Below are 55,386 nucleotides of genomic sequence, written 5' to 3'. Positions count from 1 at the left end.
GCCGTGCGCCCCGCACACCGCTCGCGATCGACCCCGCGCCGTCCCCGGGACGGCCTGGAGGCACCACCGTCATGAACGTCACCCGAGGCTTCACCGGACGCGCCCGCGTCCACAACGCCGGTCTGCCGCCCGGCCAGTACGACGCGGGGGACGACTGGCCCGTCCTGTCCGCCGAGGTCACCCCCGAGCTGGCCCCGGCCGACTGGACGTTCCGGATCGACGGTCTGGTGGCCGAGCCCCGCACCTGGGACTGGGACGGCGCCCACGCGCTGCCGTCGTCGATGTACGAGGGTGACATCCACTGCGTGACGAGCTGGTCGAAGTTCGGCGTGCGCTTCGGAGGGGTGTCCCTAAACGCCTTCCTGGACGCCGTCCGCCCGGACGCCGCCGCCACCCACGCGGTCGCGTACTCCCACACCGGCTACACGGCCAACCTCCCGCTGGCCGACCTCAGGGGCGGGCGCGCCTGGATCGCCTGGGAGTACGACGGGAAGCCGCTGCCCGCCGAGCACGGCGGGCCGGCCCGGCTGATCGTGCCGCACCTGTACTTCTGGAAGAGCGCCAAGTGGATCGCGGGCATCCGGCTGCTGGACCACGAGGAGCCCGGCTTCTGGGAGCAGAACGGCTACCACGCGCGCGGCAACCCCTGGGAAGAGCAGCGGTACTCCGGTGACTGAGACGTTCGTGCCCCCGACCCCGTTCGCCGTGCCCGGGCGGATCGCGGTGAGCGAGCAGGCCGCCACCCACTGGCAGGACGCCACGCTCACCGAGGTCCGCCGCGAGACCCCGCAGGCCTCGACGTTCCGGTTCGCCGTGCCCGGCTGGACGGGGCACCTGCCGGGGCAGCACCTGATGCTGCGGCTCACCGCGCCGGACGGGTACACGGCCCAGCGCCACTACTCCCTCGCGTCCGCGCCCGACGACAGCGGCCACATCGAGCTCACCCTCGACCATGTCGACGGCGGTGAGGTCTCCGGCTGGTTCCACACGGTGGCCAGGCCGGGGGACGTGGTGCAGGTGCGCGGTCCGGTCAGCGGCTTCTTCGCCTGGCCCGGCGACCGGCCCGCCCTGCTGATCGGCGCGGGCTCGGGCGTCGTCCCGCTCATGTCGATGGTGCGGCACCGCCGGGCGAGCGGCATGTCCGTCCCGCTGCGGCTGCTCGTCTCGGCGCGCGGCCCCCGTGAGCTGATCTACGCGCGGGAGTACGGCGAGGAGACCACGACCGTCTTCACGCGCAGCGCCCCGCGGGGCGTCCCGGTCGGCCGTATGTCGGCGGCACATGTGGCGCCGCTCCTGGCGCAGGCGCCTCCCGGTGGGTGGGAGGCCTATGTGTGCGGCTCCAACGGTTTCGCGGAGCACGCGTCACGGCTGCTGGTCGCGGCCGGCCAGCCGGTGGACCGCATCCGCATCGAGCGCTTCGGCTGACTCGCCGGGCCGCGGCACGGCCGGGCGGGCCCACGCGCTCACCGACCGCACTTCCGGTCCGCGAGCGGCGTACGCCTCACCCGGCGCCCGTGCCGCACGTCTCGCGGGCGGTCGGCCTCGGCGTCCCGGGTCGTGAGGGCGCCCACGCCGCACGTTTCGTAGGCGGGTCCTGCGTCGGCGTCCCCAGGGCCCTGACGACGCCGCCGGTGCGTGTGGGGTCCTGGCCGGTGGCCTGGGTCAGCGGTGCGGGACCACCGCCACGGGGCACGCGGAGTGGTGGACCAGTACACGGGCGGCCCGGCCGAGACCCGCCGTGTCGGCGCGTCGGCCGACGACGAGCAGCCCGGCCCCGCGGGACGCCTTCAGCAGGTGCGGACCGGGGTGGCCGTGCACGACGTGCTCGGTGACGGCGATCTCCGGGAACTTGTGCCGCCACGGCTGGAGGGTGCTCGTCAGGACCCGCCACCTGCCCTCCTCCCGTTCCGCGGTGTCCTCGGGCAGCGGCGCGCCGGGGACGTAGCCACGCGGTGGTGGCGGTGTGGTCCAGGTGTGCGTCACGCGCAGCGGCGCCGAGCGGGCGGCGGCCGTCTCGAAGGCGTACGCGAGGAGCTCCTCCGCGGGGCGGTCGAGGTCGAGACCGAGGACCACCGGCAGGTAGGGGGCGCGGTGCGGCGGGGTGCCGTCGACGGCGGGCATCCGCTCGTCCTCGGGGAGTTCGCCCGCGCGCACCAGGACGACCGGACGCGTGGCGGCGGAGGTGACGGCGAGCGCCACCGAGCCGACCGGAAAGCCGGTGAAGCCGGTGGCGCCCCAGGAGCCGAGCACCAGGGCATCCGCCTCGGTGGCGGCGTCGAGCAGTGCCGGGACGGCGGGTGTCTCGACGCGTTCGGCGACGATGTCCAGGGCCGGGTGGGCGTAGGACAGCCGCACCGCTGCCCGGTCGAGCAGGGTGCGGGCGGGGAGGTCGACGTCCTGGAGCGGGGAGGGCGCTGCCGGTCCGGCGCCGGCGTGCAGCAGGCGCAGCGGGAGGCGGCGGCGCTCGGCCTCCCTGGCCGCCCAGTCGGCGGCGTCCAGCGCGGCCCGTGAGCCGTCGACGCCTGCGGTGACGGTGCGCGTGCCGCTGCTCATGGCTCCTGCCTTTCGGGAACGCTCATGGCCGGGCTGCCCGTTGCGGGGACGGGGAAACCGCCCTCGGCGGGCCGGTACGGGAGCGGGTTCCACGCGGGCCGCGGATCAGTCGTGCGGACGCCGTGATCCCTTGCCAACTCCGCCCGCACCGGCCCGTGTTCGGGCTCTGGCGACCCGGTGGTGTCGTGCCGGCCCTCGGTGACGGTCCGTCAGCGGCGCTGGTCGAGCAGGATCCTCGCCAGTTCGTGCGGCTGGGAGAACATCGGCCAGTGCCCGGTGTCCATCTCGACCAGGCGCCACCTCTCGCTCTTGAGCGACTCCGCCACGTCGTCGTTCGGCTCGGGGCCGTCCAGGAGGCATTTGACGTAGGTCGCGGGCAGCTCGCCCAACGGACGGGCCAGGACGGCGGGTTCGGTGAGAGTGGCGCCCGGGTGCGGTGTCGCCCCGGCCGCGAGCCGCGCGATCTGCTCGCTGGTGAGGCCCTGGCCGTCGTACTCCTCCGCGCTCAGCGGCTGCCAGAAGCCGCCGCCCTCGCCGAGCGCCGCCTCGAACCGCTCCTCGCCCTGCCACCAGTTGGAGGCGAACGAGGCGCCGTCGACGGGGATCTCGGAGTCGACGAAGACCACGCGGCCGAGCCGGTCACCGATGCGCTCGGCGGCCTGGCCCACCGGGATGCCGGCGTAGCTGTGCCCCACGAGGACGACCTCGCGCAGGTCGAGGCGCTCCACCTCGCCGACGATGTCCTCCACGTGGGTCCGCTGCCCGGCGGGCTGCCCCTGCCGCTCGGCCAGGCCGGACAGCGTCAGGGCGTGCGCGCCGCATCCGGCCGCGCGCAACTCCGGCACCACCTCGTCCCACGCCCACGATCCCAGCCACGCGCCTGCCACGAGTACGAAGTCCGTCATGAGGAGAACGTAGCGGCGCGATCCGACACGCGCCGCCCGATCCCGGTTCCGTACCCCATCGGGTCCGTCGTCCGGAGGGGATCTGGTATGCACGCGGACCGCGCCCGTACGGTGTGATCATCCGCACCCCGATGGCGAAGGTGGTCCTTCATGGCCCTGTTCGACCTCCCCCTGGACGAGCTCCGCGGCTACCGCAGCGCGTCGGCCGAGCCCGAGGACTTCGACGCCTTCTGGGCCGGGACCCTCCAGGAGGCGCGCCGGCACGAGCTGAACGCCCGCTTCGAGCCGGTGCGGACGCCGCTCAGGACCGTCGAGCAGTACGACGTGACGTTCGCCGGCTTCGGCGGGCACCCGGTGAAGGGCTGGCTGACGGTGCCGGCGGGGACGGACGCGCCGCTCCCGGCGGTCGTGGAGTTCGTCGGGTACGGCGGCGGGCGCGGCCTGCCGCACACCCACCTGCTGTGGGCCTCCGCCGGGTTCGCGCACTTCGTGATGGACACCCGGGGGCAGGGCAGCGCCTGGGGCGGCGGCGGGACGCCCGACCCGGTGGGCAGCGCGCCCGCGTTCCCGGGCTTCATGACGCGTGGGGTCGAGGACCCGGAGAGCTACTACTACCGGCGGGTCTACACGGACGCGGTGCGTGCCGTGGATGCGGCCCGCGCCCATCCGCTGGCCGACCCGGCGCGCACGGCCGTCATGGGCGTGAGCCAGGGCGGCGGCATCAGCATCGCCGTGGGTGGTCTGGTGCCCGACCTGGCGGCGGTCGCCCCGGACGTGCCGTTCCTGTGCGACTTCCCGCGGGCGACGACGCTGACGGACCGCGACCCCTACCGGGAGATCGGCAAGTACCTCAAGACGCACCGGGGCCGCACCGAGCGGGTCATGAGCACGCTCGCCTACTTCGACGCGGTGCACTTCGCCGCCCGCGGCCGGGCGCCCGCCCTGTTCTCGGCGGCGCTGGAGGACCAGACCTGCCCGCCGTCGACCGTCTACGCCGCCTTCAACGCGTGGGCGCACGACGACAAGACGATCGAGGTGTACGACTTCAACGACCACGAGGGCGGCGGCCCTCACCAGGAGGAGGCGAAACTGCGCTGGCTGCCGCGGCACCTGTGAGGCGCCGCGGCACGGGCCGCCGGCGCCCCTGTCAGCCCGCCGTCCCGCGCGGTACGACCGTGGACAGGACGGCGGGCAGCGGGTACCAGTCGGCGGAGACCACGCTGGCGTGCCGTCCGGCCAGCAGGCCGACCCGGTCCAGGGCCTGGGCCTGCGTCGGGTTGGTGCCGTCGATGGCGGGGGCCACGTTGTGCGCGTCGGTCATGACGACGAGGTAGTGCCGGTCGTCGTACCAGGCCGTGTCGACCGACCCGCCCGTGTAGGCGGCGGCGTCGCCGTCGAAGACGACGAACCAGGGGCGGATCGACGCGTCGGCGTAGCGGGTGCGGGGGTCGCCGGCGGCGGCGCCGTGCACGGCGGGGAAGGCGGCGGCCTCGCGCAGGCGTCCGGCGGCGGCGAGGTCGCGCAGGTACTGCGCGTACTCGCGGTCGGTCCACAGGGTGTCGGCGGGATTGCCCTCCTCGACCGTGCCCGGGATCAGCTCGACGACGAACTTGCCGGCGAGGGCGGAGCGGGCGGGCCAGCCGCCGGCGCGGACGGCCGTGTCGAGGTCGGGGTGGGAACCGGTGACGTCGGCGGGACGCAGCAGGGCGTCACCGAGCTTGGCGGTGAGGAGGGCGTCCAGTTGGGCGGGGCCGCGGCCGTTCCTGGACTGGAAGCCGTCCTTCATCTCGATCTTGAGCTGGATCGGCCGGTGGCCGGGGTGGGCGTCGTGCCAGGCCCTGATGTCCGAGAGGCAGCCGCCGAGGTCGCGGTTGCGCGATTTGGTGCGCAGCTCGGAGGCCCGGGCGGCGTTCTCGCAGTTGTTGTCGTTGCCGAGCGGGTTGCTGTGCGAGACCCGCCAGGAGGAGCCGAACACGTTGGTCCACACGTCGAGTTCGAGCATTCCGGCGCCCGAGTCCAGGGCGTCCGCGAAGTAGGGGTACTTGCTCTTCTCGTAGGCGTTGTGGACGCCGACCCAGGTGGTGGACGAGTACGCCGGGTCCGCGGCCGTCGACGGCGGTGCGGCGGTCAGCGCCAGCACGGCCGCCGCCGTCACCGTGATCCCGGTACGCGTCAACGCCTTCGCGAGTCTGGGCATGTTCCCCTGCTTCCTGTGCCTCGGTGGTCAACCGCAGCGCAGCGTAGGGGTGTTGGGTGACATGCGGAAGATCGCGGGGTGAAGGGCCGAGTGACGTGATCCGGCGGCTTCCCTCCAGTCCGACCAGTCGGTATGTTCGGATCGGCCGGAGCGCAGTCCGCGTTCCGCTGAGCGACGGAGGTCCCATGTCCCCGCGAGTGCCTCAGGTGCACGGTCACTGCGACGCGCGATTCTCCGCCGTCCGCGCGGCGTTCGAGGAGAACTTCCGCGAACGCGGCGAACTGGGCGCGGCGGTGGCCGTCGTCCGGGACGGGGAGACCGTGGTGGACCTGTGGGGCGGCTGGGCCGATGCCGCGGGCACCCGTCCGTGGGAGCGCGAGACGCTGGTGAACGTGTGGTCGACGTCGAAGGGGCCGACGGCGCTGTGCGCGCACATCCTGGTGGACCGGGGGCTCCTCGACCTGGACGCCCCGGTGGCCGCGTACTGGCCGGAGTTCGCGGCGGCGGGCAAGGAGTCGGTCCTCGTCCGGCACCTGCTGTCCCACCGGGCGGGGCTCTCGGGGCTGCGCGAGCCGCACTCGCTGGAGCAGCTCTGCGACTGGGAGCTGACGGTGGCACGGCTGGCGGCCCAGGAGCCGTGGTGGGAGCCGGGGACGCGTTCCGGGTACCACGCGCTGACGTACGGCTTCCTGGTCGGTGAGGTGGTGCGCCGGGTGTCGGGGCTGCTGCCGGGCGCGTTCCTGGAGCGGGAGGTGACCGGGCCGCTCGGAATCGACTTCACGATCGGGCTGCCCGACAAGGAGTCCGGCCGGGTGGCGGAGCTGGTGCATCCGCCGGCCGCGACGAAGAGCGAACAGGCGGCCGTCTTCGCACAGTTGGCGCCCGCGGCACTGGCCGCGCTGACCAACCCCCCGGTGGGCGCCGCCGAGGCCAACACCCCGCGGTGGCGGGCGGCCGAGATCCCCGCGGCCAACGGCCACGGCACGGCCCGTGCGGTCGCGGCGCTGTACGGGATCTTCGCGCTGCGGGGCTCGTACGGTTCCCGGCAGGTGCTGTCGGCGGAGGGCGCCGAGCGGGTGCGCGAGGGCCAGGGCAGCTGCCGCGACCTGGTGCTGGGCGCCGGATTCGCGCACGAGACGGAGATCGGGCTGGGGCTGTGGCTCAGCGGGCCCAACGGCTCGTACGGTCCGAATCCGCGGGCTTTCGGACACGACGGCTTCGGCGGTTCCTGCGGCCTCGCCGATCCGGAGGCGGGCCTCTCACTGGGCTACGTGATGAACCGCATGGGGCCGCACATCGCGGACGACCCGCGCAAGACGGCGCTCGTGGAGGCCGTGTACGCCGCGCTCTGACGCCTGCGGGCGGTGGGCGGGCGCGGTGCTGAAACCGGCCGAACTGACGGGTGACCCTTCCCAGGTGGTTTAGACCAATGGTAGATGTGGTCGCGCAATGAGCCCGTACGGCTACGCCTTGTCACCAACAGGAGGCGCGGACATGGCCCGCACCGTCCCCACGCCCGACCACGAGCCCCGCTACCGGCGCGTCGCCACCCAACTGCTCGACGAACTGAGGGAGGGTTCCATCCCGCCCGGGGAGCGGCTGCCCGGCGAACGGGATCTCGCCGCGCGGTTCGACGTCAGCCGCGAGACCGTCCGCCAGGCCCTGCAACTGCTGCGCGGCAGCGGACTGGTCTCCACCGACCGGCGCGGCAGCCACGCCACGCTGCCGGGTACCACCGCCGAGCACGTGCCCTCCCTCGACTTCCCCGTCGGCGCGCACACCGCGGAGCCGTGCGCCGTCCACCGGACCAGCGTGGCCTGGGAGCCTCCCCCGCCGGAGCACGCCCGGGTGCTCGGACTGGCGCCCCGGCGGCCGACGCTGGTCCACCGCTACGAGTCGGCCGCCGCGGACGGCAAAGGGCTCCGCACCGCCGTGACGTCCTTCTCCGCGGTCGCCGTCGCCGAGGTCGAGGAACTGGCCCGCTACCGCGACCGCGCGGACGGCAGTGGCTCCGCGCACCTGCGGCGGGCCTACGACTGGATGCGCAGGGCCGGACTGACGCTCCACCACCGGGACACCATCACGCGACTGCCGCGGTCGGTGCGGGTCACCCGGCGGGTGCACGACCAGTACGACCGGCCGCTGGAGGTCACCGACCTCGTCGTGGAGGCCCAGCAGGACGCGCTGGTGTACGAGTTCACCCTTCCCGCCGCCGGGTGACCCCGTCCGGGCCGCGGAGGCGCCTCCGCCCGGTGGACCGGGCTGCGACGCGGCCGGAGAAGGAATTCTCCTCCGGACGACACCCGGTTTCCGCCGCCGCTGAACAGAGGCCGCCTGTGCCGGGAAGGCCCGCGCTTCTCACCCGGCCGGGGCAAGGCTTCTGGTGCGGCGGGAGGCGGCTTCCCGGCCGGCGGTGCGGCGGCCGCCCCGCGTGACGGACGCACGGGCGGACTCGGGCCCAGCGGACCTCCCCCGCACCCGCCTGCACCCGCCCGCCGGGACAGCCGAGACCGCCGCGGTGAGGACGTGCCCGGGGCTGCTCGTCGCGGCGGTCGGTGGCGAGATGCAGTCATGTGACAGATTCCTTGACGGCCGCGGACGCCTAACGTGCTGGATATGTCCACCCACGACGCACTGCGGACCGAGCGGGCCCGCTCCACCGAGCGGGTCCCGGCCGTCCGCGTCCACGGGCCAGGGCTGCCGCCGGGCGACCGGGGCCCCCGGGCCCCGCACCTCGGGCAGACAGCGTCCACGACCGCCGCGCGGCCCCGGCCGGACGACCCCGGCACTCCCGCCGGGCCCCGCCTCCGCCCCGGAGCGGTCGCCGCTCCGACGGCCGGCCGGGACCGGAAGGGTTCGGCGCTGCCGGCCGCGTCATTGGCGAAGGGGCCGGCCGTACCCGGTCACCCCTTCGGCGGACCGCCCGCCCGGATTCTCACCGGCCCGTCCGCCGCCGACGCCACCCCGCCCGGTGGACTGCCGCTTCCCGGGCCCGCGCGCCCCGCGCGGGCCGTTGCGGGCCTCCGCGGCGAGGCGGTCCGTACGAAGCCCGCGCCGTGCCCGTACCGGCGCGCCACCCGGCCGGCGCCCGTCCTCACGCGTGGACCCGGGCCGAGACGGACACCGGCGACCCCGGCGGCCCCATGCTGACCCCCGACCACGGCCGGCGGGAGACCGCGGACAGCGCACCGGCTCCGCGCGCCGCCTCCCCCACCGGCCCCTCCGCGCCCGTACCGGCTTCCCGGCGCTCCCCGCGCCGCGTCGCCCGGCCGGCGCACGGACACCGCCTCACCCGAACGGACGCACCCCGTCCTCCCTCCGAAAGGCACGCCACATGACCACCTTCACCACCTCCGACGGCACCGAGATCTTCTACAAGGACTGGGGCAGCGGGCAGCCGGTCGTCTTCAGCCACGGCTGGCCGCTCAACGCGGACACCTGGGACGGCCAGCTGCGCCTGGTCGCCGAGAACGGCTTCCGCGCCATCGCCCACGACCGGCGCGGGCACGGCCGCTCCGGCCAGCCCTTCCAGGGCAACCACATGGACCAGTACGCCGACGACCTGGCCGAACTCATCGAGAAGCTCGACCTGCGCGACGTCGTCCTGGTCGGCCACTCGACCGGCGGCGGCGAGGTCGCCCGCTACATCGGCCGTCACGGCACGTCCCGGGTCGCCAAGGCGGTGCTGCTGGGCGCGGTGCCCCCGCTGATGCTCAAGACGGACGCGAACCCCGAGGGCACGCCCATCGACGCCTTCGACGGGATCCGCGCGGGTGTCGAGGCGGACCGCTCGCAGTTCTACTGGGACCTGAGCGAGGCGTTCTTCGGCTTCAACCGGCCCGGCGCCGCCGTCTCCGAGGGCATGCGCCGCTCGTTCTGGCTGTGGAGCATGCAGGTCGGTCTGAAGGGCGCCTACGACTGCATCAAGCAGTTCTCGGAGACCGACTTCACCGAGGACCTGGCGCGCATCGACGTACCGACGCTCATCGCGCACGGCGACGACGACCAGATCGTGCCGATCGGCGCCGCCGCGCTCAAGACGGCCGAGCTCGTCAAGGACGCCACCCTGAAGGTCTACCCGGGCGCCCCGCACGGCCTGGTGGGCGAGTACGAGAAGGCGTTCAACGCCGATCTGCTCGACTTCCTCAAGAGCTGACGCCCCGGCCCGGTCGCCCTCCGAGGAGGGCGACCGGGCACGGCCGTCGCCGGGTCCGCCCGGAACGCTAGGCCGGGTCCGCGGTCCCGGACGGGCCGCCGGTCCCCCGGGGTTCCGCTCCGGACGCCGGTACGGCCGCCGCCGCACCGCGGGTCCGGGACCACACGGACAGGCCGAGCGCCACCGCCGTACCGGCCAGCATGACCGCGACCACGACCCACACCGCGCCGCTCACGGCGTCCGTGAACGCGGTCCGCGGATCGCGCACCACCAGGACGCGGTCCTCGAAGCGTGACGTCATGAGCGTGCCGAGGACGCTGGTGCCGAGCACCGCGCCGATCTGCCGGGCCGCATTGACCGTGCCGCCCGCCTCGCCCTCCCGGCCGTGCGGGACGTGACCGACGGCGAGCGCCGTGGACGGGGCGTTGGCGAGACCGCAGCCGAGTCCGAAGACGACGAGGGCGGCGACGTACCCGCCGAATCCCGTGCCGGGCTCCACCCGGGTGAAAAGCGCCGCCCCCGTCGCCGCGAGCAGCAGTCCGGCCGCGATCAGCGCGCGCGGTCCCAGGCGCCGCACGAGCACTCCCGCGAGGACCGAGGCGGCGATGAACGTGCCGAACTGGGCGAGGAGTTGGACGCCCACCTCCAGTGCCGTCAGTCCCCGCACCCGTTGGAGCCACAGCACTTCGAGCAGGGACAGGCCGACGAAGCCGAACAGGACGGCCGCGGCGAGCAGCAGCGAGGCACCGTAGGACGGGTCGCGCAGCAGGCGCAGGTCCACCATGGGCGTCCTCTGGCGCAGTTCGGCCACGACGAACGCGGCGAGCAGGACCAGGGCGCCGGCGCCGGCCGCGAGGGCCCGCCCGGATCCGTATCCGTGGTGGCCGCCGTCGATCAGCCAGTAGACCATCAGGGCGAGGCCGCCGATGGCGCTGAACTGGCCTGCCCAGTCGAGGCGTCCGGAGCCGCCGCGGGATTCGCGGACGTACCGCAGGGCGACGGCCGCGGCGAGGACGGCCACCACCGTGTTGAGCCAGAAGGCCGTGTGCCAGGTCCCCCAGCGCAGGGCCAGACCCGCGGTGAGGGGGCCGATGGCGAGGCCGAGTCCCGAGGCCGCGGCCCAGGCGGCGATCGCGCCCGCCCGTCTCTTGGGGTCGGGGACCGCGTGGGTGACGAGGGCCAGCGAGCTGGGCGTGATCAGCGCGCCGCCCACACCGGCGATGGCCTGACCGGCCAGCACGGCGGACAGGCTCCCGGCGAGGACCAGCACCAGCCCGCCCGCGGCCATCGTCGCGGCTCCGGCGAGGAACACGGCGCGCCGGCCCCAGCGGTCGGCGAGGGCGCCCGAACCGAGGACGCAGGAGGCGACCACCAGGGTGTACATGCTGGGCACCCAGACCAGGTCGGCCGCGGCGACGCCCAGGTCGTCCTGGACGGCGCTGAGCGTGCCGATGGTCTGCGTGGTCTGCAGGAAGACCGTGAACAGGCCGAGGCAGGCGGCGACGAGCACCGGCAGCGGGCGTTCTCCGCGCGTGCGCCCGGACGAACGGGCCGCGTCGCGCAGGGCGGTGGGGGTGTTCACGAGGTCTCCCGTACGGGGGTGGAGTCGGCGGGGTTCGGGGTGCCGGGGTCCGTTCCCGGCACCGGGTCCAGTACGACGCGGGCCTGCCGGGCCACGGCGAGGAGGCGGCCGTCGGCCGACCAGACGGCGCTGTCGTCGACCGCCCAGCCGCCGCCCGCCTGTTCGGTGCGCATCCGCACCAGCGCCCAGCCCTCGGGCGTGGCGCCGGTGAGCGCGTCGGTGAAGTGCACCGTCAACTCCGCCGTGGGGACCGGCCGCGGGGCGCGCCAGCAGGCGTACAGCGCGGGCGGCAGGACGTCGGTGAGCGTCACGACGGTCGCCTCGTCCAGGGGCCGTCGGTCGGCGCACCGCACCCACGCGACGAGTTCGGCGCGGTCGCCGCCCGCGAGGGGCAGGTCGGCGGTCGCCGGGCGTATCTCCAGTTGCCGCGCGAACGGCGCCAGCCCGACCGGCAGGTCGAGGAGCCGGCAGTCCTCGGGGCGCGGTACGCCGGGGAAGGGGAGTCCCTCGTACGCGGGTCCCGGGCGCGCCGGGCCGAAGACCGCGGAGCCGACGAGCGCAGGGGTGCCGTCCTGGTGGCCGGTGAACACGCAGGTCGCCGCGCGGCGGCCGGACTTGGCGGCGGTCACGTCGAGTCGCAGCGGCCGGGCGTCGACGGGGGCCAGGAAGTGAACGGTCAGCGAGCGGACCGGATCCGCGCCTCCGGTGAGGTGTTCGCGTACGGCGGTGAGGGCCACGGCCGCGGTGTGTCCGCCGTGCGACCCGTCCCAGGACCACCACAGGGGGTCGATCCGGGCCACGGTGTCCTTCGTGGCGGGCGTGCTGCCAGGCGGTGCAGTGGCTGTCGGAGCCCTCATCGCGTTTCCTCGCACGGTCGGCCCTTCCCAGGGCGATGGGTCAGTGGGTTTGAAAAGCGAACTCACTATAGCCCGAGTGGGTCCGGAAAACGGACTGACTTGGCCGGCCGGGCGCACGTCGATGACCCGGACGGCGAAGTCGCTTGTTCGGGAGAGGAGTTGAGGTGACAGTTGAGCTACGGCGTTCGTGGTGGAGAAGTCGCTCAGCAGGACGTCGTCACGGAGGTCTGCGTGGCTACGAGCAACCGGCAGCGGGGGCCGCCGACGTCCCGCCTCGGCCCGACTCGGCGCTCACGGTGGGGAAGCGGCTCAACCGGACGTCGTCACGGACGCCCGGGTGGCCACGACCACCCGGCAGCGGGGGCTGCCGCCGTCCCGCCTGCGGCCCAACTCGGCGTTCACAGGGGAGAAGCGGCTCAACCGGATGTCGTTACGGGCGCCCTGGTGGCCACGACCATCCGGCAGCGGGGGCTCCCGTCCCGCCTGCGGCCGAACTCGGGCAGGGCGTGGAGCTCCACCGCGAAGCCCGCCCGCTCCAGCTCCCGCCTCACCTCGCCCAGCCGGAAGGTCCGGTAGTACATGACGAACGCCGGGCGCCGGACGGCGTTGCGCACCCGCATCACCGCGTCGAACCCGAGCAGCGCCCAGTACCAGGGCGAGCTCGGCGGGGCGGGGGCGGCGACGGGGAACGCGAACCGTCCGCCCGGCCGCAGCACGGAGTGGACCCCCGCGAAGAGACCCGGCAGCTCCCTGGGCAGGAAGTGCCCGAACGCCCCGAAACTGACGACCAGATCGAAGACCGGTCCGAACGGGAGCGCCCGCGCGTCACCCCGCACCCAGGTCGTCCGCGACGAGCCGGCGTGCCGCTCCCGGGCGACCGCCAGCATACCCGCGCTGATGTCGACGCCGGTCACGCCCTGTCGGCACAGTCCGCGCAGTACCCCTACCCCGGCGCCGGTGCCGCAGCAGAGGTCGAGTCCACTGCCGAAGGGGCCGAGCGGGGCGAGGGCGCGCGCCACGGAGTCCAGGATCGCGTCGGGCGTGCGGAACGGGGTGCGGTCGAACTTCGGCGCGAGCAGGTCGTAGCCGTGCTCGACCGAGGACAGGGCCTGAACGGCCAGTTCGCGCAGCGTCGGACCGTCGGGAGTGAACATCGCGTGCAGCTTACGACCCGCGCGCTCCGCCCACACCGCGGACGGGAATTCGGCGTACGCCTTCCCCGCCTCGCCCGTGTCGTCGCCTACTCGTCCCGCCTTCCCCGCCTCCAGCAGTCACGTCGCCGTGTCGGCTTCCCCGCCTGCCGCAGCTCACGTCCCCTGTAGCCCTTTTCCGCCTCTCCGTGTCGTGGAGATGTCGGTCCGCCGCACCGCCGGACTCTCACTCGACGGGCCGGCACTCCCCGAGCCGCCGCTCCAGGAAACGCCGCTCGGCCGCGTTCTCCACCAGTTCCAGGGCCTCGGCGTACGCCCGGGCCGCCTCCGCCGTACGCCCCATGCGGCGCAGCAGGTCGGCGCGGGTGGCGGGCAGCAGGTGGTAGCCGTCGAGTTCGCCCGTCGCCTCCAGTTCGGCCACCAGGGCGAGGCCCTGTCCGGGGCCGTCGGCCATGCCCACGGCCACCGCCCGGTTCAGCCGCACCACGGCGGAGGGGACATGGCGTGCCAGCTCCGCGTACAGGGCCGCGATGTCGGCCCAGTCCGTCTCCCCCGCCGTGGCCGCGGTGGTGTGGCAGGCGGCGATGGCGGCCTGGATCTGGTAGGGCCCCGGCCGCCCGCGGCGCAGCGCCGTCTCGACGAGCGCCGCCCCCTCCTCGATCGCCGCCCGGTCCCAGGCCCCCCGGTCCTGGTCCTCCAGCGTCACCAGGGCGCCCGTCGCGTCGACCCGGGTACCGCGCCGTGAGTCGTGCAGGAGCAGCAGCGCCAGCAGGCCGAGGGCCTCGGGTTCGTCGGGCATCAGCCGGGCGAGGACGCGGGCGAGGCGCAGTGCCTCGGCGCACAGGTCGGTGCGGACCAGGTCGGTTCCGGACGTGGCGGCGTACCCCTCGTTGAAGAGCAGGTAGACCACCGCCAGGACGCCCGTGGTGCGTTCCGGCAGCAGGTGCGCGGGCGGTACGCGGTACGGGATGCCGGCGTTGCGGATCTTGCGTTTGGCGCGGACGAGGCGCTGGGCCATCGTCGCCTCGGGGACCAGGAACGCGCGGGCGATCTCGGCCGTGGTCAGGCCGGCGAGCGTACGGAGCGTCAGCGCCACCCGGGCGTCGACGGGCAGCGCGGGATGGCAGCAGGTGAAGATCAGCCGCAGCCGGTCGTCCTCCACGCCGCCGTCCTCGTCGGGGTCGCGGGGTCCCTCGTCCCGGACGGTCATCGCCACCTCCCGCAGCTTCCGTGTCCCGACCGCCTCCCGGCGCAGCACGTCCAGGGCACGGTGGCGGGCGGTCGTGGTCAGCCAGGCGCCCGGGCGGCGCGGAACCCCGTCGCGCCGCCACCGGTCCAGCGCCTGCGCGAAGGCGTCCTGCGCGCACTCCTCGGCGAGGTCCCAGTCGCCGGTCACCCTGATCAGGGTGGCGACGACCTGCCCCCATTCCTCGCGGAAGGCGGTCGCGACCGCCTCCTCGACGTCGTTCACTCCCAGACCGGCCGCACCTCCACCGAGCCGCCGCGCGCGGCGACGGGATGGCGCGCGGCGAGCGAGACGGCCTCGTCGAGGTCGGCGGCCTCGATCAGCTCGAAGCCCGCGATGTGCTGCGCGGACTCGGCGAACGGCCCGTCGGAGAGCAGCACCTCGCCGTCCCTGACGCGCACCGTGGTGGCGTCGGCGGGCGGCCTCAGCCGCGCACCGCCCCTGAGCACCTGACGGCCGCGCCCGTCCTCGACGTACGAGGCGAGGCGCGGGTCGTCGGCGCTCTCCCGCGGAGCGGGTTCCCCGCCGTCGCCGGGGGCGCAGACGAACAGTACGTACCTCACGGCCGGGCGCCTGCCTCGAAGGGCACGGAGGAGTGCTGGTGGACGATCTGCCAGCGGTCCCCGGCGGCGCGGTAGCCGGTGGTCACCCGCAGCACGCTGTCCAGCGGTTCGCCCGTGGTCCGCGCGGCCCGCACGCGCACCAGCGCGTGGCTGAACGCGACGCTCTCGTCGACCCGGACCCGGAATTCGAGGACCTCCCGGTCCACGGGCCCGGCGACCGTCGAGAACCACCACTCCTCGGCCTTGCGCAGGGCGTCGACACCGCGCTCCTCCAGCCCGCTCATGGGGTGGAACACCTCGACGTCGGGCGCGTAGCACGCCATCGCCCGGCCGAGGTCCCGTTCGCGGGCCGCGTGGGTGAGTTCCGCGTCGATCCGGCGGATCTCCCCCTCGGCGTCCTCGTCCTCCCAGAACGCCCGCACCTCCAGGGCGCCAACGGTCGCGACGGGGTGCCCGGCGGCCACGCGCACCGCCTCCTCCATGCTGTCGCAGTCGAGGATGTCGTACCCGGCGACGTACTCCTTGGTCTCCGCGAACGGCCCGTCGGTGCGCAGCACTTCGCCGTCCCGCACCCGTACGGTGACCGCGTCGGCGGGCGCCTGCAGCCGGTGGCCGTGGAGCCGGACGCCGCGGTGGGCTCCGTGCTCCTCGACCCACGGCTCGACGGGTGCCATGCCGGAGGCGTCGGCGGTGTCGTCGCCGCAGACCAGCAGCATGTACTTCATGGTTCCTCCAGGTGTTCACGGGTCCTGACACCCCACCGACGAACGGGCCGACGCCGGATCGACACCTCTCTCGCACCAATTCTCAGAAGGGGCGCGTGAGGCTCAGATCCGCACCGGCAGCGCGCGCACGCTGTTCCCGACGAAGCTGGCGGGCCGCGCGAGTTCCTCCTCCGGCACGGCGAGGGCGAGATCCGGGAAGCGGGTGAACAGCCGCTCCAGGGCGATGGTCGCCTCCATCCGGGCCAGCGGGGCGCCCAGGCAGTAGTGGGCCCCGTGCCCCAGGGAGAGGTTCCGTACGGAGCCGGGCCTGCGGGGGCGGGTCACGTCGAACCGGTCCGCGTCCTCCCCGAACGCGGCGGGGTCGCGTCCGGCGGCCGAGTACCCGGCGAGGACCGGGGTGCCTGCGGGAATCAGCGTGCCGTCGACGGTCAGGTCCCGCACCGGATAGCGGAACGGGAAGAAGCTGACCGGCGCGTCCCAGCGGAGGGTCTCGTCGACGACGTCCGCCCAGCTCGCGTCCCCCCGCCTGACGGTCTCCAGCTGGTCCGGGTGGCCGCACAGCGCGCGCACCGCGTTGGTGACGAGGTTCAGGGTGGTCTCGTGCCCAGCGATGATCATCAGGACGAGCGTGCCGATGAGTTCCTGCCCGCTCAGCCGGCCGCCGTCCTCGTCGCGGGCCGCGATCAGCGCGCTGGTGAGGTCGTCCCCCGGGCGCTCGGCCCGCGCGGCCACCACGGCGCTCAGCACCTCCACCAGTTCCCGGTTCGCGGCGACGGCCTCCTCCGGTTCGATGTCGGTGGCCACCACCTGGCTGGACAGGTGGTGCAGCCTGTCCCGGAACTCGGCGTCGACGCCCAGGAGTTCACCGATCACCCCCATCGGCAGCGGCAGCGCGAAGTGCCGTCGCAGATCGGCGACTCCGCCCTCCGCGGCGGCCGCCCGTCCCAGGTCGTCCAGCAGCCGCTCGGTCAACTCCTCGATGCGCGGGCGCAGTTCCTCGACCCTGCGGGGAGTGAAAGCCCCGCTGACGAGTGACCGGAGCCGTCGGTGGTCCTCACCGTCGGCGGTCGTCATGCCGGGGACCGTGGCGAAGGTCATCAACGGCCAGCCGTCGGCTATCCGCCCTTCGCGCAGGGCCGTGAAGTGCCGGGCGTTCTTGGCCACATCGGGATGCGCCAGGAAATCCCTGAGCGCCTCGTGCCCGAGCACGGCCATCCCCTCGACCCCGCCGGGCAGGACGACCGGCGCGACGGCGCCCCGCGCCAGCAGGCGCGCGTTGACCGGGTGCGGGCAGCCACCGGCCGCGTTCATGGTGTGCGGCACGCCGGACGTGGTCTCCACCCAGATCTCCTGACTGACGCGCGGAGTCGGACCGTGCGAGGGCCGATTCTGCCCCCTCGCCGCGCGACGCGCAGCGGGTCGGCGGAGGAAGAACACGCGGGGGCCGACTCCGGCCGGAACCTCTCCGCGAATCCCGCTCGCCCGACGGCGTCGACGGCGTCGACGGCCTGGCACGGGCTGTGCGGGTCAGGCGGTCAGGCGGTCAGGCGGTCAGGCGACATGATTACGCGAACCACGCCCACCACCCCGACCACGCGAACCTTCATCGCGCAGCCCACCTCTCCCGGCGAGGCCGTGCCGCGCCCCGTTCCCGGACCGGTGACATCGCGCGAGGCGGGCTTCGAGCCGAGCCCCACACCCACCCTGACCTGCGGAAGCCTCAAGAGGGACGACGGAAAGGACTTGCCGTCACCTGGCCCCGCCTCCTGCCCCTTCTTCGTTCCGACCCCCTTCTGTGGTACGTTGCCATCAGCACTTGTGTACGCCCCGCTCGGGGCGCCGGTGCGAACTCCCTCTCATTCAGCCGCGGCACCCGTCCTCCACGGACCGGCGATCCCCGGCTTCCCGGCACCACCTCATGAGTTCGGCCCCCGACGCCTTCGTCGCTCCGGCCGTCCGTCGCACCCGTGGTGATGCCTTTCCGCCGCACGAGGCGTGCACGAATCCGCCTCTCCGGCCCTCCCCCTCCCCTTCCTCATGACCTCATGACACCGTCCTGGAAAGGACCCCGCATGACCATCACACTCGAACACCCCCCGGTGAACAAGCAGCTCCCGGCCCAGGCCACCGGTGTCCTCGACATCGCGCACAACGGGCAGGGGTACCTGCGCCGGGCGAGCTGCGAGCCCACACCGTCCGACGTCCAGGTCCCCGCCGCGCTGATCCGCCGGCACGGCCTGCGCAGGGGCGACACCGTCGAGGGCGTACGCGGCGGATCCCGCGCCCTCACCGAGGTACGGCTGATCAACGGCCGTACGCCCCAAGAGGCGTCCCGGCGACCGCACTTCCGCGACCTCACGCCGCTGCACCCCCGCGAGCGGCTGCGCCTCGAACACCCGGCGAGCGCCCTCGCGGGACGGGTCGTCGACCTCGTGGCGCCCGTCGGCAAGGGGCAGCGCGGCCTGATCGTCGCGCCGCCCAAGACCGGCAAGACAGTGCTGCTCCAGCAGATCGCCGCGGCCGTCGCGGGCAACCACCCCGAATGCCACCTCATGGTGGTGCTGCTCGACGAGCGGCCCGAGGAGGTGACCGACATGCGGCGCTCGGTACGCGGCGAGGTCTTCGCCTCGACCTTCGACCGGACGCCGAGGGAGCACATCGCGCTCGCGGAACTCGTCATCGAGCGGGCCAAGCGGCTCGTCGAGTCCGGCCAGGACGTCGTCATACTCCTGGACTCCCTGACCCGCCTGTGCCGCGCGCACAACAACGCGGCCGCCGCCGGTGGCCGCACCCTCAGCGGAGGCGTCGACGCCTCCGCGCTCCAGGGCCCCAAGCAGCTCTTCGGGGCCGCGCGCCTGGCCGAGGAGGGCGGCTCCCTCACCATCCTCGCCACGGCCCTGGTCGAGACCGGGTCCCGGGCGGACGACTTCTTCTTCGAGGAGCTCAAGGGCACCGGCAACATGGAGCTGCGCCTCGACAGCGCGCTCGCCTCCCGGCGCGTGTTCCCGGCGGTGGACATCGTCCCGTCCGGTACCCGGCGTGAGGAACTCCTGCTCTCCGGGCCCGAGTTGGCAGCCGTACGAGGGCTGCGCCGCGCCCTGCGGACCCGGGACGGCCAGGCGAACCTCGAAACCCTCCTGGAGCGACTGCGGGCCACGCCCGACAACGCCGCCTTCCTGCGCCGGATCCAGCCGACGCTGCCCTCCGCCTGAGGCCCGCCCGCGTGCGGCATCCGGGTGCTGCATCCGCCCGGCGCGGCCCGGTGACCCGTCGGACGGCGCCGACATTCCTACGTTGATCATATGACCATCGGATTCTCATCCCGCGTCGCCATCGCGTGCTCCGTCGTCTGTGCGGTCGGACTGCCGGCCCTCGCGCCGGGTTCCGCCGCCGCCCGCGTCGGGACGGACCCGGGGGCGGCGAGACCCGCGGCCTCGCAGCCGGCGTCGCTGGACCGCCCCGGGACCCAGGTCCTGCCCCGCGCCGGGGCGCCCGCCCTGCCCGAGGTCTCCGCGCTCTCGTGGCTGGTCGCGGACGCCCGCACCGGTGAGGTGCTCGCCGGGCACGACGCGCACCGGCCCCTGCCGCCCGCCAGCACCCTCAAGACGCTCTTCGCCCTCACCGTGCTGCCCGTCCTGCCCGGCGGTGTCCAGCACACCGTCAAGGGGGCGGAGCTGGCCGGGATCGGCGACGGCAGCAGCCGGGTCGGGGTCACCGAAGGACACACCTACCGCGTCGCCGACCTGTGGCGCGGGGTCTTCCTGAACTCGGGCAACGACGCCGTCCACGTGCTGGCCTCGATGAACGGCGGCTGGCAGTCGACCGCGGCCCAGATGCAGGCCAGAGCCCGCGCCCTCGGCGCCCACGACACCCGGGTCGTCTCCCCCGACGGCTACGACGCGCCCGGCCAGGTCTCGTCGGCGTACGACCTCGCGGTGTTCGGCCGGGCCGGGCTGCGCAACCCGGACTTCGCGCGCTACTGCGCCACCGTGCGGGCGAAGTTCCCCGCCGGGGACTGGTCCTACGACATCCAGAACACCAACCGGCTGCTCACGGGCGCGGACGGGGTCGCCCCGTACCCGGGACTGATCGGGGTGAAGAACGGCTACACCACCAACGCGGGCAACACGCTCGTGGCCGCGGCGCACCGGGGCGGGCGCACCCTCGTCGTCACCGTGATGAATCCGAGGGCGGGCGGCGCCCACGCCGTGTACGAGGAGACCCGCTCCCTGCTCGACTGGGGCTTCGCCGCGGCCGGCCGCGTCACCCCGGTCGGCTCCCTCGTGCCGTCCCGCGCCACCCCGGCCGCCTCGTCACCGCCGGCCACCGGCGACACGTCGCCGCCCGCCCCGGCGACGGCGCAGGCCGGCCCCGCCGCGGCGTCCCCGGCGCCCGGCGGGGCGGACGACGGCGGCTGGTGGGACACGGCGGCGATCGTCGGCGCGGCGGTAGTGGGCGCCGGGGCGATGGCCCTGACCCTGCGCCGCAGACCCCACGTCCCGCGCCGCTGACCCGGCCCTGTTCTCGTATGGCCACGGCGAACGGACATGCAGCGCAGAGTGAGGCTCGGGACCGGAGCGGTCGCGAGGGTCGATGGCACAGCGATCGGCGGTGCCGGCGATCCTCCGCACGGATCTACCGGATCCCGCTGACGACATGGGGATGGATGCTCGCCGGCGAACCGGCGCCGACCGGACCCGCCCGCCGGGGCGCGAAGCCTCCCGTCTTCCCCCTCATCGCGATCGACGGCCCAGTCCCGCCCGAGGTGCCGGCCGAGCCAGCGGCGGCGCGGGCGGACGAGATGGACGCCGACACCGTCCACCAAGGTCCGGGGCGCCACGACCGCCGCGCCCGCAGCCATGCCGTCCGGCACGGGCCGACGCCTCGCCGAACCGCCGGCGTATCGCTCAGCGGGGCCTGAGTCCGTCGACGACGATGTCCAGCATGCGGTTCAGCTGGGGGCGCTGCTCGGGTGCGCCGGCCACGGAGAGCACACCGGCGAGGATGCCGCCCACCTCGACCGGGTCGATGTCGCCGCGCAGTTCTCCTGCTGTGGCGCCGGCCTCGAGCACCATCGCCAGGACCTGCTGGACCTCGTCGCAGACCGGTCCGCTGCCGAAGCGGCCGGAAGCGCTCATGGCAACCAGGGCCTCGCAGATGCCGCGTCGTTCACCGGCCCAGTCGGCGAATCGGAGCATCCACGCGTGGAGGGCCTGCGCGGGCGGCTTGGTGGCCAGCAGGGTGCGCGCGTCTTCACGCAAGGGCCGGATCTGGTCCCGGTAGACCTCTTCGACCAGGTCCTCTCGGGTGGGGAAGTGCCGGTACAGGGTGGCATTCCCCACTCCCGCGCGCTTGGCGATCGCGTCCAGCGACATCGCACGTCCGGATGCGAAGGCTTCGGTGGCCGTGGCGATCAGCTGCTCGCGGTTGCGCTGCGCGTCGGCGCGCAGGGTGCTGCGTGGAGGTGTCATGACCTTCGCGATCTTGAGTGTCGGACGAGGCTCGGAAACGATTCGGGGATGTCCCCGGTTCAGTGTACGGTGAGGCAAACGGGGAGTTCCCCGGTTACGGGTGGTCTCACCCATCGCTTCAGCGACGGAAGGTTCGCCTTGCCTACAGCCCTCGTCACCGGGGGGACGACCGGGATCAGCAGAGCGACGGCCGAGCCCTCCAAAAGGCCCTTCCCGTCATGAACGACGGGGGCTCGATCGTGCTGGCCGTCGGCGTGGGATCCCGTCGCGGCACCCTGGCGCCACGGTGGGGGCGGCCACACGCGGCGCGCTGGAGGCCATGCCGCCCTCGCTCGGGCTCGAACTGGCCCCGCGCAGGATTCGCGTCAACGCCGTGAGCCCCGGGGCCACCGACACCCCTCTGCTCAACAAGCTGGGGCGCCCGGAGCGGCCGGGACGCCATGCGCTCGAAGAGCCCCTTCGAGCGCTTCGGATCCGGCCAGGAGGTCGCGGAGGCAGTCGCCTTCCTCGCCTCGGACGCCGCCGGCTACATCACAGGCCAGGACATCACCGTGGCGGGCGGCTACGGGTTCGGCGCCTGAAACCCGGGCGGGTCGACCACCGATCCGCACCTCTCGAACGCCACGAACCGCACCTCACAGGAGAACACGATGGCACTCACTCTCGACACTTATCGGCTGCTCGGCCGTTCCGGACTCCGGGTCTCACCGCTGGCGCTGGGCACGGCGACCTTCGGCACCGAGTGGGGCTGGGGCGCCGAGCGCGACGAGGCGCGCAAGCTCTTCGACCGCTACACCGAGCTCGGCGGCAACTTCTTCGACACCGCCAGCACCTACACCAACGGCAGTTCCGAGCGACTGCTCGGCGAATTCGCCCGCACCAACCGCGACAAGATGGTGCTGGCGACGAAGTACTCGACGCTGCGTCAGCCCGGTGACCCGAATTCCGGTGGTACCCACCGCAAGAGCATGCTGGCGTCGGTGGAAGCCAGCCTGCGGCAGCTGAACACCGACTACATCGATCTGCTCTACGTGAACGTGTGGGATTTCAGGACGCCGGTGGAGGAGATCCTGCGGGGCCTGGACGACCTGGTGAGGCAGGGCAAGGTGCTGTACGTGGCGATCTCCAGCGCCCCGGCCTGGCAGGTGTCGCGCATGCAGGCGATCGCCGACCTGCGCGGCTGGTCGCCACTGGTCGCACTGGAGACCGAGTACAGCCTGATCGAGCGCACCGCGGAGCGTGACCTGATCCCGATGGCACGCGAGATGGGACTCGGCGTGGTCCCCTTCTCCCCGCTGGGCGGCGGGGTGCTCACCGGCAAGTACAGCCGGGAGGACCAGAACCAGGCGGGCTCCGTTGCCGGCGAAACCGCCGGCAACCACAAGAGCCTCAACGTCGCCCTGGGATGGGTCACCGACCGCAACCTCGCCATTGCCGATGCGGTGAAGGAGGTGGCCTCGGAGCTGGGCCGCACACCCGCCCAGGTCGCACTGGCCTGGACCCTGAACGCCCCGGGCGTGACGGCACCCGTCATGGGCGCCCGCACCATCGCGCAGCTGGAGGACAACCTGGGTGCCCTGCGGGTCGACCTCACTTCTTCCCAGCTGGCCCGCCTCAATGAGGTCAGCGCCATGGACCTCGGCAATCCGCACGGCCTGCTCGCCAGCGATCACATCCGCACGGTCACCACGGGCGACATGAAGATCGAAACCCTCGGCTGATTCGCTGCATGAACAGCGACATCCAGATACATCGACATGTCTTTAATCGTGGAACGGAGCAAGCTCGGTATGGGTAGGTACAGCGACAAAAATGTAGTGATCACGGGTGGCAGCAGCGGCATGGGGCTCGCGCTGGCGGAGCTGCTGGTGCAAGGTGGAGCCCGCGTGGTGATCACCGGCCGTTCCCAGGCCAAGTTGGACGCGGCACGCGAGCGGCTCGGCGAGAATGCCGTGGCCGTCCGGGCGGATGTGGCCTCACCGTCCGACCTGGATATGCTCGTCGGCCGCGTACAGAGCGAGCTCGGCTCGATCGAGGCTCTGTTCGTCAACGCCGGCATCTCCCCCCTCACGCCCCTCGAGTCGACGACCGAGGACGTGTACGACGAGCTGTTCGCGATCAACGTCAAGGGCGCCTTCTTCACTGTGCAGAAGCTCGCCCCGCTACTGAGCGCGAACGCCGGCGTCGTCCTCACCACCTCGATCGCGAACGTCATCGGCATGGTGGACACCAGCGTTTACGCAGCTGGCAAGGCGGCGCTGCGCTCGATGGCCCGCACCTTCTCCCGCGAGCTGCTTCCGCGGGGAATCCGTGTCAATGCGATCAGCCCGGGTCCCATCGACTCGGGGATTCTGGAAACGATGAACTTGTCCAAAGAGGCCGCTGACCAGTTCAGGGCGGAGCGGACCGCAAGCAACCCCGTGAAGCGCTACGGCACCGTCGATGAATTCGCCAAGGCGGCCGCATTCCTCGCCTTCGACGCCACGTACACCACCGGCATCGAGCTGGCCGTGGATGGCGGCGAGACCCAGCTCTGAGCTCGTCTGCCGTCCCGCCACGGGCGTAAGGCCCGCTGCCACGGCGGTTCCAGGGGGCGTCGCAACACGTGGTCGTGTCGATCAGGCCGCGAGCAGTTCGTGCAGGCGCTCGGCTGGGCCTTCCCAGCCGAGCGTTTCGCGTGGGCGGCCATCGAGTTCGGCGGCGACGGCGTCAAGATGCTCGCACCCGTCAGAAGACCGACAGGCCCGTCAGGGTCGTGAACCGGTCCAGGGCCGCGACGCCGGCCACCGAGTTGCCCCGCTCGTCCAGTCCCGGGCTCCACACGCACAGCGTGCAGCGGCCGGGCACGACGGCGATGATGCCGCCGCCGACACCGCTCTTGCCGGGCAGCCCGACACGGTAGGCGAAGTCCCCCGCCGCGTCGTACGTGCCGCAGGTCAGCATGACCGCGTTGACCTGCTTGGCCTGGCTGCGGCTCAGCAGCCGGGAGCCGTCGGCGCGGACGCCGTGCCTGGCGAGGAAACCCGTGGCCAGCGCGAGGTCGGCGCAGGACGCCTCGACCGAGCACTGCCGGAAGTACTGCTCCAGGAGCACGGGCACGGGGTTGCCGATGTTGCCGTAGGACGCCATGAAGTGACCGAGCGCCGCGTTGCGGTCCCCGTTCGCTGCCTCGGAGGCGGCGACCTCCGCGTCGAAACCGACGTCCCGGTTGCCGCTCTCGGCGCGCAGGAACTCCAGCAGCACGCCCGCCGCGTCACCGGTCCGGGTCTGCAGCCGGTCGGTGACGACGAGCGCGCCCGCGTTGATGAACGGATTGCGCGGGATGCCGTTCTCGTACTCCAGCTGCACCAGGGAGTTGAAGGGGTTGCCGGAGGGCTCGCGGCCGACGTGTTCCCACAGTTCGTCGCCCTCGCGGGCCAGGTCGAGCGCCAGCGTGAAGACCTTGGTGATGGACTGCGTCGAGAACGGCTGCCGCCAGTCCCCCACCCCGTACACCGTGCCGTCCAGCTCCGCGACGGCCATGCCGAAGCTGCGCGGATCGCAGGCGGCGAGCGCCGGGATGTAGTCGGCGGGCCGCCCCCGGCCGGGCCGCTGCGCGATCTCGGAGGCGATGCGTTCCAGAACCGGCAGGAAGGTGAAGGAGGACGAGGGCACGGACATGATCGCCATTGTGCCGCGCGCCCGGCCTCCCGGCTCGTCCCTCGTGCGCGCAGACCCGCAGACCCGCAGACCCGTAGACCCGCGGAGTTTGAGCCCCGCGCAGCCCCTGAGCCCCGCACCGGCGCTCTACGGCTCGCCCCGACAGACGCGTACGGCCGCCCTCCGGCTCCTCGCGGGGTTCCGGGGCCGCCGTCCCGGACTCAGAGCACCCCCGCGCCCAGCAGGCCGAACAGCAGCAGACCCACGGCGATCCGGTAGATCACGAAGGCGTTGAAGGAGTGCTTGGCGACGTACTTCAGGAGCCAGGCGATGGAGCCGTACGCCACCACGAAGGAGACGACCGTCCCGGCCACGAGCGGGGCGGCCCCGACCCCCGTGCCCAGGGCGTCCTTGAGCTCGTACAGGCCGGCGCCGGTCAGCGCCGGGATGCCGAGGAAGAAGGAGAGCCGGGTGGCCGCGACCCGGTCCAGGTCGAGGAGGAGCGCGGTCGACATGGTGGCGCCGGAGCGGGAGAACCCGGGGAAGAGCAGGGCGAGGATCTGCGAGCTGCCGACCAGCATCGCGTCCTTGAAGGAGGTGTCGTCCTCCCCGCGCTTGTGCCGCCCCCTCCGGTCCGCCACCCACATGACGCCGCTGCCCGCGATCAGGGAGGCCGCGACCACCCACAGCGAGGCGAGCGGCCCCTCGATGAGCGGCTTGGCGGCCAGGCCCACGACGACGATGGGAACGGTCGCGCAGATGACCCACCAGGCGAACTTGTAGTCGTGCGAGTGGCGCTGTTCGGGGTCGCGCAGTCCCCGGCCCCAGGCGGAGACGATCCGGACGATGTCCTTGAAGAAGTACACGAGCACGGCGGCGATCGCGCCGACCTGGATGACGGCCGAGAACCCGACGACGGCGTCGTCGTCGACCGGAATGCCCATCAGCCCCTCGGTGATCTTCAGGTGGCCGGTCGAGGAGACGGGCAGGAACTCGGTCACCCCCTCGACGGCTCCGAGGACGACGGCCTGACCGACGCTGATGACGCTCATGGGATCCAGTTCTGCTCAGGGGCGGAGTGCGGCGGCCCCAGTCTTACTACACGCAGGTGAGCGTCCTCGGCCCTGAACCGGAGCCGGCGGCTACGCCCACCACGCTTCGGCGAGGGCGACACCGGCGAACGCGGCACCCAGCCCGGTCACCACGCTCGCGACGACGTTGACGGCCGCGTACCCGCGCGCCCCGCCCTCGGCCAGCCGCAGGGTCTCGTACGAGAAGGTCGAGTACGTGGTCAGCGCGCCGCACAGACCGGTGCCGAGGAGCAGTTGGAGGTGCGACGTCGCGGCGCCCGCGGCGGCGGCGCCGGTCAGCAGGCCGAGGACGAGGCACCCGACGACGTTGACCGTGAAGGTGCCCCAGGGGAAGACGCTGTCGTGCCGCGACTGCACCGCCCGGTCGGTCAGATAACGCAGCGGGGCACCGACGACGGCGCCGGCGATGACGAGCACCCAGTTCACAACGACCTCTTACCTTTCCCCGCCCGTTTCGCCTGTTTCACCCGCTCCGCCCGCGCGGCCCGCGTACCGGACGACCTCGCAGTCGTCGAGGATCACGAGACCCTCACCGACGAGTTCGTCGAGCTGCGGCAGGAAGCCGCGGACGCGGTCCTCGCTGTCCACGATCACGATCGCGACGGGCAGGTCCTCGCTGAGGGAGAGCAGCCGGGAGGTGTGGATCAGCGAAGAGGCGCCGTAGCCCTCGATGCCCCGGAAGACGCTCGCGCCCGCCAGCCCGGCGGCGCGGGCGCGGTGCACGATCTCCGAGTAGAGCGGCCTGCGGTGCCAGGTGTCGTTCTCGCCGATGAGGATCGTCACCCGCAGCGCGCGGCCCGTCAGCCTCGTCATGCCCGCCTCCGTTCCAGGACACGGCGCGTCGCCGCCGCGGCGAGCCCCACCGCCGCGAGCGCCGCACAGAGGGTCGCGGTGAGGTAGGCGAACCCGGTCCGGGCGTGGCCGGTGTCGACGAGTCGCTGGATGTCGACGGCGTACGTCGAGAAGGTGGTGAAGCCGCCGAGGACGCCGGTGCCGAAGAAGGGGCGCACCAGCCGGTGGGCCGCCCACACGTCGGTGATCAGCACCATGAAGACGCCGATCACGGCGCAGCCGGCCACGTTCACCCCGAAGGTCGCCCAGGGGAAGCCACCGGTGCGGGTGGGCCACAGCAGCGACACCGCGTACCGGGCGGTCGCGCCGACGCCGCCGCCGAGGGCGACCGCGGCCACGACCGGGGCCTGGCCGCGCCACGGCGAGGGCCGGCGTGCGGGCACGGGCCGGGTGGCGTCCGGACCGGTGGAGCCGGGGAGGCCCGGACCCGGGGGTGCGTCCACCCGGTCGGGGTGCGGCACTGTCATGGGGCTCCTCCTCGCCGGGACCCGGCAGGTCCTTGGCCGCGCGCTCCGGACGCGTGCGCACCGGCCGGGCGGAGCCCGTCGGCGGTACCCGCGCCGCACGGGGGCCGCCGCGCGCCGCCGCCGCACACCGGGTAAAGATCACGGACGGTGAACAGCGTAACGCCGGGGGCGCGGGCGGCGCATGCGGGTCAGCCCGCGGCGGCGGGCGGTTCGCAGACCGCGACGCCCTTCTCCCACAGGCTGCCGAGGACCAGCATGCCGTCGGCCTCGCACACGCTGGTGACCATGCGGAAACCGGAGTGGCGGCGTTCCAGGTGGTGCACGACGCGGCCCTCGTCGTCGACGGCGAGGACGCCCGCGAACCCGGTCGGACGGAAGGGGGCGCGCACCGCCGCCCGGGCCGCCGCGCGCCGTACGGCGGGGCCGCGCCGGTGCAGGAGTTCCAGGGCGGGGATGCGCGGGCCGGCCAGCGCCACCCAGATCAGGCCGCCGGGGCCGCGCCAGATGTTGTCCGGCTGCCCGGGGAGGCCGGCGGCGAACGTCCCGCTCCGGCCGGCGTCCGGTCCGGTGAGCCCGTAGCGGGTGAGGCGGCTCGCGCCGGTCTCCGCGAGGACCAGGAACGACTCGTCGGCGGCCGACGCGAGTCCGTTGGCGAACTGGAGCCCGTCGAGCAGGACTTCGGGCTCCTTGTCGCCCGGCGCGAGGCGCAGCAGACGTCCGGTTCCGGTGTGCTCGACGAAGTCGCCGATCCACTGCTCCAGAGGGTGGCTGCGGCTGGAGACGGTGAAGTAGACGGTGCCGTCGGAGAGTGCGGTCACGTTGCTGCAGAAGCGGAGCGCCTCGCCGTCCACCGAGTCGGCGAGGACCTGTACGGTCCCGTCGGCCAGGCGCACGCGCAGCAGGCCCCTGCGGGCGTCGCACACCAACAGGTCGCCGTCCGGCAGCAGTTCGAGGCCCAATGGCCGGCCACCGGTCCGTGCGAGCACCTCGACGCGTGCCGCGCCGGGGCCGGCCAGGCCGTCCAGCCGCAGGATGCGACCCTCCTCGTCGCCGGTCAGCACCCGGCCCCGGGCGTCGGCGACCACGTCCTCCGGACCCCGGCCTCCGATCCCGACGTACCGCCGGGGCGTGAACGCGGCGGGGCGGGGGGTGTCCTGCGACTGGGTCATACGCCTGTTCCGTTCGTCGTGGTGGCCGGTCGCCCGGTGCGGCCCGTGCCTGTCCGGGTGTGAGCGTTGCTCGTGCCATCCGGGCGTGGGTGTTGTCGGTGCGATCGGGAGGCGGGTGCTGCCCGTGACTGTCCGGCGGGTGCGGCCCGGGCGTGCGGGGTGGGCCGCCTGGGGCCCGCTTCACGTCGGGCGGGCCGGGCAGGTCGGGCGGGTGCCCGGCTACCAGCCCTTCTCGAAGAGGTGCTTGACCTCGGCGATGCGGTACTCGTCGCGGCGGTACACAGTGCGTCCCCCGGTCCGCTCGGCCCGCAACAGGCCGCAGCGGGCGAGGAGTTCGAGGTGCGCGCCAGCCACGGGGACGCTCATCCCCAGTGCGGCGGCCACGGACCCCGGGCTGACGCCGGGCGCTTCCCGGTCGGCGGCCGGGTACGCCGGGGAGGCCCCGGCGGACTTCCTCATCCACTCCAGGATGTCCAGGCGGTCTTCACCGGCGCGTACCTTCAGCATCTCGTCCCCCTCCGTCGCGGCGTCTTGAGCCACTGTCCCGCGTCCGGAGGTGACGCGCAGGGCCCTTCGGTCCTTTGGCGAGGGCCGGACGGGCAGAAGTGGCCAACAGATCGCCCCGGCGGACCCGTGGGACCTCAAGGGCCCGGCTGCCCGGGCAGCCGGGCCCTCACACGCTCAGCGGTGTCCGAACCACGAGACGGCCGGAAGCGCCCTGTCGTCGTAGCCGAACAGCGCCTGATTCTCCCAGCCGTTGCCGGACGCCGGGTCCGCGGGGTCCCAGCCGTTGCCGGCGACCGCGGTCCAGGTGGCCTCCCAGTAGAAGACACCGAGCCCGCGGCCGTTCGGGACGGCCTCGACGACGCTCGTCACGTCCCGCATCCACGCGGACTGCCCGGCGGGCGAGGCCGGGTAGCCCGGGACCAGCTCACCGGTCGTGTCGATGATGTCGGTGAGCGAGTCCTCGCTGCCCAGCCGGAACGGGTACGCCGTCTCGGCGACGAAGACGGGCTTGGCGTAGCGGGCCGCCGTGTCGTCCAGGGTCGTCTGGAAGTCGGCGAACGAGCCGTGCCAGTAGCCGTAGTAGGACAGGCCGACGGCGTCGAAGCGCACGCCGTTCGCGACGGCGTTGTCGAACCACCAGCGGGTGCCCGCGAGGTCGCCGCCCTTGGCGAGGTGCAGCGCCACGACGGTGGACGAGGAGACCGCCTTGGCCGCGCTGTACCCGGAGTCGAGCAGCCCGGCGAGCTGGGGCCAGTTGTCCGTGGAGCCCTCGGACCAGAGCATGCCGCCGTTGATCTCGTTGCCGATCTGCACCATGTCGGCGGTGGTGCCCTGCGCCTTCAGCGCGTTGAGGACGTCGTACGTGTGCTGGTAGACGTCGGTCTTGAGCCGGCTGTACGAATGGCCGGACCAGGCGGCCGGTTTGGCCTGGGCGCCGGGATCGGCCCAGGTGTCCGAGTAGTGGAAGTCGACCAGGAGCTTCATGCCCTGGGCCTTGACGCGCTTGGCGGTCGCGAGGACGTGCGCCTTGTCGTTGTAGCCGTCGGCCGGGTTTACCCAGACCTTGAGGCGGGCGTAGTTCATGCCGGCCGACCTGAGGACGGCGAGGGCGTCGCTCTTGGTGCCCGAGGCGGTCCGGTAGACACCGCCGTACGCCTCGCTCTTGGCGAGGGAGGAGATGTCGGCGCCCTTCACGAGGACCCCGGTGGAACCGCGGGTGAAGGTCAGGTCGTCCACGTTGATCCAGTTGCCCGCGTTGGCATCGGACTCGACGCTGATCGTGCACTGGTTGTTCGTCACGGCGACGGAGGTGACGATCCGGATCCAGCCGCTCGTGGAGACCGGCAGGTCGGTGCGCTGCTCGGCGCCGCCGCAGTTCTTCAGGGCCAGCCGGGCCGCGTTCTGTCCGCCGCCCGAGCGGACCCGGGCGGTAAGGGTGTACGTCCCGTTGGTGAGGCCGGACAGGTACTGGTACGTCTCGACCTTGTAGGCGGAGGACGACCAGTGGGTGAGGCGGTAACCGCCGCTGTGGCCACCGGACTCGGTGAAGGAGGCGGCGTTCTGGCCGGCCGCCGAGTAGGTCGACCAGCCGGTCGGCGTGGCCGTCCCGGTGCCGTCGGACTCGAATCCGCCGTTGGTGAGGGTGGCCGCGGCGTGGGCCTGGCCGGCGGGGAGCGTGGTGAGTGCCAGTCCCGCGAACAGCGGTATCAGCAGGGTCCGTAGGGCGCGTCTCGCGTGGAACATCGTCGTCCCTTCGACAAAGGCGGGGGGACAGGGGGAGAGCGGTGCCGTGCCGAGGGAGCGGGCACGGCACCGCGGGCCGGCCGGATGTCCCCCCGGAATCCGGCCGGTGTCTTGGGGGTTCGCCGCAGAGGGCGGCGCGCGGCCCGCACCGTCGACTTGTCGGCTCGTCGGTCGGCAGGTCGCCTTCGGGTGGGGCGGGGCGCCGGGGCGCGGCGCGCCGGTGGGACGCGCCGTCCCCGGCCGGGTCAGCCGTCGAGTCGCAGGACCCGGACGGCGCCCGCGGGCACCGCGAGGCGGCCGGCCGCGCGCTCGCCGGTGAGCAGTTCGGTGCCGGCGGCGTCGAGCGGCACCTTGGCGTCCGTCGCGGTGTGGTTGAGGGCGAAGAGATAGGTGCCCGACGGCCCGCTGCGGCGCACCACCTCGACGTCGCGCGGCAGATCGGTGCGGGGCGCGATCCGGGCGTCGTCGGCCGCGCGGCCGAGCACGGTGTCCAGCCCCTGGGCGGCCAGCCGGGTGGAGAGGTACCAGGCGGTGCCCTCGCCGAGGCGGTGCCGGGTGACGGCCGGACGGCCCGCGGTGAGGCCGTCGGCGTACGTCCAGACCGTCTCGGCGCCGCGCGGGACGACGAACTCGCTCCACACGTCGCCGGTCAGTTCGGCGCCCTCGGGCCCGGTGATCCGCACCCGGTCCCCGGCGAGCAGCGGCGAGAACTCCTCGACGGTCAGGCCGAGTACGTCCCGCAGGGCTCCCGGACAGGCGCCCTCGTGCACGGCGTCGTGCTCGTCGACGATGCCGGAGAAGTACGAGACGACGAGGGTGCCGCCGTTCTCGACGTACGCGCGGACGTTCCTGCCCGCGGCGTCCGTCATCAGGTACAGGGCGGGCACGACGACGAGGGGGTAGGCCGACAGGTCCGCTTCCGGGTGGGCGAAGTCGACGGTGAGGTGACGGTCGTACAGCGCCTCGTAGAAGGCGTCGGCGCGCTCGCGCGCGTCGTGGTCCTCGCTGGGCCGCCACTGGAGTCCCTGCGCCCACCAGGAGTGCCAGTCCCACAGCATCGCGGCGTCGGCGACCGTGCGGGTGCCCTTCACCTCGGCCAACGACTCGACCGAGGCGCCGAGTTCGACGACCTCGCGCCACACCCGTGAGTCCGTGCCCGCGTGCGGCAGCATCGCCGAGTGGAACTTCTCGGCGCCGCGCCGGGACTGCCGCCACTGGAAGAACATCGCGCCCTCGGACCCTCGGGCCACGTGGGCGAGGGAGTTGCGGGCCATCTGGCCGGGGGCCTTCGCGGGGTTGCGCGGCTGCCAGTTGACGCCCGAGGTGGAGTGTTCGAGCAGCAGCCAGGGCGCGCCGCCGCCCACCGAGCGGGTGAGGTCGGCGGCCATCGCGAGGTTCACGTGGGTGCGGCGGCCGTCGGTGATCAGGTAGTGGTCGTTGGTGACGAGGTCGACCTCGCGGCCCCAGGCCCAGTAGTCGATGGAGTCGCACTGGCTCAGGGCGGTCATGAAGTTGGTGGTGACGGGGACGCCGGGCGCGAGGCGGTGCAGGATGTCCCGTTCGGCCACGAAGTTCTCGCGCAGTGTGGCGTCCGCGAACCGCCGGTAGTCCAGCGCCTGGGCGGGGTTGCCGACCGTGGGCGTGACGCGCGGCGGGTCGATCTCCTCGAACGCGGCGTAGCGCTGGCCCCAGAAGGCCGTCCCCCAGGCCTCGTTGACCGCCTCCACCGTCCCGTACGTCCGGGTGAGCCAGCGGCGGAAGTGCTGTGCGCAGCTCTCGCAGTAGCAGGCGGAGACGGGGACGCCGTACTCGTTGTGGACGTGCCACAGGGCGAGCGCGGGGTGGCCGGCGTAGCGCGTGGCGAGCCGGGTGGTGACGGCGGCGGCGGCCCGGCGGTAGTCGGCGTTGCTGTGGCAGATGGCGCCGCGTGATCCGAAGGCGTAGCGGGTGCCGTCGGCGGTGACGGGCAGCGCGTCGGGGTGGGCGCGGTAGAACCAGGCGGGGGGTGCCACGGTCGGCGTGCCCAGGTCGGCGCGGATGCCGTTCTCGTGCAGCAGGTCCAGGAGGCGGTCGAGCCAGCCGAACTCGTGGACGCCCGGCTCGGGTTCGAGGAGCGCCCAGGAGAAGATCCCGACGCTCACCATCGTGACGCCGGCTTCGCGCATCAGCCGGACGTCCTCCGGCCAGACGGACTCCGGCCACTGCTCGGGGTTGTAGTCCCCACCGAAGGCGAGCCGGGTGAGGCCCTTCGGGGTGGTCTCCGGCATGGATCTCTCCCGTTTGAGTCGATCAATTGGGAACGTGCACACACATCCCCGGTGGCGAGAGCCCAACATAACCGCACAGCAACAACCATTGACAAGTGTCCGGGATGTTTCTCTACTGTGAACGCTCACAGAAGCATGGCAGGTCGTCCGCAGCAGGCGGAGGCCCAGGTCAGGGGAGAACATTCCATGCCGAACAAGAAGCTCCACCGTCTCGCGGCCACGGCCGTCGCCGTCGCTCTCGGGGCCACCGCGCTCACCGCCTGCGGCTCGTCGGACGAGGACGGCGCGGCCGAGTCGGGGCCGGTCTCGCTGACGTACTGGACCTGGACACCGGGCATGGACAAGGTCGTCGACCTGTGGAACGAGGGGCCCGGCAAGAAGCAGCGGATCCGGGTCACGGTCAAGAAGCAGGCGTCCGGCGACACGCTCGTCACCAAGATCCTCACCGCGCACAAGGCGAAGAAGGGCCCGGACCTGGTGCAGGCCGAGTACCAGGCGCTTCCGACGCTGGTCAGCAACGACGCCCTCGCCGACATATCCGCCGACGTGGACGGGGTGAAGGAAAAGTTCGCCGACGGCGTCTGGCAGCAGACCACCCTCGGCTCGGACGCGGTCTACGCGATCCCGCAGGACTCGGGGCCGATGATGTTCTACTACCGCGAGGACCTGTTCAAGAAGTACGGCCTGACCGTCCCGACGACCTGGGACGAGTTCGCCGAGACCGCCCGCGCGCTCAAGAAGAAGGCCCCCGACAAGGACCTCACCACCTTCTCGGCCAACGACTCCGGGCTCTTCGCGGGTCTCGCCCAGCAGGCCGGCGCCAAGTGGTGGACCACTTCGGGGGACAAGTGGAAGGTCGGCATCGACGACGCGGCGACGCGGAAGGTCGCCGACTTCTGGGGCGGCCTCGTGAAGGAGGGCGCGATCGACAACCAGCCCATGTACACCCCGGCCTGGAACAAGGCGCTGAACACGGGCGAGCAGATCGCCTGGGTGAGCGCGGTGTGGGCGCCCGGCACGCTCACCACCGCCGCTCCCGACACCAAGGGCAAGTGGGCCATGGCCCCGCTGCCGCAGTGGTCCGCCTCCGAGGACGTGACGGGCAGCTGGGGCGGCTCGTCCACCGCCGTCACCACGGACTCCGGGCACCGTGAGGCCGCCGCGAAGTTCGCCGCCTGGCTCAACACGGACCGCGCGGCGCTGACCGCCCTGGCGAAGGAGGGTGGCATCTACCCCGCCGCCACCACCGCGCAGACCAGCGAGGCGTTCCTGAAGCCGCCGGCCTTCTTCACCAACCAGCCGGACTTCTACTCGCGGGCCGCCGAGATCGCCGGGACGACCGCCCCCTCCGCCTGGGGACCGAACGTGAACGTCGCGTACACCTCCTTCAAGGACGCCTTCGGGGCCGCCGCGAAGAACAGGTCGGACTTCGGCGCCGCCCTCAGGACGATGCAGGACGACACCGTCGCCGACCTGGAGAAGCAGGGCTTCGAGGTCGCCCGGTGAGGACGGCACGCCGCAGGCCGTACGGGGCCCAGGCGGCCCCGTACGGCCCCGCCTCCACCGCCGCGCCCGTGAAGCGCACCCGAAGCGCGCCGTATCTCTTCCTGTTGCCCGCTACCGCCCTGTTCGCGCTCTTCTTCGCGCTGCCCATCGGCTACGCGATCTGGCTGAGCCTGCACAAGGTCCAGGTCAAGGGCCTGGGACTCGGCGCCGGCGCCCGCGAGGAGGTCTGGGCCGGGCTCGGGAACTACGCCGACGCGTTCACCGACTCCGAACTGCTCCACGGCGCGCTGCGCGTCCTCGGCTACGGCGCCATCGTCGTCCCGGTCATGCTCGGCCTCGCCCTGCTCTTCGCGCTGATGCTCGACACCGAGCGGGTCCGCCTCGCACCGGTGACCCGGCTGGCGATCTTCCTTCCGTACGCCGTCCCCGGTGTCGTCGCCGCGCTGCTGTGGGGCTTCCTCTACCTGCCCGACGTCAGCCCCTTCTACTTCGTGCTCGACCGGCTGGGCCTGCCCCAGCCCGACCTGCTGGACGGCGGCCCGCTGTATCTCGCCCTGTCCAACATCGCGGTCTGGGGCGGCACCGGCTTCAACATGATCGTCATCTACACCTCGCTCAGGGCGATCCCGGCGGAGGTGTACGAGGCGGCCAGGCTGGACGGCGCCACGCCCCTGCAGACCGCCCTGCGGATCAAGATCCCGATGGTGGCGCCCTCGCTGGTGCTCACCTTCTTCTTCTCGATCATCGCGACGCTCCAGGTGTTCAGCGAGCCGACCACCCTCAAACCGCTCACCAACTCCGTCTCCACCACCTGGAGTCCGCTGATGAAGGTCTACCAGGACGCCTTCGGCAAGGGCGACATCCACTCGGCGGCGGCGACCGCGGTGATCATCGCCGTGGCCACGCTCCTGCTGTCGTTCGGCTTCCTGCGCGCCGCGAACTCCCGCGAGAAGCAGGAGGAAGCCCGATGAGTTCCCTCGCCGTACGCAAGTCCGTCCCGGTCGCCGGCACGACGCCCGGGACCGCCCAGGGGCCGCCGCCGCGCCGCCGGATCGCCCTGGTGCCGACGCTCACGCTGGTGCTCGGCGCGGTGTACTGCCTGCTGCCCGTGGCCTGGGTGGTGATCGCGGCCACCAAGTCGGGCAGCGAGCTGTTCTCCACCTTCACGTTCCTGCCCGGCACCGGCTTCACCGAGAACGTCAGGGACCTCGACGCCTACCGCGACGGCATCTACTGGCGGTGGATGGGCAACTCCGCCCTGTACGCGGGACTCGGCGCCCTCCTGTCGACGGCCGTCTCGGCCGTGAGCGGCTACGCGCTCGCCGTCTACCGCTTCCGGGGCCGCGAGGCCGCGTTCAACGTGCTGCTCGCGGGTGTGCTGATGCCGCCGGTGATCCTCGCGATCCCGCAGTACCTGCTGCTGGCGAAGGCCGACCTCACGGATTCGTACGCCTCCGTGCTGCTCCCTCTCGTCCTGTCCCCCTACGGCGTGTATCTCGCGCGGATCTACGCCGCCGCGGCCGTGCCCGGTGACGTGGTCGAGGCCGGGCGGATGGACGGGGCCGGCGAGTGGCGGATCTTCACCCGGATCGCGCTGCCGATGATGGTGCCCGGACTGGTGACGGTGTTCCTGTTCCAGTTCGTCGCGGTGTGGAACAACTTCCTGCTGCCGTACGTCATGCTCAGCGACGACGAGCGGTTCCCGATCACGCTCGGCCTGTTCACCCTGCTCGAACAGGGCTCCAACACCCCGGCGCTCTACACGCTGGTCGTCACCGGAGCCCTGCTGGCGGTCGTCCCGCTGATCGCCCTGTTCCTGGTCGTCCAGCGCTTCTGGAGTCTCGATCTGCTGTCCGGAGCCGTAAAGTCGTGACCATGAACAACACGGGGGGCAGACGCAGGCCGCCGACGATCCACGACGTGGCCCGCGAGGCCGGCGTCTCCCGGGGAACGGTCTCGCGCGTCCTCAACGGCGGCCACTACGTCAGTCCCGCCGCGCAGGAAGCCGTCAACGCCGCCATCCGCAGGACCGGTTACGTCGTGAACCGGCACGCCCGCTCGCTGATCACCGGACGCTCCGACTCGGTCGGCTTCCTGCTGACCGAACCCCAGGAGCGGTTCTTCGAGGACCCCAACTTCAACGTGCTGCTGCGGGGCTGCACGCAGGCCCTGGCCGCGCACGACATCCCGCTGCTGCTGATGCTCGCGGGCACCGAGGACGAACGGCGGCGCATCACGCGGTACATCACCGCCGGCCACGTCGACGGGGTGCTGCTGGTCTCCAGCCACTCCGGCGACCCCGTCGCCGAGGAGCTGCGCGCGGCGGGGGTGCCGCTCGTCGCCTGCGGCAAGCCCATCGGGCTGGGTTCCAAGGTGAGTTACGTCGCCGCGGACGACCGGGACGGCGCCCGCGACATGGTGCGCCACCTGCTGTCCCTGGGCCGGCGCCGGATCGGCGTGGTGACCGGTCCGCTGGACACCCCCGGCGGCGTGGAACGGCTCGCGGGCTACCGCGAGGTGCTCACCGAGGCGGGCGTCGAGGCCGACGAGCGCCTCGTCGTGCCGGGCGACTACAGCAGGGCGAGCGGCGAGGCGGGGGCCGAGCGGCTGCTGGCGGAGGCGCCGGACATGGACGCGGTCTTCGTCGCCTCCGACCTGATGGCGCAGGGGGTGCTCGCCGCCCTGCAGCGGGCCGGGCGGCGGGTCCCCGAGGACGTGGCGGTCGGCGGCTTCGACGACTCCCCCGCCGCCACCTCGGCGTCCCCGGCGCTCACCACCATCCGCCAGCCCTGGGACCGGATCAGCGCCGAGATGGTACGGGTCCTGCTCGCCCAGATCGGCGGCGAGGACCCGGCCGCGGTCATCCTGCCCACGGAACTGGTGCGCCGCCGCTCCACCTGAGCACCCGGGCGGCGACCGGTCAGGATCGGAGAAGCAATCCGCCCCTCCCCCGCCCTAGCGTGGGAGGAGCCGGCGAGGGAACCGCCGGCTCCCACGCAGCACGGAGGAGTACGCCATGACCACCGGCCCCGAGACCATCGTCTACCCCGTCAAGGACCTCTCCCTGACGAAGCCCCTCTTCACCGCCCTCCTGGGAGTCGAGCCGTACGCGGACGAGCCCTACTACGTGGGCTTCCGCACCGCCGGGCAGGAGATCGGCCTGGACCCCAACGGTCACGCCAAGGGCATGACGGGCCCGGTCCCCTACTGGACCGTCGAGGACATCGAGGCCACGCGGGCCGCCCTGCTCGGTGCCGGAGCGGAGACGCTCCAGGACGTGCACGACGTCGGCGGCGGCAAGCTGATCGCCTCGGTGAAGGACGCGGACGGCAACCTGATCGGTCTGATCCAGGAGCCCGCCGGTTCGTAGCGTCAGGCGCCGAACCGCCCGGGCCCGGGAGCCGGTAGCGGGGCCGGAGCCGTCCGGAACGGTCGCGTCCGGGGGTCGGAACGGGTGCGTCCGGGGCCCTGGGTGCGACGGCGTGGACTCCCCGGGCAAGGCGCCCGGCCCGCGAACCGGGGTTGCATGCGTCCACACTAGTTGCATGCTCAATGAATGGCCGGATGTCTGTTACCGTGCATATATGGCAGCCAAGACGACCGGCGCCCGCCTCGAAGAGCAATGGCGGGACATCCTGTCGGTGCACGCGCGCACGATGTGCGAGATCGACCGTGCACTGCATCCCCACGGCCTCGGCGCCAGTGACTTCGAGGTGCTGGACATCCTCGCCACGAGCACCGCTGCCGACGCGGGCGAGCAGTGCCGCGTGCAGAACATCGCGGGCCGGATCCACCTGAGCCAGAGCGCGCTGTCGCGTCTCATCGGCCGGCTGGAGAAGGAGGGGCTGGTCGAGCGCACCGTCTGCCAGGAGGACCGGCGCGGGGTGTGGGTCGCCCTCACGCCCAAGGGCCGCGAGCTGCACACCCGGGTGCTTCCGCTTCAGCGGGACGCCCTGGACCGCATGCTGAACGGCTGACGCCGGCAGACCGAGGGCCGCCTCCACCGTGCCCGTGCATTGCGGACACGTCCGCTTCGAGCGCGGGAAAGTTGCGGGCCCGGCCGCTCCCCTCCTCGGCGACGGCCGGGCCCGTGCGGCTCGCGGCGGTTACGCCCGCGGCCGGGCCAGCAGGGTGCGGACGCCTTCGGAGGTGAGGGTCAGGCCGTGCGGGGAACTGGCGTCGATCGTGAGCGACAGATCACTGGCCGGCCACTGCGAGGCGAGTGCCCCGAGCGGCACGAGCCGGTAGCGCGAGACGGAGGGCAGCAGCCCCGCCATCTCCATCTCGGAGGTGAACACCGGCACGACCTGCTGACCGCCCGGCTGCTCCAGCACGGGCAGCGCCACGGCGGACGGGTCGACCACGTCCTCCTCGGCGGCGTCGTCGGGCACGGGAACGAGGACGTCGCTCCCGGCCAGCGTGTCCAGCGCCACCACGTCCTGGGTATCGCGGGCGAGGGTGTCCAGCGCCTCCTGCGCCGGGGTCGCGGGCACGGGCACCGGGGCGATGTGCTCCGCGGCGGCGGTGTGGTCGTTCGAGGGCTTCTCCATGGCTGATTCCCAGGTAGTACGGACGGGCCACCCGGGACAAGATCACCCCGGGGCGCAACTCCCGTCGCGTACCCGGAGACAGCCGGGGCATTCCTGCCCGTCCGCGGAACCGGTCCCGGCCGGCCGGCGCGTGACGCACCGTTCGCGACCGGGCCGGGTCTCCGCCCCTCGGGTCGGCGTCCCGCTCAGTACAGCTTGTCGACGGCGGTCACGGTCGTCGCCTTGAAGTCGCTGACCTGGGCGTTCTCGAACGAGCCCAGCTGGGCCCACTTCACGATCGTCACGGCCGTGCCGTCCCGGCCGACCGAGAACAGGCTGATGTCGGAGGCGCCCCAGGAGGTCTCGGTGTGGATGCCGTAGACGTGGGCGCCCTCCTCGACGTTCAGCTTGCCGTAGTACTTCTGGGTCGCCGTCACCTCCGGGTCCTGCTCCATCAGCTCGGCCGCGCAGTTCGCGAGGTCCGCGCGCAGCAGCGCCGCGAAGTCCTTGGCCCGCTTCACACTGCGCTCCTCCACCGTGACCTGGAGGGCGTTGGTGTCGTAGTCGGTCGAGAACGTGCGGTGGCTGGAGATCGACGGCAGCGCCTGCCCGACGCAGATCGGCAGCGGGTCCGGCTGACCCGCGGTCACGTCACCTGCGAACCAGGCCGACGACGGGTGCGGCGGCAGTTCGCCCGGCTCCAGGAAGGCCGGCGAGTCGGACGCGGCAGCCGCGGGGACGGCGGTCGCCGTCACCGCCGCGCCGACCGCGACGGCGGCCAGGACGAGCTGCGTGCCCCGAGTACGGAAGTTCATGGTTCCCCCTGTTGACGGTTCGTCAGGATGCTTGTGGGTCACACCGGATGATGCCTCCGGCCACCCTTCACGCCATGTACGACCCGCGACGGTCCCCGACCGTTGCCCTGTCCGATCGCTACGGGTCCGTCCCGTTCGTCACCGGACGGCAACAGACGGGGCACCCGGTGCGGCGGGGGTGCGGTGCGCGACGAGATCCCGGCCGCGGGGTGACCGGCCCGCCGGCGGGAACTCACCTCGACCCGGCGACGGGCACTGCGGACCACCCGGAATCGCACCCTGCTCGGCGCCCTGGCTTCCGAGTCCGCTCCGGTCGTCCCGCACGCCCGCTGACACCGTGGCCTTCGTCGGGCCGGTGACTCAGGCCGCGGTGGCGGCCGTCTGCGCGTCCAGGGCCGCGAGCAGCCAGTCGTGTGCGGAGCCCGGAGTCGGTTCCGTCGGGCCGCCCGGCGGGGTGATCACCTCGGCCACCAGTTCCCAGTAGCGGTCGATGCGGGGGTCGGCGGCGAGCTGCCGGGCCAGCGAGCGGCGGAAGTCCGGGGTGTCCCGGGTGCCGTACGCGCTCACGTACGCGGCGACGAAGCAGTCCAGCGCCTCACCGGGCCGGGGAGCCCGCCCTCGGCGCATCCGGGCGCCCGCCAGTTCGTAGGCCTCGGCGAGGCCCGCGTACAGGACCGCCGCCCCTCGCGCGCCCGCCGTCCGGTGCGCCTCCGGCTGGGGGCGTCCGGTGCCCGGGCAGGAACCGACGGTGAGGGCGTTCAGCCGGGCGAAGGCGAGGACCTGGGCCGGTGCCGGGTCGTCGGGCGGCTGCGGGACCGTCGCCTCCAGGAACGCGGCGGTCGACCGGGCCGGCATCCGCGGCGGCAGCCAGGCACGCCAGAACCGGGCCAGCGGGGCGGTGCTCGGCGGCACGGTGACGGCGCCGACCAGCAGCAACCGGTCGGCCCGCTCGCCGGGCGGGGACTCCTGCACCAGCCGCAGGGCCGCCTCCCGCCAGCGCAGGTCCCTGAGACGGGAGCCGAGCTCGCGCAGCTGCCCGGCGACGGCGTCCTCCAGGGCGCCGCCGGTTCCGGCCGCCCCGTCCTCCTCGTCCAGGACGCGACGCACCTCCGGAAGCGGCAGGTCCAGGGCGCGCAGGGAGCGGATCAGCCGCAGCCGGCCGAGGGCTTCGGGGCCGTAGCGGCGGTGCCCGCCGGCACTGCGGGACGCCTCGGGCAGCAGGCCGCGGTCGGAGTAGAAGCGCACCGTCTTGACGGTGAGACCCGCCTGTTCCGCGAGCTCTCCGATGCTGCACAGCCCGTCGTGCGACAGGAACACTTGAACCTCCCTCAGGGGGAGTTCCTACGGTACCGGCGGGCGCGGCCGGGTGATCGGGACGGTCCGCCGACGACGTACGGAACGACCGACCGAGGAGAGGACCATGACCGTATTCATCCTGGTGCCGGGAGTGTTCACCGGCGCGCAGGTGTGGGAGGAGACGGCGGAGCGGCTGGCGGCGGCCGGGGCCGAAGTGCGCACGGTGGCCCTCACCGGGCTGGGGGGCACGCGTGCCACGGGTGGTGAACCCGTCGGCCTGGAGGCGCACATCGAGGACGTCGTGGCGGTGATGGACGCGGCGGGGTCGCCGGCCGCCCGTGATCTGGTGCTGGTCGGCCACGACTACGGCATCCATCCGGTGCGGGGCGCCGCCGACCGCCGGGCCGAACGGGTCGCGCGCGTGGTCCACCTGGACGCGGGGATGCCGCAGGACGGTGTGCCCGCCCTGGCCGCGGTGCCCGACCAGGCCCTGCGGCGGCGCCTGGCGGAGGGGGCCGGTGCGGTGGCGGACGGGGCCGAAGGGCCGGACGGGGAGCTGCGTCCCCCGGCCCGCGAGGAGTGGGGGCGCTGGGGAAGCACCGCGGGCCTGTCCGACGCGGCGCTGGACCGGCTCACCGCCCTCGCGTTCCCCCAGCCGCTGGGCACCCTGCTCCAGCCGCTGCGGCTGACCGGCGCCGTGGACGGGGTGCCCAGTACGGGTGTGCTGTGCACGGAGAACGGCGCGAGCATCGAGCTGGTCCAGATGCAGGTGGACTTCGGCGACCCCGCGCTGCGGGCGCTCACGGACGAGCGGGTCACCTTCTTCGAACTGCCCACCGGGCACTGGCCGATGCTGTCCTGCCCCGCCGAACTGGCCGGGGTCCTGCTGCGGGCCGCCGCGGGTGAGGGGCACCGGCTCAGGCCGGCCGGTGACGCCGAACCACCCCCGCACCTGCGGCCGTTCCTCCTGGAGGTGCCCCAACTGCCCCGCGAACGGACCGGGAACGTCGATCTGTACGTCCCCGAGACCGAGGGCCCGCGACCGGCGGTCGTCTTCGTGCACGGCGGTCCGCTGCCCGCCGGGGCCCGGCCGACGCCCCGGGACTGGCCGACCCTGACGGGGTACGCGCGGTACGCGGCCGGGCGGGGAGTGGTGGCCGCGACGGTCGACCACCGCCTGCACGGCCTGGACGACTACGGGCGCGCCGCCGCGGACGTGGCCGCCGCCGTCGAGCTCGTCCGGGCCGATCCCCGGGTGGACGGGAACCGGATCGCGCTGTGGTTCTTCTCGGGCGGCGGCCTGCTCACGGCGGACTGGCTGTCGGAACCCCCGGCGTGGTTGCGCTGCCTCGCGGCCACCTACCCGGTCCTGGCACCGCTGCCCGGCTGGGGGCTCGCCGACGGCCGCTTCCGTCCGGTGGACGCGGTGGCGAAGGCGGGCTCGCTGCCTCTGGTGCTCACCCGGGTGGGACGCGAGCAGCCCGAGATCGCCGCCACCGTCGAGGAGTTCCTGGCAGCGGCCGGGGCGTGCGGGGCGGACGTCGAGGTGGTCGACGTACCGCACGGCCGCCACATGTTCGAGACGCTCGATCCGACGGACGGGTCACGGGAGGCGGTGCACCGGGCGATGCGTCTGCTCATGGAGCGCCTGAGGTCCTGACACCCCGGTCCGAGGGGGCGCGGAGAGCGGCGAGGACGGCGAGGGGTGACGCTCCGGGCGGGCCGCCGCCGGCATCGGGGGCACGTCAACACCCCGAGTCCGGACACGTGGAGGCCGGTGCGCCCGGATGCGCGCCTGCGGGGCGCCGGTCCGGCCGGCGCCCGGGGCGGGACTCGGGGTCAGCCGGCCTGCCGGTTACCGAGGTCGAGTTCGCTCTCCAGCCGGTTCCTGATGTCGTCGGGCAGCCGGCCGGTGCGGGCCCAGTCGACGATCAGCTCGGCCACGTGCCGCATCTTGATGTTGGTCGTCTGGGAGATGTTCCGCAGCACGTTCCAGCCCTCGTCGGGGGTCAGCCGCCCGACGGCCGCGACCACGCCGATGGCCTGGTCGACGACGGCGTGGGAGCGCACCGCCTCGCGGAGCTGCCGGTTCTCGTTCTCCAGCCGGAGCACCTGGTTCGCGTCGGCCTCGGGGCGCGGCGGTATCCGCCGCCTCGTGTGTGTGTCGGTTGTCAACGTCGCCTCCGGGGTCCGGGGAGTGCGTCGGGTCCGTCACTTTCATTGTGCCCGCGGAATCCGTTCCGGCCGTCCGTGGGCGTCTGCTCAGCCGTCGGCGGCCGGACCGCCGGCGTGTGTCGGGGCGGTCTGCCGCTGCGGGGCCTGATCGCCGCGCTCGTGGTCGTGGTCGTGCTGGGCCAGCAGCGAGAGCAGGTCCGCCACCGTGAGGTTGGAGTCCGCGGGGTGCCTGAGCAGCGTGCCCGTCCGGATGCGGTACTCGTTGGAGCGCCCCTGCCGGGTGTGGGTGAGGTAGCCGTCCTGCTCCAGATCGGAAATGATCTTCTGGACCGCGCGCTCGGTCAGCCGGCAACGGGCGGCGATGTCGCGAATCCGGGTGGTGTGGTCCTCGGCGATCGCGGCCAGCACGCGGGCGTGGTTGGTGAGGAAGGTCCAGCCGGTGTGTGTCTCAGGTACTCCGCCCATGCGCTCAGCATACGGCCAGACATTCGCGTATACAAAAGAGCGAATGGCAGTTCACGTGTTTTTTCGCGTAGCTCGGCCTGTTCGCCGACCGCGCCGCCGACCCCGGTGCCCGTTCGCCGAACGCGCCGCGCCGCGCCCTCAAGGGCGTCGGAGCCCGTTCCCCGCGGCGACCGGACCGCGCCCCGGGGCGGCCGGACCCCGGAAACGACTTGAGCCCTCCGCGTCTCGCGACGTGGAGAGCCCAACGGGGCTGCCTTTCCGAACCCCGTCCGTTCGTCGATGCCCTTCTGACGCATCCCGTGCGGACGAGCCGTCAGGTGCTGCCGGTGCCGCCACTGCCGAAGGAGCCGCTGGAGCCGGAGTCCCACCGGGGACGCGGCTGCTCCTCGTCGGCGCTCGTGCTGCCGGACTGGCGGACCTGCTGGGGCCGCAGCCGCTCGCCCTCGCTCCCGGCCCGCGGCACCTCGTTCGGCTCGCGGGTCTCCCGCACCTCGTGGACGGGACCGGTCGAGGGAAGCTCCGGCTGCTCCTCGGGCTTCGGCGGCGCCGGCTCGCGGCGCCGCGTCTTGATGCCGAGGCGTACGGCCCAGATGAGCGCGCCGGCGATGATCAGACCGCCCAGGAAGGCGCCCATGACGCCGAATGCCGCGTCCTTGAAAACAGCCAGTTGGTATCCCGTCGCTTTCATGGCTGCCGGGTACCCCGCAACGGACAAGTAATCCACCTCCGCCTCCTCCGCGGACCCCCGCTGACCTCCGCCTCTTCACCGGCGGACGCCACCGCCCGCACCGGGGGTACGCCCCCGTCCGACGGGACGCGGACACCCGGTGCGGGGGGCGCCGGACTAGAGGTCGCGCTGTTCGAGCGGCCGGGTGGCGGGGCCCTGGATGATCTCGCCGTCGGTGCCGAACCGGGAGCCGTGGCAGGGGCACTCCCAGGCGCGCTCCGCGCGGTTGAAGGCGACCAGGCAGCCCAGATGCGTGCAGCGCGCGGAGACGGCGTGCACCTGTCCGCTGTCGTCGCGGTAGACCGCGCAGCGTTTGCCCTCGACCCGCACCACCGCTCCGTCCCCGGGCGCGATGTCGTCCACCGAGTGCGCCGGACCCGTCGACAGCCGGTCGCCGACGAAGTGGCCCGCGACCTTCGCCTGGGTCTTGAGGAAGGTCGGTGCCTCACGCACCGCAGGGAGCAGGCGCCGCGGGTCGTACAGGTCGCTCCACGGCGACTTCTCCCCGCTGATCAGGGTCGACAGGAGCCGGCCCGCCATGACGCCGCTGCTCATGCCCCAGCCGCCGAACCCGGTGGCCACGTAGGTGTGCCGGCTGCCCGGGTGCAGCGGCCCGACGAGCGGCACGGTGTCGGTGGGGTCGTTGTCCTGGGTGGCCCACCGGTGGGTGAAGTCGAGCGTGCCGAAGTGCTTCGTTGCCCAGCCCGCGAGCCGCCCGAACCGCTCCTCGACGTCGGCGGTACCGGGGGTGAAGTGCTCACCGGTGAGGATCAGCAGCCGCTGCCCGTCCCGGTAGGGGGCGGTGCGCACCGAGCGGGTGCCCTGCTCCTGGGTGATGTACATGCCGTGGGGATCGAGCTCGGCCGGGACCGGAGCGGCCAGGACGAGTTCGCGGCGCGGGGAGAGGCGGGTGAAGAGCATTGCCCGGTCGAAGATCGGGTAGTGCGTGGCGACCACGACGTCCGTCGCCGTCACCGTGGACCCGTTCTCCGTCGTGAGGCGGCAGGGCTCCCCCTCCTTGAGTCCGACGACCCGGGTCTTCTCGTGGATCACCGCGCCGTGCCGGCGCATGTCGTCGGCGAGGGCGAGGAGGTACTTGCGCGGATGGAACTGGGCCTGCTCCGTGACCCGTACCGCGCCCGCGACGGGGAACGGCAGGCCCGTCTCGGTGACGTACTCGGCGGGCAGTCCCGCCTCCCGGGCGGCCTCCGCCTCCGCCTTCAGCTCGTCCACGCCGGAGGGGTCCTGCGCGAAGGTGTAGGACGCCGTGTCCTCCCATTCGCAGTCGATGCCCAGCTCGTCCACGATCCCGGCCGCGTGCCGGATGGCCTCCGTCTGCGAGCTGGCGTACAGCCTGGCCCCCTCGGCTCCCCGGGTCTGCCGCAGGTGTGCGTAGACCAGGGTATGCAGGGCGCTCACCTTGGCCGTGGTGTGACCGGTGACGCTCGCGGCGATCCGGTCGGCCTCCAGCACCGCCACCTTGCGCCCCCGGCGCGCCAGTTCCCACGCCGTGCTCAGGCCCGCGATCCCCGCGCCGATCACGGCGACGTCCACCGTGATGTCCGCGTCCAGGGACGGCTGAAGGTCTCCGGAGGGCGCCGTCTCGATCCAGTAGGACTTCTGCTCGTCCGCGTACGTGTTCATGCGCCCCGGGTTCCCAGGCCGTCGCGACCGAAGCACGGCGGGGCGGACGGCTCAGCGGTCCGCCGGCTGCCGCGCGCCGGGGTGGGCGGGGGCCTCCGGGTCGAAGGCCGCGTCGGGGTCCGCGACGCGCAGCAGGGCCGACAGGAGACGCCGCGTGTCGGCCAGTACGCCTCCCGTGGTGGACGTGAACCCGCGGCCGGCCCGGGCGGCCGTGGTCAGGCGGCGGTGGGCCGCGGAGGCCCGGGCGAGCGCCCGCCGGGCCTCGTCGGTCCCCGCGTCGTCCCGCCGTCCGTCCTCGCGGAGGTGGTCGTCGAGCAGGCACGCGTCTCCCGCCGCCCGCAGCAGGGCCGCGAGGGCGTCCCGCGCCTCGGACGGGAGCGGCGGCCGTACGGCGGCCTCGGTCAGCGTGCGCATGGTCCGCGCGGTGTGCTCGGTGACCTGGTCCCAGACGAAGTCCCAGGCGGCCGGGGGCTCGGGCGGGACGCGGCGCAGCCTTCGGGCCGGGTTGATCCGGTAGCTCTCGGCCGACCAGCGGCGGGCCTCCCGCAGTTCGGTCACCACGTCGGTGAGGCGCTGGGCGGACTCGTACCAGCGCCGGGCCTGCTCCTGGTCGTGGTCCGTCGCCAGTTCGTCGGCGACGTGGTGCAGCAAGTCACCGCAGGAGCGCGGGAGTTGCTCGCGCAGCTGTGTCACGCGCCGCGTGTGGACGGGCGGGAAGACGAGCGCGTTGACCCCGACGCCGATGACCGCGCCGAGGAGGGTCTCCAGGAGGCGGTGCAGGATGTCGGCGCCGGTGTAGGTGCCGTAGACGAGGACGAACAGCGCGGCGGTCGGCGCGTAGAGGCCGTTGCTGCCGAAGCGGGCGTAGTTGCCGAGGAGGACGGTGACCGGGAGGGCCAGTGCCATGGCGGCCAGCTCGTTGTGCGTCAGCACCCCCGCCCCGGCGGCCAGCAGGGTGCCTGTCAGCACCACGACGAACTGCTGGAGGGCGGACAGCAGGGAGCGGTAGACGGTGTTGTGCATGAGGAACAGCGCCGTCCAGGGAGCCATCAGCGCCATCGGCGCCTCCCACCACCAGCCGGCCACCACCCAGGCCAGCAGGGCCGCGGCCGCCGCCTTCAGGGACTGCACCGCGGTGTTGCGCTCCGAGCCCGCCACCGTGAAGGCGCGGCGCACGGAGCGTCCGACCTCCGCCGCTTCCCAGCTCAGGGTGTGCAGAACGACACGGCGTTCCTTCCCGGACTTCCGTTCCGTCGCCCGCTGTCGCACCGTCCTCCTGTCGTCGTCCTTCGTCCGTCGTCGCCCGTTCCCGGCCCGGTCAGGGCAGGGGCGTCCCGCCGGTGGCGTTCATGATCTCGGCGGTGATGAAGCTGGCCTGCTGCGAGGCGAGGAAGACGTACGCGGGGGCCATCTCGGCGGGCTGGGCGGGCCGGCCCAGCGGGGCCTGCTTCCCGAACTCGGCCGTGTCGGGCATGGTCGCGGGGATGAGCGGTGTCCACACCGGTCCCGGGGCCACCGCGTTGACGCGGATGCCGTCACCGGCGACCATCTGCGCGAGTCCCTGGGTGAACGTCACGATCGCGCCCTTGGTCATGGCGTAGTCGAGGAGGTGCGGGCTCGGCTTGTAGGCCTGCACGGACGTCGAGTTGATGATCGAGCCGCCCTCGGGAATGTGCGGCAGGGCCATCTTGCAGAGCCAGAACATGCCGTACAGGTTCGTGCGCACCACCCGGTCGAACTGCTCCGTCGAGATGGCGGAGATCCCGTCCGGCTGGGACATCTGGTACGCGGCGTTGTTCACCAGGACGTCGATGCGGCCGAACTCCGCGACCGCGCGTTCGACCAGCCGCCGGCACTGGTCCTCGTCCCGGATGTCGCAGGGCACCGCGACCGCCTTGCGCCCGGCGTCCTCCACCAGGCGGGCGGTCTCGCGGGCGTCCTCGGCCTCGTCGGGCAGGTGCGTGAACAGCACGTCGGCGCCCTCGCGGGCGTAGGCGAGCGCCACCGCACGCCCGATGCCGGAGTCCCCGCCGGTCACCAGCGCCTTGCGGTCCGCCAGCAGGCCGCTGCCCTTGTAGGACTCCTCGCCGTGGTCCGGCGGCGGGTCCATCGGGCCGGTCCAGCCCGGGTGCTGCTGCTCCTGCTGCGGGAAGTCGGGCTGCGGGTGCTTGTCGACGGGGTTCTGCTGCCCGTGGTCGCTCATGGGGTGCTGCCTTTCTCGCTCTGGGGGAAGCGCGGCGCGTGCGCCTGGTCGTGGGTGCCCAGCAGGCGGTGGTCCACACGTCAGCCGACGGCGTGGCCCTGGAGCGGGGCGGTGTCCGCGCCGGCGCCGCCTCGCATGCCCTCCAGGAGTTCCTCCAGCGCCTCGACCGCGGTGTGCCGGGGCTGCCAGCCGAGCACGGTGCGGGCGCGTGTGCAGTCCAGCAGCGGCACGCGCAGCACGGCGTCGAAGAGCTGCGGCGAGGCCGGCAGGAGGTGCAGCGCCCAGGCCGCCGCCAGTCCGGTGCGCGCCACCGGGCTCGGCAGGCGCACGGTCCTGGCGTCGAAGAGTTCGCCGAGGACCTTGGCGTCGAGCGGCGGGTCGGCGGCGATGTTGAACGCACCGCGTGCGTCGCCGAGCGCCGCGAGACGGTACGCCTCCGCCGCGTCGTCCGTGTGCAGCGCCTGGAAGCGCAGCCCGGGGATGTCCGGCACCACGGGCAGCGCCTCGGGCTTCATCAGGGGGCCGGGCAGGAAGCGGCCGCCGAAGATGCGGCGCTGTTCGCTGGCGGACTCCCGCTTGAACAGGAACGCGGGCCTCATCCGCACGACACGCGTCTCGGGGTGGTCCCGTTCGAAGGTGTCGAGGACACGCTCCAGGTACGCCTTCTCGCGGGTGTAGGCGGCCCCGGGCCAGCCGTGGGTGGGCCAGGACTCGTCGACGGCACGGTCCTTGGGGCCGGGCGAGTACGCCCCGACGGACGAGGCGTGGACCAGCGTCGGGACGCCCGCTTCCGCGACGGCCTCGAAGACGCGGACGCTGCCCAGGACGTTGGTGCGCCAGGTGACGGCCGGGTCCCGGGCGGGCTGGAACTTCCACGCGAGGTGGACGACGGCGTCCGCCCCGCGGAACAGCTCGACCGGGACGGTGTCCTCCTCCAGGTCCACCGCGTGCCACGTCGTGCGCGGCGGGGCCCAGTCCGGGACCCGGCGCGCCAGGCCCACCACGGAGCCGACGGCGGGGTCCTCGCTGAGCAGGCGCACCACGCTGGTGCCGACGTTGCCGGTGGCTCCGGTGACGACGATCTTCTTGCCGGGTGAGTCCGTCACGTCGTGGGTCCTCTCGTGCGGGTCCGGAGCGCTGCGCCCCGGCGGCGGTGCTCCCGTACCGGAGCGCCGGCGGGGCGGGCTCCGTCGGAAAGGGCTGTCCGGGTTCCCATGTGCCACCGCCCCACACGAACCGCCGGGCTACGCGAGGAGGCGCAGCACCGCCGCCTCGATGGGTCCCTGGGTGGCGGGCTGGCCGAAGGCGGCGCCGTCGCCGAGCCGGTCGAGGTCGGGCGCGATGGTCCGGCCCTCCTCGAAGAGTTCGACGACGCGCGGGTTGATGTAGGACGCCCGGCACACCGCCGGGGTGTTGCCCAGGTAGCCGCTGACCTCCTTGACGGCACGGGTGATCGCGCGCTTGCGGGCGGCCTTGGAGTCGCCCGCGACCCGCCAGGACACGGCGAGGGCGACGGACGCCAGCACGGTGGCGTGCCAGGTGCGGAAGTCCTTGGCGGTGATGTCCGCGCCCGTGTGGTCGCGCAGGTAGGCGTTGAGGTCCTCGGCGCGCACGTCGTGCCAGCCTCCCGCGTCCCGGTAGGCGAACAGGCGGGGGCCGCCGTCGCGGCGGCGCAGCAGTGAGCGCAGTGCCCGGCAGGCGGGTTCGTCGACCAGGGCACGCGTCTGCGTCTTGGAGTACTTCGCCGGATACGTGAAGCACACCTCGCCCTTCCCGCAGGTGGCGTGCTCCTTCAGCAGCGTCGTCAGCCCGTACGTCCCGTTGTCGCGCCGGTAGGTCTCGTTGCCGATGCGGAAGAAACCGAGGTCGAGCAGGCGCACCGCGCACGACAGGACGCGTTCCCGGGTGAGGCCGCGGGTGGCCAGGCTGTCGGCGACCTCGGCGCGCAGTTCGGGGAGCACCGAGGCGACCTTCAGGACGTGGTCGTGCTTGCTCGCCTCCTGCTGCTCACGGAACTTGGGGTGGTACAGGTACTGGCGGCGGCCCGCCGCGTCGGTGCCGACGGCCTGGATGTGGCCGTTGGGCCAGGGGCAGATCCACACGTCACGCCAGGCGGGCGGGATGACGAGCCGGCGCAGGCGTTCCTTCTCCAGCGGGTCGGTGAGGGGGCGTCCCGAGGTGTCCGTGTAGCGGAATCCGCTTCCGCAGCGGATCCTCCCGATCCCGGGACCGTTGATGTCGCTCGTCCTCAGCCGCATGGCGGCCGTCCCGGTGTGGAGGCGGGCCGTCCGTCGATACCCGGTCCCGTCGGCCCGGCGCGGTGCCCGGGCCCTGCGTCCGTACCGTGTCCGCCGGTGGTCGTGACACCGGCCGTCTTCCCGCTCGCGCGTCCCGGCGAGCGCCGTCGAACATCACGCATGCCCGGAGAGTCCCCCGCGACCGGCGGTTCAGACATGGCACCTCAGAGCCGTGTCACGGGCGGGCCGCCGCGCCGCACGCGCGCCGGGGGCCGGAGAGACGACTGTCTCTCCGGCCCCCGGTTTCCTTCCCCTGCCTTCCCTCGCGGGTCGTTCCCGGCGCGGAACCGCCGGTCAGTCCTCGCCTCTGACGATGTTCCAGTCGGGGCCCGCCTGGGCCTGGCGGATGTCGCCGTCGGCCGTCGCCGGGACACAGGTCCGTATGGGGCGCTCCCGCCTGCGACGGGCTTCCGCCCACCCCGTCTCGGGGCGGCGGGTGGCGTTCTCTCTTCTGACGTCCGTGGTCACGGCTCTTCATCTTCCTTCTGCCCGGTTCCGCTCGGGACCGGCTCTGTGTCCGCGCTGTCCTGGTGTCCGTCCCGGGTCCCCCTCGTCGCCGCCGGGAAACCCGCCCGTCCCTCGGCGGGCCGCCCGGGTGCTGTGGTGCGGGGCGGACGAGACGGCCCTCCCGTGTCCTGCGGGTGGCATGTGTCGGCGGTGCGCGCCGGGGAACACAGGAGGCCCGGGCGGCCCGGAGCGCCGTCCACGGCGGCGGACACCCCGGCCGTGAGGAGGGATCACCGGATGAGAAGTGCGGACGATCTGGTCGTCCTCCGCTCCCTGCGGGAGGTGGCGGCTCTCCTGGAACGGCACTCGGACCTGTTCGTACGGTGGTCGCGCGGCCCGGGGACCGACCTCGCCGCGGCGGCGAGCAGGGACGACCTCACCGGGCTGACGCTGCCGGGTCTGTCCGCCAATCCGCTGGACGTCGAGCCCTGGTGGGAGGACCGTCCCACCGAGCTCTGGGTGGCACGGCGCCTGTACGACTACTCCCACCTGCCGCGGGAGAAGGGTCCCGGGGTACGGCCCTGGGTGCTGGCCGGCCGGGTGGCGGGGCGCGGCCCGGACAACGAACCCCTGGTCCGCGACATCGAGCCGGTCGCCTGGATCGACGAGGGCGTGATCGACGAGGCCCGCGCGGAGGTCTCCCGCCAGGAGGGCGCCTGGGGCCCGCTGCGCCGGGGCGAACGGTGAGGCCGCCTCGGGCGCCGTGACCCGTTTGGCCCGGGTGCGAGGGGTACTCGGCCGCCAGGACCGGCGCAGTCGTGGCCGTCGGCGCCTCGTACCGCGCACCCCGCCGGGTGCCGGGCGGTGAGTACCGGCCCGCCCGGTGCGGTCCGTCCGTCACCCGCCGGCGGCCCTCCGCCGGTCGAGGACTTCGCGGGTGACGTGCGATTCGACCCGCGGGGCCCGGGTACCCAGGCCGGGTTCCCGACCCCTTGGAAGTGTGATGAGCGAGAAGAACCCCCTGAAGGCCACGGCCGAGAAGGTCGTCGACGCGATCCGTGAGACCGACCCGTCGAGTTCCGTGCCGGGCAAGCCGGCCGTGCAGCCGCCGACGGTCGCCGAGCCCACCGAACCGCGCGAGCCGCTGCCGCCGAAACCCGACCAGGGCGCCCCCGAGACGGTCGGCCCGACCGGCCTTCCGACCGGCGCCGCGGCGACCGACCGGGCGCAGGGAGGCGCGTACCTGACGACGGCGCAGGGGGCCCGCCTGTACGACACGGACCACTCGCTGAAGGCCGGAGCGCGCGGGCCCGTCCTCCTCCAGGACCACCACCTGCGGGAGAAGATCACCCACTTCGACCACGAGCGCATCCCGGAGCGCGTGGTGCACGCGCGCGGCGCGGCCGCCCACGGCATCTTCCAGGGCTACGGCACCGCCGCCGGCGTCACGAAGGCCGCCTTCCTCGGCAAGGACGTCGAGACACCGGTGTTCGTGCGGTTCTCCACGGTTCTCGGCTCGCGCGGCTCCTCGGACACCGTCCGTGACACCCGGGGCTTCGCGACGAAGTTCTACACCAGCGAGGGCACCTTCGACCTGGTGGGCAACAACATCCCGGTCTTCTTCATCCAGGACGCGGTGAAGTTCCCCGACATCATCCACGCCGGGAAGCCGCACCCCGACCGTGAGATCCCGCAGGCGCAGAGTGCCCACGACACGTTCTGGGACTTCGTCACCCTGCACACCGAGGCCACCCACCACACCCTGTGGAACATGTCCGACCGGGGCATCCCCCGCTCGTACCGCACGATGGAGGGCTTCGGCGTCCACACCTTCCGGCTGGTGAACGCCGAGGGCGCGACCACGCTGGTGAAGTTCCACTGGAAGCCGAAGCTCGGTGTCCACTCGCTGGTGTGGGAAGAGGCACAGATCGTCAACGGCATGGACCCGGACTTCCACCGGCGGGACCTGGCCGACGCGATCGAGGCCGGCGCGTACCCGCAGTGGGAGCTGGGCATCCAGGTGTTCCCGGACACCCCCGACCAGACGTTCGAGGGCATCGACCTGCTCGACCCGACCAAGATCGTGCCCGAGGAACTGGCGCCGGTGCAGCCGATCGGCCTGCTCACGCTCAACGCCAACCCGACCAACTACTTCGCGGAGACCGAGCAGGTCGCGTTCCACCCGGGCCACCTGGTCCCCGGCATCGACGTCACCGACGACCCGCTGCTGGCCGGACGGCTCTTCTCCTACCTGGACACGCAGATCAGCCGGCTCGGCGGCCCGAACTTCGGCCAGCTCCCGATCAACCGCCCCCACGCGCCCGTCAACGACATGCTGCGCGACGGCATGCACCAGACGGCGGTGCACACCGGAGTGGCCCCCTACCGGCCGAACTCCCTCGACGGCGGCTGCCCGTTCACGGCCGGCGCCGACACGGGCGCGTACGTCGAGACCCCGGTCGAGGTGCCCGCCGCCCGCAAGGTCCGTGAGGCGCCCGCGTCGTATGCCGACCACTTCTCCCAGCCGCGCCTGTTCTGGCTCAGCATGTCCCCGACCGAGCGCGAGCACATCGTCGGCGCGTACACCTTCGAGCTGGGCAAGTGCTACGAGCAGGCGATCAAGGAGCGGGCACTGCGGGTGCTCGCCAACATCGACCCCGAGCTGTGCGAGCAGGTCGCCGCGGGACTCGGGCTGCCGGCCCCGGAGGCCACGGAGCCCCTGCTGACGCCCGAGCCGAGCCCGGCCCTCTCCCAGCTGGGCAAGGTATGGCCGGCGGACGGACGCGTCATCGGCATCGTGACGGACGGGCAGGGCGACCTCGACGGAGTCCGCGCCGTCCAGCGCGCCGTCCTGGACGCCGGCATGGTGCCGCTCGTCATCGCCCCCACCGGCGGGAAGCTCGACCCGGAGGGCGAACCGGTCACGGTGCAGCGCAGCTTCGCCACGGCCCGGTCCGTGGAGTGCGACGCGCTGCTCCTGGCGGGCGTCCCGGGTCCCGCCAAGGACGCCTTCGGAGCCCGCGACGCCAAGGCGGGCGACGGCGCCGTGGACGCGCCCGCGGACCCGCGGGTGACGCTGATGCTGGCGGAGGCGTTCCGGCACGGCAAGGCCATCGGCGGCTGGGCCGGCGCGGACGCCGTGCTGACCGCCGCGGGCATCCCCCTCGACGCTCCCGGCGTGGTGACCGCGGACAGCGGCCCGGGCGTGTTGGAACAGGTCACCGGGCTGCTGGGCAAGCATCGTGTGTGGGAGCGCTTCGCAACCCGGCTCTGACCCCCAGGGGCCGACGACAAGACCAGAACGGCAGTGCGACGAACCATGAACAGCGACAGAACGCTCCCCAGCAAGGTCTATTCCAGCCAGGCGGTCTTCGGGGCCCCGTGCTGGGTCAGCCTGACCGCGCGCGATCTGCGGGCCACCCAGGACTTCTACGCGGCCGTCCTGGGCTGGGAGTGGCGCTCGGTCAAGCTGGGCGACCAGTTCAAGGTCGCGCACGTGAACGGGGTCCCGGTCGCCGGGGTGGCCGCGGTGGCGTCCGTGTGGCAGATCGCCGCGGCCTGGACCCCGTACTTCGCCGTTCCGAGTGCCGACGAGGCCGTGGCCCGCAGCCAGGAGCGCGGCGGTACGACGGCGGTGGGGCCGATCGCCTTCCCGCCGGGGCGGGCGGCCCTGCTCGCCGACCGGGACGGGGCGGTCTTCGGGATCTGGGAGGGCAAGCTCGTCACGGGCTGGGAGGACTGGCGCCGCGCGGCACCGGCCTTCGTACGGCTGCACACCCGGGACGCCTTCGACGCGGCGATCTTCTACGGCGAGGTGCTGGACTGGGCGTCCGAGCACGTCGGCTGCTGCGACGTCGACTACGAGGAGAACGAGGTCGTGCTCCGCAGCCGGGGCGACATCGTGGCGCGGATCCACTCGGGCGCCTTCGGGGCCGCACCCGATCCCACCCTGCGGCCCCACTGGCAGATCCACTTCGCGGTGAAGGACGTGGAGGCCTGCGCCCGCGCCGCCCGCGCCCACGGCGGCACCGCGCTCCAGGGCGGCATGGGCTCCACGGAAGCGGTCCTCACGGACCCCGACGGGGCTCACTTCACCGTGACGCGCACGGAATGACGTGACGCGAACGGCATGAGACGAGGG

At 73.2% G+C, this 55,386-nt stretch carries 52 protein-coding genes and 1 pseudogene; 21 read left to right on the top strand and 32 right to left on the bottom strand.

What is annotated here, in order from left to right:
* Positions 1-71 precede the first annotated feature (71 nt).
* A complete protein-coding gene (locus tag ACWGIS_RS17835; RefSeq protein WP_453363370.1) occupies positions 72-677 on the top strand; it encodes a sulfite oxidase-like oxidoreductase in 606 nt (201 codons plus the stop codon).
* Entirely contained in the window at positions 670-1,425 is a 756-nt protein-coding gene (locus ACWGIS_RS17830) for a ferredoxin reductase (protein ID WP_453363369.1), read from the top strand. The genes ACWGIS_RS17835 and ACWGIS_RS17830 overlap by 8 nt, the downstream gene beginning before the upstream one ends.
* Positions 1,426-1,662: 237 nt before the next feature.
* Here ACWGIS_RS17830 and ACWGIS_RS17825 read toward each other — a convergent pair whose 3' ends face one another.
* Both ACWGIS_RS17825 and ACWGIS_RS17820 read right to left on the bottom strand, forming a co-directional pair.
* A complete protein-coding gene (locus ACWGIS_RS17825) occupies positions 1,663-2,553 on the bottom strand; it encodes a universal stress protein (RefSeq protein ID WP_453363368.1) in 891 nt (296 codons plus the stop codon).
* A 209-nt stretch (positions 2,554-2,762) separates the two neighbouring features.
* Entirely contained in the window at positions 2,763-3,458 is a 696-nt protein-coding gene (locus ACWGIS_RS17820; protein WP_453363367.1) for an alpha/beta fold hydrolase, read from the bottom strand.
* 150 nt (positions 3,459-3,608) lie between these two features.
* Between ACWGIS_RS17820 and ACWGIS_RS17815 the strand changes: the two genes are divergently transcribed.
* Positions 3,609-4,574, top strand: a complete 966-nt coding sequence (locus ACWGIS_RS17815) for an acetylxylan esterase (protein WP_453363366.1) — start codon at positions 3,609-3,611, stop codon at positions 4,572-4,574.
* A gap of 31 nt (positions 4,575-4,605) precedes the next feature.
* Here the strand turns inward: ACWGIS_RS17815 and ACWGIS_RS17810 are convergent, their stop codons facing one another.
* On the bottom strand, positions 4,606-5,655 hold the full coding sequence (locus ACWGIS_RS17810; RefSeq protein ID WP_453363365.1) for a phosphatidylinositol-specific phospholipase C domain-containing protein: 1,050 nt from the start codon (positions 5,653-5,655) through the stop codon (positions 4,606-4,608).
* 185 nt (positions 5,656-5,840) lie between these two features.
* Here ACWGIS_RS17810 and ACWGIS_RS17805 point away from each other — a divergent pair, with 185 nt between their 5' ends.
* From ACWGIS_RS17805 to ACWGIS_RS17795, 3 genes are all read left to right on the top strand, one after another.
* Entirely contained in the window at positions 5,841-7,007 is a 1,167-nt protein-coding gene (locus tag ACWGIS_RS17805; RefSeq protein ID WP_453363364.1) for a serine hydrolase domain-containing protein, read from the top strand.
* A 142-nt stretch (positions 7,008-7,149) separates the two neighbouring features.
* On the top strand, positions 7,150-7,875 hold the full coding sequence (locus tag ACWGIS_RS17800; protein ID WP_453363363.1) for a GntR family transcriptional regulator: 726 nt from the start codon (positions 7,150-7,152) through the stop codon (positions 7,873-7,875).
* A 1,114-nt stretch (positions 7,876-8,989) separates the two neighbouring features.
* Positions 8,990-9,811 carry an alpha/beta fold hydrolase gene (locus tag ACWGIS_RS17795; protein WP_453363362.1) on the top strand — a complete coding sequence of 274 codons (822 nt, stop codon included), beginning with the start codon at positions 8,990-8,992 and terminating at the stop codon, positions 9,809-9,811.
* Between the two features lie 67 nt (positions 9,812-9,878).
* Here ACWGIS_RS17795 and ACWGIS_RS17790 read toward each other — a convergent pair whose 3' ends face one another.
* The 7 genes from ACWGIS_RS17790 to ACWGIS_RS17760 form a co-directional block, all read right to left on the bottom strand.
* A complete protein-coding gene (locus tag ACWGIS_RS17790) occupies positions 9,879-11,393 on the bottom strand; it encodes an MFS transporter (RefSeq protein ID WP_453363361.1) in 1,515 nt (504 codons plus the stop codon).
* On the bottom strand, positions 11,390-12,250 hold the full coding sequence (locus tag ACWGIS_RS17785; protein WP_453363360.1) for an acyl-CoA thioesterase: 861 nt from the start codon (positions 12,248-12,250) through the stop codon (positions 11,390-11,392). Before ACWGIS_RS17785 ends, ACWGIS_RS17790 begins: the two co-directional genes overlap by 4 nt.
* Positions 12,251-12,666: 416 nt before the next feature.
* Positions 12,667-13,404: a class I SAM-dependent methyltransferase gene (locus tag ACWGIS_RS17780; protein ID WP_453363359.1), complete on the bottom strand. Its 738-nt coding sequence runs from the start codon at positions 13,402-13,404 to the stop codon at positions 12,667-12,669.
* 223 nt (positions 13,405-13,627) lie between these two features.
* Positions 13,628-14,878 (bottom strand): RNA polymerase sigma factor, encoded by a 1,251-nt coding sequence (locus ACWGIS_RS17775; RefSeq protein ID WP_453363443.1) that lies wholly within the window; start codon positions 14,876-14,878, stop codon positions 13,628-13,630.
* Positions 14,869-15,210, bottom strand: a complete 342-nt coding sequence (locus ACWGIS_RS17770) for a YciI family protein (protein WP_453363358.1) — start codon at positions 15,208-15,210, stop codon at positions 14,869-14,871. Before ACWGIS_RS17770 ends, ACWGIS_RS17775 begins: the two co-directional genes overlap by 10 nt.
* Positions 15,207-15,935: a nuclear transport factor 2 family protein gene (locus ACWGIS_RS17765; RefSeq protein ID WP_453363357.1), complete on the bottom strand. Its 729-nt coding sequence runs from the start codon at positions 15,933-15,935 to the stop codon at positions 15,207-15,209. The genes ACWGIS_RS17770 and ACWGIS_RS17765 overlap by 4 nt, the downstream gene beginning before the upstream one ends.
* A 102-nt stretch (positions 15,936-16,037) precedes the next feature.
* The gene (locus ACWGIS_RS17760; protein WP_453363442.1) at positions 16,038-17,246 is read right to left on the bottom strand and encodes a cytochrome P450 family protein; all 1,209 of its coding nucleotides are present in this window, start codon (positions 17,244-17,246) and stop codon (positions 16,038-16,040) included.
* A gap of 761 nt (positions 17,247-18,007) precedes the next feature.
* On the opposite strand from ACWGIS_RS17760, the gene rho reads away from it, so the two are divergent.
* Both rho and ACWGIS_RS17750 read left to right on the top strand, forming a co-directional pair.
* Positions 18,008-19,147, top strand: coding sequence for a transcription termination factor Rho (rho, locus tag ACWGIS_RS17755; RefSeq protein ID WP_453363356.1), 1,140 nt, complete (start codon positions 18,008-18,010; stop codon positions 19,145-19,147).
* 90 nt (positions 19,148-19,237) lie between these two features.
* Positions 19,238-20,446, top strand: a complete 1,209-nt coding sequence (locus ACWGIS_RS17750) for a D-alanyl-D-alanine carboxypeptidase family protein (protein ID WP_453363355.1) — start codon at positions 19,238-19,240, stop codon at positions 20,444-20,446.
* A 396-nt stretch (positions 20,447-20,842) separates the two neighbouring features.
* Here ACWGIS_RS17750 and ACWGIS_RS17745 read toward each other — a convergent pair whose 3' ends face one another.
* Positions 20,843-21,406 carry a TetR/AcrR family transcriptional regulator gene (locus ACWGIS_RS17745; RefSeq protein ID WP_453363354.1) on the bottom strand — a complete coding sequence of 188 codons (564 nt, stop codon included), beginning with the start codon at positions 21,404-21,406 and terminating at the stop codon, positions 20,843-20,845.
* A 319-nt stretch (positions 21,407-21,725) separates the two neighbouring features.
* On the opposite strand from ACWGIS_RS17745, the pseudogene ACWGIS_RS17740 reads away from it, so the two are divergent.
* The 3 genes and pseudogenes from ACWGIS_RS17740 (at position 21,726) to ACWGIS_RS17730 (ending at position 23,943) form a co-directional block, all read left to right on the top strand.
* Positions 21,726-21,987 (top strand): annotated as a pseudogene (locus ACWGIS_RS17740) (SDR family oxidoreductase).
* A gap of 69 nt (positions 21,988-22,056) precedes the next feature.
* Positions 22,057-23,127: an aldo/keto reductase gene (locus ACWGIS_RS17735; protein ID WP_453363353.1), complete on the top strand. Its 1,071-nt coding sequence runs from the start codon at positions 22,057-22,059 to the stop codon at positions 23,125-23,127.
* Positions 23,128-23,196: 69 nt separating this feature from the next.
* A complete protein-coding gene (locus tag ACWGIS_RS17730) occupies positions 23,197-23,943 on the top strand; it encodes an SDR family oxidoreductase (protein ID WP_453363352.1) in 747 nt (248 codons plus the stop codon).
* Positions 23,944-24,133: 190 nt separating this feature from the next.
* Here the strand turns inward: ACWGIS_RS17730 and ACWGIS_RS17725 are convergent, their stop codons facing one another.
* The 9 genes from ACWGIS_RS17725 to ACWGIS_RS17685 form a co-directional block, all read right to left on the bottom strand.
* The gene (locus ACWGIS_RS17725; RefSeq protein WP_453363351.1) at positions 24,134-25,075 is read right to left on the bottom strand and encodes a glutaminase; all 942 of its coding nucleotides are present in this window, start codon (positions 25,073-25,075) and stop codon (positions 24,134-24,136) included.
* Between the two features lie 191 nt (positions 25,076-25,266).
* Positions 25,267-26,097, bottom strand: a complete 831-nt coding sequence (locus ACWGIS_RS17720; RefSeq protein ID WP_453363350.1) for an undecaprenyl-diphosphate phosphatase — start codon at positions 26,095-26,097, stop codon at positions 25,267-25,269.
* Positions 26,098-26,187: 90 nt separating this feature from the next.
* Complete coding sequence (gene crcB, locus ACWGIS_RS17715) at positions 26,188-26,562, bottom strand: fluoride efflux transporter CrcB (protein WP_453363349.1); 375 nt, start codon at positions 26,560-26,562, stop codon at positions 26,188-26,190.
* 9 nt (positions 26,563-26,571) lie between these two features.
* Positions 26,572-26,949: a DUF190 domain-containing protein gene (locus ACWGIS_RS17710; RefSeq protein ID WP_453363348.1), complete on the bottom strand. Its 378-nt coding sequence runs from the start codon at positions 26,947-26,949 to the stop codon at positions 26,572-26,574.
* Entirely contained in the window at positions 26,946-27,455 is a 510-nt protein-coding gene (gene crcB / locus ACWGIS_RS17705) for a fluoride efflux transporter CrcB (RefSeq protein ID WP_453363347.1), read from the bottom strand. The genes ACWGIS_RS17710 and crcB (ACWGIS_RS17705) overlap by 4 nt, the downstream gene beginning before the upstream one ends.
* Positions 27,456-27,643: 188 nt before the next feature.
* Positions 27,644-28,624 (bottom strand): SMP-30/gluconolactonase/LRE family protein, encoded by a 981-nt coding sequence (locus ACWGIS_RS17700; RefSeq protein WP_453363346.1) that lies wholly within the window; start codon positions 28,622-28,624, stop codon positions 27,644-27,646.
* Between the two features lie 219 nt (positions 28,625-28,843).
* Complete coding sequence (locus ACWGIS_RS17695) at positions 28,844-29,131, bottom strand: ArsR/SmtB family transcription factor (protein ID WP_453363345.1); 288 nt, start codon at positions 29,129-29,131, stop codon at positions 28,844-28,846.
* A gap of 174 nt (positions 29,132-29,305) precedes the next feature.
* Complete coding sequence (locus ACWGIS_RS17690) at positions 29,306-30,874, bottom strand: glycoside hydrolase family 53 protein (protein WP_453363344.1); 1,569 nt, start codon at positions 30,872-30,874, stop codon at positions 29,306-29,308.
* Positions 30,875-31,119: 245 nt separating this feature from the next.
* Positions 31,120-33,141 carry a beta-galactosidase gene (locus ACWGIS_RS17685; RefSeq protein ID WP_453363343.1) on the bottom strand — a complete coding sequence of 674 codons (2,022 nt, stop codon included), beginning with the start codon at positions 33,139-33,141 and terminating at the stop codon, positions 31,120-31,122.
* Between the two features lie 186 nt (positions 33,142-33,327).
* On the opposite strand from ACWGIS_RS17685, the gene ACWGIS_RS17680 reads away from it, so the two are divergent.
* The 6 genes from ACWGIS_RS17680 (at position 33,328) to ACWGIS_RS17655 (ending at position 38,624) form a co-directional block, all read left to right on the top strand.
* A complete protein-coding gene (locus ACWGIS_RS17680; protein WP_453363342.1) occupies positions 33,328-34,647 on the top strand; it encodes an ABC transporter substrate-binding protein in 1,320 nt (439 codons plus the stop codon).
* A complete protein-coding gene (locus ACWGIS_RS17675; RefSeq protein ID WP_453363341.1) occupies positions 34,644-35,618 on the top strand; it encodes a carbohydrate ABC transporter permease in 975 nt (324 codons plus the stop codon). Before ACWGIS_RS17680 ends, ACWGIS_RS17675 begins: the two co-directional genes overlap by 4 nt.
* A complete protein-coding gene (locus ACWGIS_RS17670) occupies positions 35,615-36,520 on the top strand; it encodes a carbohydrate ABC transporter permease (protein WP_453363340.1) in 906 nt (301 codons plus the stop codon). The genes ACWGIS_RS17675 and ACWGIS_RS17670 overlap by 4 nt, the downstream gene beginning before the upstream one ends.
* Positions 36,517-37,548 carry a LacI family DNA-binding transcriptional regulator gene (locus tag ACWGIS_RS17665; protein WP_453363339.1) on the top strand — a complete coding sequence of 344 codons (1,032 nt, stop codon included), beginning with the start codon at positions 36,517-36,519 and terminating at the stop codon, positions 37,546-37,548. Before ACWGIS_RS17670 ends, ACWGIS_RS17665 begins: the two co-directional genes overlap by 4 nt.
* A gap of 115 nt (positions 37,549-37,663) precedes the next feature.
* Positions 37,664-38,017: a VOC family protein gene (locus ACWGIS_RS17660; protein ID WP_453363338.1), complete on the top strand. Its 354-nt coding sequence runs from the start codon at positions 37,664-37,666 to the stop codon at positions 38,015-38,017.
* Positions 38,018-38,231: 214 nt separating this feature from the next.
* Entirely contained in the window at positions 38,232-38,624 is a 393-nt protein-coding gene (locus tag ACWGIS_RS17655) for a MarR family winged helix-turn-helix transcriptional regulator (RefSeq protein ID WP_453363337.1), read from the top strand.
* A 129-nt stretch (positions 38,625-38,753) separates the two neighbouring features.
* On the opposite strand, the gene ACWGIS_RS17650 is transcribed toward ACWGIS_RS17655, so the two are convergent.
* The 3 genes from ACWGIS_RS17650 to ACWGIS_RS17640 all read right to left on the bottom strand — a co-directional run bounded on the left by ACWGIS_RS17650 (position 38,754) and on the right by ACWGIS_RS17640 (position 41,308).
* On the bottom strand, positions 38,754-39,197 hold the full coding sequence (locus ACWGIS_RS17650; protein ID WP_453363336.1) for an SseB family protein: 444 nt from the start codon (positions 39,195-39,197) through the stop codon (positions 38,754-38,756).
* Between the two features lie 185 nt (positions 39,198-39,382).
* Positions 39,383-39,991, bottom strand: a complete 609-nt coding sequence (locus tag ACWGIS_RS17645) for a hypothetical protein (protein ID WP_453363335.1) — start codon at positions 39,989-39,991, stop codon at positions 39,383-39,385.
* Positions 39,992-40,351: 360 nt separating this feature from the next.
* Positions 40,352-41,308, bottom strand: a complete 957-nt coding sequence (locus ACWGIS_RS17640; protein WP_453363334.1) for a MerR family transcriptional regulator — start codon at positions 41,306-41,308, stop codon at positions 40,352-40,354.
* 103 nt (positions 41,309-41,411) lie between these two features.
* On the opposite strand from ACWGIS_RS17640, the gene ACWGIS_RS17635 reads away from it, so the two are divergent.
* Entirely contained in the window at positions 41,412-42,947 is a 1,536-nt protein-coding gene (locus ACWGIS_RS17635) for an alpha/beta hydrolase (protein WP_453363333.1), read from the top strand.
* Between the two features lie 179 nt (positions 42,948-43,126).
* Here ACWGIS_RS17635 and ACWGIS_RS17630 read toward each other — a convergent pair whose 3' ends face one another.
* The 9 genes from ACWGIS_RS17630 to ACWGIS_RS17590 all read right to left on the bottom strand — a co-directional run bounded on the left by ACWGIS_RS17630 (position 43,127) and on the right by ACWGIS_RS17590 (position 51,266).
* Entirely contained in the window at positions 43,127-43,462 is a 336-nt protein-coding gene (locus tag ACWGIS_RS17630; RefSeq protein WP_453363332.1) for an ANTAR domain-containing protein, read from the bottom strand.
* A gap of 87 nt (positions 43,463-43,549) precedes the next feature.
* The gene (locus tag ACWGIS_RS17625; protein ID WP_453363331.1) at positions 43,550-43,927 is read right to left on the bottom strand and encodes a helix-turn-helix transcriptional regulator; all 378 of its coding nucleotides are present in this window, start codon (positions 43,925-43,927) and stop codon (positions 43,550-43,552) included.
* A 313-nt stretch (positions 43,928-44,240) separates the two neighbouring features.
* Positions 44,241-44,615: a DUF6479 family protein gene (locus ACWGIS_RS17620; protein ID WP_453363330.1), complete on the bottom strand. Its 375-nt coding sequence runs from the start codon at positions 44,613-44,615 to the stop codon at positions 44,241-44,243.
* Positions 44,616-44,771: 156 nt separating this feature from the next.
* Positions 44,772-46,298, bottom strand: coding sequence for an FAD-dependent oxidoreductase (locus ACWGIS_RS17615; RefSeq protein ID WP_453363329.1), 1,527 nt, complete (start codon positions 46,296-46,298; stop codon positions 44,772-44,774).
* 51 nt (positions 46,299-46,349) lie between these two features.
* A complete protein-coding gene (locus ACWGIS_RS17610; RefSeq protein WP_453363328.1) occupies positions 46,350-47,567 on the bottom strand; it encodes an FUSC family protein in 1,218 nt (405 codons plus the stop codon).
* Between the two features lie 49 nt (positions 47,568-47,616).
* Positions 47,617-48,501 (bottom strand): SDR family oxidoreductase, encoded by an 885-nt coding sequence (locus ACWGIS_RS17605; protein ID WP_453363327.1) that lies wholly within the window; start codon positions 48,499-48,501, stop codon positions 47,617-47,619.
* Positions 48,502-48,581: 80 nt separating this feature from the next.
* Positions 48,582-49,607 (bottom strand): SDR family oxidoreductase, encoded by a 1,026-nt coding sequence (locus ACWGIS_RS17600; protein WP_453363326.1) that lies wholly within the window; start codon positions 49,605-49,607, stop codon positions 48,582-48,584.
* 138 nt (positions 49,608-49,745) lie between these two features.
* A complete protein-coding gene (locus tag ACWGIS_RS17595; RefSeq protein WP_453363325.1) occupies positions 49,746-50,759 on the bottom strand; it encodes a DNA topoisomerase IB in 1,014 nt (337 codons plus the stop codon).
* 333 nt (positions 50,760-51,092) lie between these two features.
* A complete protein-coding gene (locus ACWGIS_RS17590; RefSeq protein WP_453363324.1) occupies positions 51,093-51,266 on the bottom strand; it encodes a hypothetical protein in 174 nt (57 codons plus the stop codon).
* Positions 51,267-51,542: 276 nt separating this feature from the next.
* On the opposite strand from ACWGIS_RS17590, the gene ACWGIS_RS17585 reads away from it, so the two are divergent.
* The 3 genes from ACWGIS_RS17585 to ACWGIS_RS17575 all read left to right on the top strand — a co-directional run bounded on the left by ACWGIS_RS17585 (position 51,543) and on the right by ACWGIS_RS17575 (position 55,359).
* Positions 51,543-51,992 (top strand): DUF6098 family protein, encoded by a 450-nt coding sequence (locus ACWGIS_RS17585; protein ID WP_453363323.1) that lies wholly within the window; start codon positions 51,543-51,545, stop codon positions 51,990-51,992.
* A gap of 256 nt (positions 51,993-52,248) precedes the next feature.
* Positions 52,249-54,519 (top strand): catalase, encoded by a 2,271-nt coding sequence (locus ACWGIS_RS17580; RefSeq protein ID WP_453363322.1) that lies wholly within the window; start codon positions 52,249-52,251, stop codon positions 54,517-54,519.
* Between the two features lie 45 nt (positions 54,520-54,564).
* A complete protein-coding gene (locus tag ACWGIS_RS17575) occupies positions 54,565-55,359 on the top strand; it encodes a VOC family protein (RefSeq protein WP_453363321.1) in 795 nt (264 codons plus the stop codon).
* The last annotated feature ends 27 nt before the right edge of the window (positions 55,360-55,386 follow it).

The sequence above is a fragment of the Streptomyces sp. NPDC054842 genome, from assembly GCF_053611025.1.
Note: the sequence above shows the minus strand (reverse complement) of the source record. Positions and strands in the feature narration are given on the sequence as shown.

Coding starts and splice junctions, on each gene's coding strand:
- ACWGIS_RS17720 (WP_453363350.1), bottom strand. CDS start 26,097: ATGAGCGTCATCAGCGTCGGTCAGGCCGTCGTCCTCGGAGCCGTCGAG.
- ACWGIS_RS17820 (WP_453363367.1), bottom strand. CDS start 3,458: ATGACGGACTTCGTACTCGTGGCAGGCGCGTGGCTGGGATCGTGGGCG.
- ACWGIS_RS17745 (WP_453363354.1), bottom strand. CDS start 21,406: ATGACACCTCCACGCAGCACCCTGCGCGCCGACGCGCAGCGCAACCGC.
- ACWGIS_RS17650 (WP_453363336.1), bottom strand. CDS start 39,197: ATGGAGAAGCCCTCGAACGACCACACCGCCGCCGCGGAGCACATCGCC.
- ACWGIS_RS17765 (WP_453363357.1), bottom strand. CDS start 15,935: ATGAAGTACATGCTGCTGGTCTGCGGCGACGACACCGCCGACGCCTCC.
- ACWGIS_RS17615 (WP_453363329.1), bottom strand. CDS start 46,298: ATGAACACGTACGCGGACGAGCAGAAGTCCTACTGGATCGAGACGGCG.
- ACWGIS_RS17645 (WP_453363335.1), bottom strand. CDS start 39,991: ATGAACTTCCGTACTCGGGGCACGCAGCTCGTCCTGGCCGCCGTCGCG.
- ACWGIS_RS17575 (WP_453363321.1), top strand. CDS start 54,565: ATGAACAGCGACAGAACGCTCCCCAGCAAGGTCTATTCCAGCCAGGCG.
- ACWGIS_RS17585 (WP_453363323.1), top strand. CDS start 51,543: ATGAGAAGTGCGGACGATCTGGTCGTCCTCCGCTCCCTGCGGGAGGTG.
- ACWGIS_RS17780 (WP_453363359.1), bottom strand. CDS start 13,404: ATGTTCACTCCCGACGGTCCGACGCTGCGCGAACTGGCCGTTCAGGCC.
- ACWGIS_RS17785 (WP_453363360.1), bottom strand. CDS start 12,250: ATGAGGGCTCCGACAGCCACTGCACCGCCTGGCAGCACGCCCGCCACG.
- ACWGIS_RS17835 (WP_453363370.1), top strand. CDS start 72: ATGAACGTCACCCGAGGCTTCACCGGACGCGCCCGCGTCCACAACGCC.
- ACWGIS_RS17725 (WP_453363351.1), bottom strand. CDS start 25,075: ATGGCGATCATGTCCGTGCCCTCGTCCTCCTTCACCTTCCTGCCGGTT.
- ACWGIS_RS17680 (WP_453363342.1), top strand. CDS start 33,328: ATGCCGAACAAGAAGCTCCACCGTCTCGCGGCCACGGCCGTCGCCGTC.
- ACWGIS_RS17810 (WP_453363365.1), bottom strand. CDS start 5,655: ATGCCCAGACTCGCGAAGGCGTTGACGCGTACCGGGATCACGGTGACG.
- ACWGIS_RS17710 (WP_453363348.1), bottom strand. CDS start 26,949: ATGACGAGGCTGACGGGCCGCGCGCTGCGGGTGACGATCCTCATCGGC.
- ACWGIS_RS17625 (WP_453363331.1), bottom strand. CDS start 43,927: ATGGGCGGAGTACCTGAGACACACACCGGCTGGACCTTCCTCACCAAC.
- ACWGIS_RS17690 (WP_453363344.1), bottom strand. CDS start 30,874: ATGTTCCACGCGAGACGCGCCCTACGGACCCTGCTGATACCGCTGTTC.
- ACWGIS_RS17685 (WP_453363343.1), bottom strand. CDS start 33,141: ATGCCGGAGACCACCCCGAAGGGCCTCACCCGGCTCGCCTTCGGTGGG.
- ACWGIS_RS17660 (WP_453363338.1), top strand. CDS start 37,664: ATGACCACCGGCCCCGAGACCATCGTCTACCCCGTCAAGGACCTCTCC.
- ACWGIS_RS17700 (WP_453363346.1), bottom strand. CDS start 28,624: ATGACCCAGTCGCAGGACACCCCCCGCCCCGCCGCGTTCACGCCCCGG.
- ACWGIS_RS17595 (WP_453363325.1), bottom strand. CDS start 50,759: ATGCGGCTGAGGACGAGCGACATCAACGGTCCCGGGATCGGGAGGATC.
- ACWGIS_RS17695 (WP_453363345.1), bottom strand. CDS start 29,131: ATGCTGAAGGTACGCGCCGGTGAAGACCGCCTGGACATCCTGGAGTGG.
- ACWGIS_RS17635 (WP_453363333.1), top strand. CDS start 41,412: ATGACCGTATTCATCCTGGTGCCGGGAGTGTTCACCGGCGCGCAGGTG.
- ACWGIS_RS17760 (WP_453363442.1), bottom strand. CDS start 17,246: ATGAACGCGGCCGGTGGCTGCCCGCACCCGGTCAACGCGCGCCTGCTG.
- crcB (WP_453363347.1), bottom strand. CDS start 27,455: ATGACAGTGCCGCACCCCGACCGGGTGGACGCACCCCCGGGTCCGGGC.
- ACWGIS_RS17735 (WP_453363353.1), top strand. CDS start 22,057: ATGGCACTCACTCTCGACACTTATCGGCTGCTCGGCCGTTCCGGACTC.
- ACWGIS_RS17825 (WP_453363368.1), bottom strand. CDS start 2,553: ATGAGCAGCGGCACGCGCACCGTCACCGCAGGCGTCGACGGCTCACGG.
- ACWGIS_RS17620 (WP_453363330.1), bottom strand. CDS start 44,615: ATGAAAGCGACGGGATACCAACTGGCTGTTTTCAAGGACGCGGCATTC.
- ACWGIS_RS17580 (WP_453363322.1), top strand. CDS start 52,249: ATGAGCGAGAAGAACCCCCTGAAGGCCACGGCCGAGAAGGTCGTCGAC.
- ACWGIS_RS17750 (WP_453363355.1), top strand. CDS start 19,238: ATGACCATCGGATTCTCATCCCGCGTCGCCATCGCGTGCTCCGTCGTC.
- ACWGIS_RS17730 (WP_453363352.1), top strand. CDS start 23,197: ATGGGTAGGTACAGCGACAAAAATGTAGTGATCACGGGTGGCAGCAGC.
- ACWGIS_RS17655 (WP_453363337.1), top strand. CDS start 38,232: ATGGCAGCCAAGACGACCGGCGCCCGCCTCGAAGAGCAATGGCGGGAC.
- ACWGIS_RS17800 (WP_453363363.1), top strand. CDS start 7,150: ATGGCCCGCACCGTCCCCACGCCCGACCACGAGCCCCGCTACCGGCGC.
- ACWGIS_RS17805 (WP_453363364.1), top strand. CDS start 5,841: ATGTCCCCGCGAGTGCCTCAGGTGCACGGTCACTGCGACGCGCGATTC.
- ACWGIS_RS17815 (WP_453363366.1), top strand. CDS start 3,609: ATGGCCCTGTTCGACCTCCCCCTGGACGAGCTCCGCGGCTACCGCAGC.
- rho (WP_453363356.1), top strand. CDS start 18,008: ATGACCATCACACTCGAACACCCCCCGGTGAACAAGCAGCTCCCGGCC.
- ACWGIS_RS17670 (WP_453363340.1), top strand. CDS start 35,615: ATGAGTTCCCTCGCCGTACGCAAGTCCGTCCCGGTCGCCGGCACGACG.
- ACWGIS_RS17605 (WP_453363327.1), bottom strand. CDS start 48,501: ATGAGCGACCACGGGCAGCAGAACCCCGTCGACAAGCACCCGCAGCCC.
- ACWGIS_RS17795 (WP_453363362.1), top strand. CDS start 8,990: ATGACCACCTTCACCACCTCCGACGGCACCGAGATCTTCTACAAGGAC.